This is a genomic window from Cytobacillus sp. FSL M8-0252, assembly GCF_038007345.1.
GTDB lineage: Bacteria > Bacillota > Bacilli > Bacillales > Cytobacillaceae > Cytobacillus > Cytobacillus kochii.
On sequence record NZ_JBBOWZ010000001.1, the window covers coordinates 1,036,257 to 1,093,927 of the forward strand.

Annotated in this window: 63 protein-coding genes and 1 pseudogene; 54 read left to right on the forward strand and 10 right to left on the reverse strand. The window is 36.1% G+C overall.

Translation table 11 applies throughout. The features are described 5' to 3' along the window. Positions 1-370 precede the first annotated feature (370 nt). From MKX83_RS05415 to MKX83_RS05455, 9 genes are all read left to right on the forward strand, one after another. The gene (locus MKX83_RS05415) at positions 371-994 is read left to right on the forward strand and encodes a M15 family metallopeptidase (RefSeq protein ID WP_341054503.1); all 624 of its coding nucleotides are present in this window, start codon (positions 371-373) and stop codon (positions 992-994) included. A 74-nt stretch (positions 995-1,068) separates the two neighbouring features. Continuing rightward, positions 1,069-1,326, forward strand: a complete 258-nt coding sequence (locus tag MKX83_RS05420; RefSeq protein WP_095370364.1) for a metal-sensitive transcriptional regulator — start codon at positions 1,069-1,071, stop codon at positions 1,324-1,326. Between the two features lie 78 nt (positions 1,327-1,404). Further along, positions 1,405-1,632 carry a sulfurtransferase TusA family protein gene (locus tag MKX83_RS05425; protein WP_095370363.1) on the forward strand — a complete coding sequence of 76 codons (228 nt, stop codon included), beginning with the start codon at positions 1,405-1,407 and terminating at the stop codon, positions 1,630-1,632. A 13-nt stretch (positions 1,633-1,645) separates the two neighbouring features. Then, the gene (locus MKX83_RS05430) at positions 1,646-2,125 is read left to right on the forward strand and encodes a DsrE/DsrF/DrsH-like family protein (RefSeq protein ID WP_095370362.1); all 480 of its coding nucleotides are present in this window, start codon (positions 1,646-1,648) and stop codon (positions 2,123-2,125) included. Positions 2,126-2,143: 18 nt separating this feature from the next. After that, on the forward strand, positions 2,144-2,500 hold the full coding sequence (locus MKX83_RS05435) for a rhodanese-like domain-containing protein (protein WP_095370361.1): 357 nt from the start codon (positions 2,144-2,146) through the stop codon (positions 2,498-2,500). 15 nt (positions 2,501-2,515) lie between these two features. After that, positions 2,516-2,812, forward strand: a complete 297-nt coding sequence (locus MKX83_RS05440; RefSeq protein ID WP_328199645.1) for a rhodanese-like domain-containing protein — start codon at positions 2,516-2,518, stop codon at positions 2,810-2,812. A 52-nt stretch (positions 2,813-2,864) separates the two neighbouring features. Further along, a complete protein-coding gene (locus MKX83_RS05445) occupies positions 2,865-3,434 on the forward strand; it encodes a sulfurtransferase TusA family protein (RefSeq protein ID WP_095370359.1) in 570 nt (189 codons plus the stop codon). 70 nt (positions 3,435-3,504) lie between these two features. After that, the gene (locus tag MKX83_RS05450) at positions 3,505-4,632 is read left to right on the forward strand and encodes an MBL fold metallo-hydrolase (protein WP_095370358.1); all 1,128 of its coding nucleotides are present in this window, start codon (positions 3,505-3,507) and stop codon (positions 4,630-4,632) included. A 68-nt stretch (positions 4,633-4,700) separates the two neighbouring features. Next, on the forward strand, positions 4,701-5,477 hold the full coding sequence (locus MKX83_RS05455; protein ID WP_095370357.1) for a sulfite exporter TauE/SafE family protein: 777 nt from the start codon (positions 4,701-4,703) through the stop codon (positions 5,475-5,477). A gap of 429 nt (positions 5,478-5,906) precedes the next feature. Here the strand turns inward: MKX83_RS05455 and MKX83_RS05460 are convergent, their stop codons facing one another. After that, the gene (locus MKX83_RS05460) at positions 5,907-6,794 is read right to left on the reverse strand and encodes a carbohydrate kinase family protein (RefSeq protein ID WP_341054507.1); all 888 of its coding nucleotides are present in this window, start codon (positions 6,792-6,794) and stop codon (positions 5,907-5,909) included. 309 nt (positions 6,795-7,103) lie between these two features. On the opposite strand from MKX83_RS05460, the gene MKX83_RS05465 reads away from it, so the two are divergent. The 5 genes from MKX83_RS05465 to MKX83_RS05485 all read left to right on the forward strand — a co-directional run bounded on the left by MKX83_RS05465 (position 7,104) and on the right by MKX83_RS05485 (position 12,136). Beyond that, positions 7,104-8,198, forward strand: coding sequence for an iron-containing alcohol dehydrogenase family protein (locus MKX83_RS05465; protein WP_328199646.1), 1,095 nt, complete (start codon positions 7,104-7,106; stop codon positions 8,196-8,198). Between the two features lie 29 nt (positions 8,199-8,227). Beyond that, positions 8,228-9,217, forward strand: coding sequence for an ABC transporter substrate-binding protein (locus MKX83_RS05470; protein ID WP_095370354.1), 990 nt, complete (start codon positions 8,228-8,230; stop codon positions 9,215-9,217). Between the two features lie 111 nt (positions 9,218-9,328). Beyond that, positions 9,329-10,126, forward strand: coding sequence for an ABC transporter permease (locus MKX83_RS05475; protein ID WP_095370353.1), 798 nt, complete (start codon positions 9,329-9,331; stop codon positions 10,124-10,126). Position 10,127: 1 nt separating this feature from the next. After that, positions 10,128-10,904: an ABC transporter ATP-binding protein gene (locus MKX83_RS05480; protein WP_095370352.1), complete on the forward strand. Its 777-nt coding sequence runs from the start codon at positions 10,128-10,130 to the stop codon at positions 10,902-10,904. Between the two features lie 35 nt (positions 10,905-10,939). Then, a complete protein-coding gene (locus MKX83_RS05485; RefSeq protein WP_095370351.1) occupies positions 10,940-12,136 on the forward strand; it encodes an aminotransferase-like domain-containing protein in 1,197 nt (398 codons plus the stop codon). Positions 12,137-12,198: 62 nt separating this feature from the next. On the opposite strand, the gene MKX83_RS05490 is transcribed toward MKX83_RS05485, so the two are convergent. Beyond that, positions 12,199-13,218 carry a beta-carotene 15,15'-monooxygenase gene (locus MKX83_RS05490; protein WP_341054511.1) on the reverse strand — a complete coding sequence of 340 codons (1,020 nt, stop codon included), beginning with the start codon at positions 13,216-13,218 and terminating at the stop codon, positions 12,199-12,201. A gap of 403 nt (positions 13,219-13,621) precedes the next feature. Here MKX83_RS05490 and MKX83_RS05495 point away from each other — a divergent pair, with 403 nt between their 5' ends. The 15 genes from MKX83_RS05495 to MKX83_RS05560 all read left to right on the forward strand — a co-directional run bounded on the left by MKX83_RS05495 (position 13,622) and on the right by MKX83_RS05560 (position 28,420). Continuing rightward, positions 13,622-14,500, forward strand: a complete 879-nt coding sequence (locus MKX83_RS05495; RefSeq protein WP_341054513.1) for a helix-turn-helix domain-containing protein — start codon at positions 13,622-13,624, stop codon at positions 14,498-14,500. Positions 14,501-14,603: 103 nt separating this feature from the next. Beyond that, on the forward strand, positions 14,604-14,789 hold the full coding sequence (locus MKX83_RS24605; protein ID WP_218971972.1) for a cysteine-rich CWC family protein: 186 nt from the start codon (positions 14,604-14,606) through the stop codon (positions 14,787-14,789). Positions 14,790-14,870: 81 nt separating this feature from the next. Continuing rightward, positions 14,871-15,413, forward strand: coding sequence for a signal peptidase I (gene lepB, locus MKX83_RS05500; RefSeq protein ID WP_095370347.1), 543 nt, complete (start codon positions 14,871-14,873; stop codon positions 15,411-15,413). A 145-nt stretch (positions 15,414-15,558) separates the two neighbouring features. After that, positions 15,559-16,542: a LacI family DNA-binding transcriptional regulator gene (locus tag MKX83_RS05505; RefSeq protein WP_341054515.1), complete on the forward strand. Its 984-nt coding sequence runs from the start codon at positions 15,559-15,561 to the stop codon at positions 16,540-16,542. Positions 16,543-16,751: 209 nt separating this feature from the next. Beyond that, entirely contained in the window at positions 16,752-18,035 is a 1,284-nt protein-coding gene (hisD, locus tag MKX83_RS05510) for a histidinol dehydrogenase (RefSeq protein WP_307317310.1), read from the forward strand. A gap of 37 nt (positions 18,036-18,072) precedes the next feature. Beyond that, on the forward strand, positions 18,073-19,392 hold the full coding sequence (locus tag MKX83_RS05515) for a GntP family permease (RefSeq protein ID WP_307317187.1): 1,320 nt from the start codon (positions 18,073-18,075) through the stop codon (positions 19,390-19,392). A 39-nt stretch (positions 19,393-19,431) separates the two neighbouring features. Then, positions 19,432-19,692 carry a YciI family protein gene (locus tag MKX83_RS05520; protein WP_341058577.1) on the forward strand — a complete coding sequence of 87 codons (261 nt, stop codon included), beginning with the start codon at positions 19,432-19,434 and terminating at the stop codon, positions 19,690-19,692. Positions 19,693-20,033: 341 nt separating this feature from the next. Then, the gene (locus tag MKX83_RS05525) at positions 20,034-21,119 is read left to right on the forward strand and encodes an ABC transporter ATP-binding protein (protein ID WP_341054517.1); all 1,086 of its coding nucleotides are present in this window, start codon (positions 20,034-20,036) and stop codon (positions 21,117-21,119) included. 19 nt (positions 21,120-21,138) lie between these two features. Then, positions 21,139-22,050, forward strand: a complete 912-nt coding sequence (locus MKX83_RS05530; protein ID WP_445293176.1) for a carbohydrate ABC transporter permease — start codon at positions 21,139-21,141, stop codon at positions 22,048-22,050. After that, positions 22,047-22,859, forward strand: coding sequence for a carbohydrate ABC transporter permease (locus tag MKX83_RS05535; protein ID WP_341054521.1), 813 nt, complete (start codon positions 22,047-22,049; stop codon positions 22,857-22,859). Before MKX83_RS05530 ends, MKX83_RS05535 begins: the two co-directional genes overlap by 4 nt. Positions 22,860-22,881: 22 nt before the next feature. After that, positions 22,882-24,207, forward strand: a complete 1,326-nt coding sequence (locus tag MKX83_RS05540) for an ABC transporter substrate-binding protein (protein ID WP_341054523.1) — start codon at positions 22,882-22,884, stop codon at positions 24,205-24,207. A gap of 4 nt (positions 24,208-24,211) precedes the next feature. Further along, the gene (locus MKX83_RS05545; RefSeq protein WP_341054525.1) at positions 24,212-24,931 is read left to right on the forward strand and encodes a glycerophosphodiester phosphodiesterase; all 720 of its coding nucleotides are present in this window, start codon (positions 24,212-24,214) and stop codon (positions 24,929-24,931) included. Between the two features lie 219 nt (positions 24,932-25,150). Next, complete coding sequence (locus tag MKX83_RS05550; protein ID WP_341054527.1) at positions 25,151-26,068, forward strand: phosphotransferase; 918 nt, start codon at positions 25,151-25,153, stop codon at positions 26,066-26,068. 142 nt (positions 26,069-26,210) lie between these two features. Further along, positions 26,211-27,476: a dicarboxylate/amino acid:cation symporter gene (locus MKX83_RS05555; protein WP_095370338.1), complete on the forward strand. Its 1,266-nt coding sequence runs from the start codon at positions 26,211-26,213 to the stop codon at positions 27,474-27,476. A 116-nt stretch (positions 27,477-27,592) separates the two neighbouring features. After that, the gene (locus tag MKX83_RS05560; RefSeq protein ID WP_341054529.1) at positions 27,593-28,420 is read left to right on the forward strand and encodes an STAS domain-containing protein; all 828 of its coding nucleotides are present in this window, start codon (positions 27,593-27,595) and stop codon (positions 28,418-28,420) included. A gap of 185 nt (positions 28,421-28,605) precedes the next feature. Here MKX83_RS05560 and MKX83_RS24610 read toward each other — a convergent pair. Then, positions 28,606-28,773: pseudogene (locus MKX83_RS24610) on the reverse strand (ZinT/AdcA family metal-binding protein); the annotation flags it as partial. A gap of 182 nt (positions 28,774-28,955) precedes the next feature. After that, entirely contained in the window at positions 28,956-29,027 is a 72-nt protein-coding gene (locus MKX83_RS24615; protein WP_373370939.1) for a ZinT/AdcA family metal-binding protein, read from the reverse strand. Between the two features lie 384 nt (positions 29,028-29,411). Here MKX83_RS24615 and MKX83_RS05565 point away from each other — a divergent pair, with 384 nt between their 5' ends. The 5 genes from MKX83_RS05565 (at position 29,412) to MKX83_RS05585 (ending at position 34,646) form a co-directional block, all read left to right on the forward strand. Continuing rightward, positions 29,412-29,948, forward strand: a complete 537-nt coding sequence (locus tag MKX83_RS05565) for a class D sortase (protein WP_370873367.1) — start codon at positions 29,412-29,414, stop codon at positions 29,946-29,948. Positions 29,949-30,088: 140 nt separating this feature from the next. Then, complete coding sequence (locus MKX83_RS05570; RefSeq protein WP_341054531.1) at positions 30,089-31,009, forward strand: ketopantoate reductase family protein; 921 nt, start codon at positions 30,089-30,091, stop codon at positions 31,007-31,009. Positions 31,010-31,070: 61 nt separating this feature from the next. After that, positions 31,071-32,513 (forward strand): PAS domain S-box protein, encoded by a 1,443-nt coding sequence (locus MKX83_RS05575; protein ID WP_095370333.1) that lies wholly within the window; start codon positions 31,071-31,073, stop codon positions 32,511-32,513. 298 nt (positions 32,514-32,811) lie between these two features. Further along, positions 32,812-33,468 (forward strand): 5-bromo-4-chloroindolyl phosphate hydrolysis family protein, encoded by a 657-nt coding sequence (locus tag MKX83_RS05580; RefSeq protein ID WP_095370332.1) that lies wholly within the window; start codon positions 32,812-32,814, stop codon positions 33,466-33,468. After that, the gene (locus tag MKX83_RS05585; protein WP_095370331.1) at positions 33,465-34,646 is read left to right on the forward strand and encodes a toxic anion resistance protein; all 1,182 of its coding nucleotides are present in this window, start codon (positions 33,465-33,467) and stop codon (positions 34,644-34,646) included. Before MKX83_RS05580 ends, MKX83_RS05585 begins: the two co-directional genes overlap by 4 nt. A gap of 174 nt (positions 34,647-34,820) precedes the next feature. Here MKX83_RS05585 and MKX83_RS05590 read toward each other — a convergent pair whose 3' ends face one another. Continuing rightward, complete coding sequence (locus tag MKX83_RS05590) at positions 34,821-36,473, reverse strand: PAS domain S-box protein (RefSeq protein WP_095370330.1); 1,653 nt, start codon at positions 36,471-36,473, stop codon at positions 34,821-34,823. Between the two features lie 174 nt (positions 36,474-36,647). On the opposite strand from MKX83_RS05590, the gene MKX83_RS05595 reads away from it, so the two are divergent. The 5 genes from MKX83_RS05595 (at position 36,648) to MKX83_RS05615 (ending at position 40,874) form a co-directional block, all read left to right on the forward strand. Then, positions 36,648-36,881 carry an excisionase family DNA-binding protein gene (locus MKX83_RS05595; protein WP_095370329.1) on the forward strand — a complete coding sequence of 78 codons (234 nt, stop codon included), beginning with the start codon at positions 36,648-36,650 and terminating at the stop codon, positions 36,879-36,881. A 19-nt stretch (positions 36,882-36,900) separates the two neighbouring features. Then, a complete protein-coding gene (locus MKX83_RS05600; RefSeq protein WP_341054533.1) occupies positions 36,901-37,347 on the forward strand; it encodes a GNAT family N-acetyltransferase in 447 nt (148 codons plus the stop codon). Between the two features lie 85 nt (positions 37,348-37,432). Next, positions 37,433-37,993, forward strand: coding sequence for an NAD(P)/FAD-dependent oxidoreductase (locus MKX83_RS05605; RefSeq protein WP_307317165.1), 561 nt, complete (start codon positions 37,433-37,435; stop codon positions 37,991-37,993). Between the two features lie 404 nt (positions 37,994-38,397). After that, on the forward strand, positions 38,398-39,795 hold the full coding sequence (locus MKX83_RS05610; protein ID WP_340978116.1) for a M20/M25/M40 family metallo-hydrolase: 1,398 nt from the start codon (positions 38,398-38,400) through the stop codon (positions 39,793-39,795). A 134-nt stretch (positions 39,796-39,929) separates the two neighbouring features. Then, positions 39,930-40,874, forward strand: coding sequence for a DMT family transporter (locus MKX83_RS05615; RefSeq protein WP_340978118.1), 945 nt, complete (start codon positions 39,930-39,932; stop codon positions 40,872-40,874). A gap of 94 nt (positions 40,875-40,968) precedes the next feature. On the opposite strand, the gene MKX83_RS05620 is transcribed toward MKX83_RS05615, so the two are convergent. Beyond that, the gene (locus MKX83_RS05620; protein WP_340978119.1) at positions 40,969-41,928 is read right to left on the reverse strand and encodes a D-2-hydroxyacid dehydrogenase; all 960 of its coding nucleotides are present in this window, start codon (positions 41,926-41,928) and stop codon (positions 40,969-40,971) included. Positions 41,929-42,021: 93 nt separating this feature from the next. Next, positions 42,022-42,864 carry an MBL fold metallo-hydrolase gene (locus tag MKX83_RS05625; RefSeq protein ID WP_328199656.1) on the reverse strand — a complete coding sequence of 281 codons (843 nt, stop codon included), beginning with the start codon at positions 42,862-42,864 and terminating at the stop codon, positions 42,022-42,024. Between the two features lie 157 nt (positions 42,865-43,021). Here MKX83_RS05625 and MKX83_RS05630 point away from each other — a divergent pair, with 157 nt between their 5' ends. After that, a complete protein-coding gene (locus MKX83_RS05630; RefSeq protein ID WP_095370323.1) occupies positions 43,022-43,741 on the forward strand; it encodes a glycerophosphodiester phosphodiesterase in 720 nt (239 codons plus the stop codon). 43 nt (positions 43,742-43,784) lie between these two features. Here MKX83_RS05630 and MKX83_RS05635 read toward each other — a convergent pair whose 3' ends face one another. Further along, a complete protein-coding gene (locus MKX83_RS05635) occupies positions 43,785-44,030 on the reverse strand; it encodes a DUF2164 family protein (protein ID WP_095370322.1) in 246 nt (81 codons plus the stop codon). Between the two features lie 56 nt (positions 44,031-44,086). Beyond that, entirely contained in the window at positions 44,087-44,734 is a 648-nt protein-coding gene (locus tag MKX83_RS05640; RefSeq protein ID WP_157733774.1) for an SIMPL domain-containing protein, read from the reverse strand. Positions 44,735-44,903: 169 nt separating this feature from the next. Here MKX83_RS05640 and MKX83_RS05645 point away from each other — a divergent pair, with 169 nt between their 5' ends. The 11 genes from MKX83_RS05645 to MKX83_RS05690 all read left to right on the forward strand — a co-directional run bounded on the left by MKX83_RS05645 (position 44,904) and on the right by MKX83_RS05690 (position 53,407). After that, entirely contained in the window at positions 44,904-45,338 is a 435-nt protein-coding gene (locus MKX83_RS05645) for a MerR family transcriptional regulator (RefSeq protein WP_095370320.1), read from the forward strand. Beyond that, on the forward strand, positions 45,331-45,681 hold the full coding sequence (locus MKX83_RS05650) for a DUF4260 domain-containing protein (RefSeq protein WP_095370319.1): 351 nt from the start codon (positions 45,331-45,333) through the stop codon (positions 45,679-45,681). Before MKX83_RS05645 ends, MKX83_RS05650 begins: the two co-directional genes overlap by 8 nt. 900 nt (positions 45,682-46,581) lie before the next feature. Then, positions 46,582-47,067: an aromatic-ring-hydroxylating dioxygenase subunit beta gene (locus MKX83_RS05655; protein ID WP_341050118.1), complete on the forward strand. Its 486-nt coding sequence runs from the start codon at positions 46,582-46,584 to the stop codon at positions 47,065-47,067. A 26-nt stretch (positions 47,068-47,093) separates the two neighbouring features. Continuing rightward, entirely contained in the window at positions 47,094-48,416 is a 1,323-nt protein-coding gene (locus tag MKX83_RS05660; RefSeq protein WP_341050120.1) for an aromatic ring-hydroxylating oxygenase subunit alpha, read from the forward strand. Positions 48,417-48,475: 59 nt separating this feature from the next. Continuing rightward, positions 48,476-48,673 (forward strand): hypothetical protein, encoded by a 198-nt coding sequence (locus MKX83_RS05665; protein ID WP_341050123.1) that lies wholly within the window; start codon positions 48,476-48,478, stop codon positions 48,671-48,673. Between the two features lie 16 nt (positions 48,674-48,689). Next, on the forward strand, positions 48,690-49,766 hold the full coding sequence (locus tag MKX83_RS05670; RefSeq protein ID WP_341054540.1) for a zinc-dependent alcohol dehydrogenase: 1,077 nt from the start codon (positions 48,690-48,692) through the stop codon (positions 49,764-49,766). Positions 49,767-49,795: 29 nt separating this feature from the next. Next, complete coding sequence (locus MKX83_RS05675; RefSeq protein WP_341050128.1) at positions 49,796-50,587, forward strand: 2-keto-4-pentenoate hydratase; 792 nt, start codon at positions 49,796-49,798, stop codon at positions 50,585-50,587. After that, complete coding sequence (locus tag MKX83_RS05680) at positions 50,587-51,537, forward strand: CobW family GTP-binding protein (protein ID WP_341058579.1); 951 nt, start codon at positions 50,587-50,589, stop codon at positions 51,535-51,537. The genes MKX83_RS05675 and MKX83_RS05680 overlap by 1 nt, the downstream gene beginning before the upstream one ends. A gap of 28 nt (positions 51,538-51,565) precedes the next feature. Continuing rightward, the gene (locus tag MKX83_RS05685; protein WP_341054542.1) at positions 51,566-52,246 is read left to right on the forward strand and encodes a hypothetical protein; all 681 of its coding nucleotides are present in this window, start codon (positions 51,566-51,568) and stop codon (positions 52,244-52,246) included. Positions 52,247-52,251: 5 nt separating this feature from the next. Beyond that, the gene (locus tag MKX83_RS24620) at positions 52,252-52,503 is read left to right on the forward strand and encodes a hypothetical protein (RefSeq protein WP_445293177.1); all 252 of its coding nucleotides are present in this window, start codon (positions 52,252-52,254) and stop codon (positions 52,501-52,503) included. Positions 52,504-52,525: 22 nt separating this feature from the next. Beyond that, on the forward strand, positions 52,526-53,407 hold the full coding sequence (locus tag MKX83_RS05690) for an alpha/beta fold hydrolase (protein ID WP_341050135.1): 882 nt from the start codon (positions 52,526-52,528) through the stop codon (positions 53,405-53,407). A gap of 88 nt (positions 53,408-53,495) precedes the next feature. On the opposite strand, the gene MKX83_RS05695 is transcribed toward MKX83_RS05690, so the two are convergent. Further along, positions 53,496-54,278, reverse strand: a complete 783-nt coding sequence (locus MKX83_RS05695; protein ID WP_341052715.1) for an IclR family transcriptional regulator — start codon at positions 54,276-54,278, stop codon at positions 53,496-53,498. Between the two features lie 311 nt (positions 54,279-54,589). On the opposite strand from MKX83_RS05695, the gene MKX83_RS05700 reads away from it, so the two are divergent. Genes MKX83_RS05700 through MKX83_RS05710 form a run of 3 tightly spaced genes read left to right on the forward strand, consistent with a single transcriptional unit; the run spans position 54,590 to position 57,579 of the window. Next, positions 54,590-55,567, forward strand: coding sequence for a Bug family tripartite tricarboxylate transporter substrate binding protein (locus MKX83_RS05700; protein WP_341054545.1), 978 nt, complete (start codon positions 54,590-54,592; stop codon positions 55,565-55,567). A gap of 47 nt (positions 55,568-55,614) precedes the next feature. Further along, positions 55,615-56,067, forward strand: coding sequence for a tripartite tricarboxylate transporter TctB family protein (locus MKX83_RS05705; RefSeq protein WP_341050140.1), 453 nt, complete (start codon positions 55,615-55,617; stop codon positions 56,065-56,067). 15 nt (positions 56,068-56,082) lie between these two features. After that, on the forward strand, positions 56,083-57,579 hold the full coding sequence (locus tag MKX83_RS05710; RefSeq protein WP_341054548.1) for a tripartite tricarboxylate transporter permease: 1,497 nt from the start codon (positions 56,083-56,085) through the stop codon (positions 57,577-57,579). Positions 57,580-57,671: the final 92 nt, after the last annotated feature.

Sequence of the window (57,671 nt, forward strand, 5' to 3'; positions counted from 1 at the left end):
AAATCTCTGGTTAATGTTTCAGTAAATGTTGGAGCCAATGAGGAAAGAAAATGAAATGACTAGAAAGGGTAATGGCGATAAGTAACGAATAAATAAATGATAAAACATCCAGAATGAAAATCAGCAGGATGATATGGAAAATTTTGAAAAATGAAATAGGAAAAACAAATACAACTGAGTGGAAAGTCAACCAGATCACACCCCAAAAATAAGTTAGGGAATTGTCAAGCAAAGTGTGTATGTCCTAATTTACTTTTGGTAAATTAGGACATGAATCTTTGAAATGCTTAAAGATGACTTTTAAGAATAACAGAGACGAGAAGCTACTAAATTAAATATAGAAAATGACGTGAAAAGAGGTGAACAAAGAATGACCGAACGAATGTTGCCGCTCTCTCGTTTATCGGAAAGAATTAAAATTGAACCGTACTACTACAAAATGGGACTAAACGGTACTCATAACGAATGCTATGTGAGAAGTGAGGTTGCTACTCAACTTTTGAAAGTAGTTACTTTTCTACCGGAAGGAATCGGGGTTAACGTATGGGATGGATGGCGCTCTTTTGAAACACAGCTTGCCATTTATGAAGCAACAAAGAAGGAGTTAATGCTAAAGGGGTTTCAAGGTGTTTCTTTAGAAAGGGAACTAGCAAAATATGTGGCTAAGCCTACAAAAGATGTTGATCACCCTTCTCCGCATTTAAGTGGTGGAGCAGTTGACCTTACCTTATTTGATGGCAATGGGCTCTTACCAATGGGAAGTGAATTTGATGAATTTCATGAAAGGTCGCAGTTAGATTATTTTGAGGAAAAAAAACCATTGACCTCGCTCGAAAATATTTACCTAGCCAATAGAAAACTATTAAAAAGAACGATGTTGAAGGCTGGTTTCATCTCGAATATAGATGAGTGGTGGCATTATGAATATGGAACAAAAAGCTGGGCAAATAAGGTTGGAGTAAAACAATATTTTAGAGGGATATTAGAAATTTAATATTTTCTTTTTACTTCCATTTGACATTATACCTATAGGGGTATATGATGGTTGTTGTAAGGAGGGAGGCATTAATGAAATATAATCGACAAATGATCAACCGTGTAAAACGAATGGAAGGACAATTACGCGGTATCGTAAAAATGATGGAAGATAATAAAGATTGTCGGGAAATTGTAACACAACTCTCAGCTGTTCGTTCTGCAGCAGATCGGACGATTGGTTTAATCGTCAGCAATAATTTAGTTGAATGCGTACTAAATGGGACTGAAGGATCAAGTAATGAAGAAATGGTAAAAGAGGCTGTATCGATGTTAGTAAAAAGTAGATAGAGTTCTCTTGACAATATATTTTTTTATCTTTTATTATACCTATAGGGGTATATGTATATCAAAAAGGAGGAAATAATAATGAATGCAAACAAAGTATTAGATGCCAAAGGGCTCGCGTGTCCAATGCCGATTGTGAAAACGAAAAAGGCAATGAATGACATGCAAAGTGGTGAGGTTTTAGAAATTCACGCAACAGATAAAGGAGCAAAAAGTGATCTAACAGCATGGGCTAAATCTGGTGGCCATGAATTAGTCGATCATACTGAAGAAAATAATGTTTTTAAATTCTGGATTAAAAAAGGGTAAGAAGGAGGCTATTATGGTAGAAAAGAAAAAAACAACTATTATCTTATTTAGTGGGGACTATGATAAAGCTATGGCGGCTTACATTATTGCTAATGGTGCAGCAGCTTACGATCATGAAGTAACAATTTTTCACACTTTTTGGGGACTAAATGCTTTAAGAAAAGAAGAGTTAGTACCAGTAAAAAAAGGTTTTATGGAAAAGATGTTTGCAAAAATGATGCCTAGAGGTGCCGATAACATGGGGCTATCTAATATGCACTTTGCAGGTATGGGCCCAAAATTAATTAAAAATGTGATGAAAAAACATAATGCAGTCCCTCTCCCTAATTTAATTGAAATGGCACAAGAACAAGATATCAAACTGGTTGCTTGTACAATGACAATGGATTTGTTGGGGTTACAACAGGAGGAACTATTAGACGGTATTGAGTATGCAGGTGTAGCTGCTTATTTAGCAGATGCTGAAGATGGGAATGTGAATTTATTTATCTAATCAATAGGGGGATATGAAATGGAAATGATCAATTATGTCCTTTTATTCTTTATTACTGCCTTTTTTCTTACACGTTTTATATCAGTGAAAGGAATAAAGCAGATTTCAACTGCCGATTTACGAATGGTGCTAAAAGATAAGGAAAAACAGTTTGTTGATGTTCGAACTCATTCAGAGTTTAAAGGTAGGTCTATTCCTTCTTTCCAAAACATTCCGTTGCAGCAATTGAAGGATCAAGCAGAGAATTTAAACAAAGACAAAGAAGTAGTAGTCATTTGTCAAAGTGGTTTGAGGAGTATGCAAGCAGCGAAACAATTGAAGAAACTAGGGTATACAAAAATCACAAATATAAAAGGCGGGATGAATGCCTGGTAAGAGAGGAGTTTTATTATGATTCAAGTATCACCAGAAAGTGTCAAAGACCTCTTGCAAAACAACTATGATGTGAGCATTGTGGATGTAAGAGAAGTGGAAGAAGTAGAACAAGGAAAAATTCCATCAGCCATTCATATACCATTACGATTATTAGAGTTCAGAATGCATGAATTAGATAAATCAAAAGATTATATAATGGTTTGTCGTTCAGGGGCAAGAAGTGGGCAAGCAACAGCTTTATTAGAACAACATGGTTATCGTGTGAAGAACATGTCAGGTGGAATGCTCGCATGGGATGGCAAGGTAGTATAATTTTTTTTACATTTAAATATACCCATATAGGTATATAAGGAGGGCCAAAGAGATGAATGAAGTGAAAGCAAATCAAACAGTCGACGCAAAAGGGTTAGCTTGTCCGATGCCAATTGTCCGGACAAAAAAGGCCATGAAGGAATTAGAGGCAGGGCAAGTAATGGAAATTCTAGCAACTGACAAAGGGTCTAAAGCTGACCTCAAAGCTTGGTCTGAAAGTACAGGACATCAATATCTAGGTACTGTAGAGGAAGGGGAAGTACTAAAGCATTATGTTCGTAAGGCTTCTGATTATGAGGAACAACCAGAACGGCACCATCCACATGTCATTAAGAATGATGAGCTGAAAGAGAAAATCGCTAACGGGGAGTCTATACAGATTCTAGATGTTCGAGAAGAAGCGGAGTATGCTTTTGGTCACATACCTGGTGCGTTATCTGTACCTTTTGGACGTTTGCAGCAAGAACTAAATAAACTTAATCAAGATGAGCCTATTTATGTTATTTGTCGTACCGGTAACCGAAGTGATATGGCAGCACAACTTTTAGAAAGTAAGGAATTTAAAGCAGTCAATGTTGTGCCAGGTATGAATAGTTGGAATGGGAAAGTGGAAGGAATTTAAAAATAATAAATGAAAATATGGTTGTAGCACAAAAAATTTTGAAATAATAAATACCATTGGGGGTATAATGATGTCTTTTAATAAAATGAAAGCAAGTGAATTAACAACGATGGTAGTAAATAAAGAGCCATTATTTATTCTAGATGTTCGTAATGAAGCTGATTTTCAAGATTGGAAGGTAGAAGGTCATGATTTTAACTATTTGAATATACCTTACTTTGACCTATTAGACGGTGTAGAAGGAATCATTGAGCAGCTGCCTAAAGATCAAGCTATCTTAGTTGTATGTGCGAAAGAAGGCTCTTCTATCATGGTGGCGGAGATGCTATCAGATGAAGGGTTGGAGGTCAGTTATTTAGAAGGTGGAATGAAAGCGTGGAGTGAGCATTTAGAGCCTGTTAAAGTAGGGGAATTGAGTACAGGAGGAGAAATGTATCAATTCGTCCGTATGGGTAAAGGCTGTCTATCTTATATGGTCATTTCAGATGGTGAAGCAGCAATTATCGATGCTACGAGAATGATAGATGTATATCTTGATTTTGCCAAAGAAAAAAAGGTGAAAATTACGCATGTTTTTGATACGCATTTACATGCAGACCATATTTCTGGCGGACGTGACATCGCAGCAAAGATGGACGCTGTTTATTGGTTACCACCTAAAGATGCAGGGGAAGTAACATTCAATTATGCCAAACTAGAAGATGGTAGTGAAGTAAAAATTGGGGAAACATCTATCAATATTCATGCCCTTTATTCACCGGGACATACCATTGGCTCGACTTCATTTGTCGTAGATGAACGGTATTTATTAACAGGCGATATATTGTTTATTGATTCTATCGGTAGACCCGATTTAGCTGGGCTTGCAGATGACTGGGTTGGAGATTTACGTGAGAGTTTATATAAGCGATATAAACAACTATCAAGTGAACTCATCGTTTTACCTGCCCATTTTATGATGATTGATGAATTGAATGATGATGGCAGTGTTGCCAAAAAATTAGGTGTTCTTTTTAAACAGAACCATGGGTTAAATATTGAGGACGAAAGTGAATTTAGAAAGATTGTCACTGAAAATCTCCCACCGCAACCCAATGCGTATCAAGAAATACGTCAAACAAATATGGGGAAAATCACTCCAGATAATGATAAACAAAGAGAGATGGAGATTGGACCCAATCGCTGTGCGGTGAGATAAAGAAATATTCATATAGAGGGACCGGAGATTGGTCCCTTTTTTAGGTCAGCTTTAAGGAGATGAGCATAATGGATTTAGCATTTATTGTGACGATATTTTTAATTGGTTTTATTGGCTCTTACTTATCAGGATTACTTGGTATCGGTGGTTCTATCATTAAATATCCGATGCTATTATATATTCCACCATTACTAGGTGTCGCGACTTTTACTGCGCATGAAGTGTCAGGTATTAGTGCTGTCCAGGTTTTCTTCGCTACGATTGGCGGGGTTTGGGCATATCGTAAAGGTGGATATTTGAATAAAACATTAATCATTTATATGGGGGCTAGTATTTTAATAGGTAGTTTTATAGGCGGTTATGGATCGAAGCTCATGTCAGAAGGTGGCATTAATCTCGTATACGGTATACTAGCTTTAATTGCTGCAGTCATGATGTTTATACCTAAAAAGGGATTAGATGATATCCCATTTGATCAAGTGACTTTTAATAAATGGTTAGCGGCAGCTCTTGCGCTTGTCGTCGGTGTGGCAGCAGGGATTGTTGGGGCTGCAGGTGCCTTTTTATTAGTCCCGATTATGTTAACCGTATTAAGAATCCCAACAAAAATGACGATTGCTTCTTCTCTTGCTATTACCTTAATATCATCCATTGGTGCAACTGTTGGAAAAGTCACTACTGGGCAAGTTGACTATTATCCGGCAATCATCATGGTTATTGCTAGTTTAATTGCTTCACCTTTAGGTGCAATGGCAGGTAAAAAAATGAATACGAAAGTGCTGCAAATGATTCTCGCATTATTAATACTAGCTACAGCTGTGAAAATATGGGTAGATATATTTTGAAAGGTAGTAATGAGCCGATGAATCACTGCTTTCAGAATGATACGAAATTGAGTAGGGAATCGCCGCATTTGAAGCAAAAGTAGAAGCTGAGCGCGGCGCAATTTGAGTAGATAACGAACTAATGCTTCATCCATTATTAAACATGTCATTTCATACCATGGAAGCCTCCCATATATAATCATCCCGAAAGTTTCTAAAGGTAAAGGTTCATGAACCGTTTGAAAGGATACTTTTTCCGAGCTAGAACCTTCAACGTGAGCTAAAAGATTTTGGATTTATATAAAGGGAAGGTTGTTGCATTTGTAAATGTTGGGATGAAGTGAAAATAGTCGCTATCCTAAACCATCATCCCAAGTTCAATATAAATGAAGAGGCATTACCCACTCTGCCTCAGCTTATGATTGTCTTTGCTTTAAAAGAGTAGACTATTTAATAAGCACCGAAAATAGAAACAGCATGTGCTCCTTCTGTATTTGCTCGAAGGAGTACATGTTTCCATTCCAGCTCGTTTGATGGAATCCCGTGATAATAAATATCGTGCAAAATACTTGATAAGAAGGCATCTCCTGCTCCAGTTGTGTCAACAACATCTACGGTAGGTGCTTCAACGGTTATACTCTTCTCTTTATGAAGTAATTTTGCACCTAAACGACCCCTAGTAATCAGTATCCACTGATTAGACCATGAAGAAAGCTGTTGTAATGCTGTTCTATAATCTTTGGCTTTACAAAGAAATAGCAGCTCTTCCTCCGTCATTTTAATTAGATCTGCCTCTTTTAAAAAGGAATTGATTGTCTTTCTACAATCTGATTCATTCTTCCATCTCTTTAAACGGATATTTGCATCCATGACGATGAAATGCTGATATTTCTTTGCTAATTCAAGTGCTTTCAAGCTTGTCTTCTTTGCGATGTCATGAAAAAGCGTCCCGGAACCGAAATAGGAGATCTGCGTTTTTCGATAGATGCTTTCATTCAACTCGTCTGCTTCTAACCATATATGAGGGGTGTCATTTTCGTAAGATTGAAATTCACGCTCTCCATCCTCTTGCACAATTGATACTATACATAACTTTTTATTAACTGAAGTAATGGTACCAGACAGATTGATACCTTCATCTTCTAATTGCTGTTTGGCATATTGACTATGCTCATCAGTACCTATTTTTGTCATATAAAAGGTAGGAACACTTTTCCTAGCTAGACGGATGGCTACATTAGCGGTTGCTCCTCCTACTTTCATGAATGATTGGCTATTAGGTGAAATAATGCGATCCATGATTACTTCACCGAAAGAAATCACACCTTTACTTTTCACAAACAGGTCTCCCATCGTTTTTGATAAGGCTGATTATACTATAACTTTGTATTTATCTCTGCCTTCCAAGCTGCTAAATGTCCTCCACTTTTTCCACAAACCATTCGTTTTTATTTTCAAAAAGTTATCTTTATAAGAACTTAGAAAAATCACTTTATTTATATTAATTAAAAACTGACTGGTACAACAAATTTTATCAGGGTAAAATCACAATTTTTCATTGACAGCTTAGGTGGAAAGTCGTATATTGATTAAATAAAATTAATAAATATTCATATCTATGCAATTGGATAGAAAGGGTTCTTTCTAATGAAAATAACAGTAGGTACACCGGAGTATATAAGAGAGCCAAACGCACTTATGAAAATTGGTAGTAATGTAAAGAAATTTGGAGAAAAAGTCGTCCTTATTGGTGGGATAAAGAGTCGTGAAATAGTGGAAAGTCATATAAGAGACAGTTTCAATAATGAGGGAATGACACTGGATGCTTCCATTTGGTACGGTGGAGAATCTTCTAGAGAAAATGTTGAGAGATTAATAGAAGAACTCAGTACAATCGATTATGATGTCATCCTTGTATGTGGTGGAGGGAAAGCGATTGATACTGTTAAGGCAGTAGCCGCACACGTAAATAAACCTCTTGTTGCAATCCCGACGATTGCAGCGACATGCGCAGCAACGACTCCTATTTGGATTACATATAGTGAACAAGGTGAATTTCTTGCCATCAGTCGAGATGCGAAGGTGCCAGAAATGGTTGTTGTTGACTCAACAGTTATTTTGCACTCGCCTGTTCGATATCTGATTGCTGGAATTGGTGATACGTTAGCTAAGTGGTTCGAAACGAAGACTTCAGTTAAAAAAGCAACACCAAATGCAAGGAATCAAACAGCGATTGCTATTGCTAATCAGTTATACAAAACGATGTTAGCAATCGGTGAGCAATCAGTTGCATCTATGAAAAATAAGGAATTGTCAACTGAGCTTGAAGATATGATTGATGCGATTCTGTTAATTAGTGGAAGTGTAAGTGGGTACGGCGGTGATGATTGTCGAACTGCAGGTGCGCATGCCATTTACTCTGGGTTGACGATATTCCCAGAAATACATGAAACGTATCATGGTGAAATTGTTGCTTTTGGTATTTTATCGATGCTAGCAATGGAAAATGAAGAAGAAAGCGAAATCAAAGAGTTAATTGCTTACTATCAAAAAGTGAATCTACCATATACACTACAGCAAATGAATGTGCCTGAATTGTCTGAATCACAGTGGCAGGAACTTGGAGACGTTTCAGTGACTATTGAAGATATGGAGAATATGCCATTTGCGGTGACACCAGATATGGTTATCACAGCTGTCAAGCAAGCAGATGAATACGGAAAAGACATGTTAAAAAAATAAATAGAATGGTTAATGGAGGAAAATAAGTCATGAAAAAATGGTTTTTAGCAATCACAATGATGGTCCTTGCTGTAACATTAGCTGCTTGCGGCGGATCTGGTGAATCTGAAGAGGGTTCTGGCGAAAACAAAGAACCATTAAAAGTTACTTTACCAACATGGACAGGTTATGGACCGCTATTTTTAGCAAAAGAAAAAGGCTATTTTGAAGAGAATGGAATAGATGTTGAACTTTCAATTGTTGAAGGTCTTGGAGAAAGAAAACAAGCCCTAGCAAGCGGACAAATCGATGGAATGGCAACTGCACTTGATGTGCAAGTATCATTAGCTGCATCAGATATTCCTTTAAATGTGGTATGGTTATTGGATGATTCTTACGGTGGAGACGGTATTTTAGTCAAAGATGATATTAAAGAAATCAGTGACTTAAAAGGCAAGCAAGTTGCTTTTGAAGTCGGGTCTACAAGTCATATGTTAGCTTTAACCGCGCTAAAAGATGGAGGCTTAACTGAAAAAGATGTTGAAGTTGTACCAATGTCTGCTGGGGATGCAGGAGCAGCATTTGCAGCTGGTAAAGTAGACGCAGCAGTTACATGGGAGCCTTGGTTATCTAACGGTTCTGAAGCGAACGGTAAAGTATTACTAACAACGAAAGATCTTCCTGGTATTATTGTTGATACAGTTAGTTTCACGGAAAAAGTCATTGAAGAGCGTCCTGAAGATGTACAAGCATTTGTAACAGCCATGGGTCAAGCAATGGACTACTGGAAAGAAAACGAAGATGAAGCGAATGAAATCATGGCAAAAGGCTTAAAAATTGATGTAGAAGAATTTGTTGCAACGGCAGAAGGATTAAAGTTCTTGGATAATGAGGCGAATAAGGAACTATTTGGTACAGAAGACGCTAAAGGCGGCATTTACCAATCGACTGAAAACGCGGCAAAGTTCTATAAAGAACAAGAGATTATTACAGCTGAACCAGCAGCAGAAGATATTATTAACCCCACTTTTATCAAGTAATGATATGAATCATTTGGAGCCTAACCGCAAGCAGTCAGCGGTTAGGCTCAGGTTATTTTTATCTCTGGTAAATGGATGAAGAAGGAAAAATTAGAAAATGGGTGAGAAAAAATGTTAGGAAAATTATTAACCCCGAATAAAGATATTCCAAAGTCCCTTTATTCATCAGTGGGCATTATCACTTTTCTTATTGTATTAGGAATATGGGCAGGGATTACTTATACTGGGCTCGTTAACCCGTTGTTTTTACCAACACCTACGGCGGTATTAACTACAGGCATAGATTTATTTACCAATGGAAATCTTCTTTCAGATATAGGCATTAGTTTTTCAAGAGTATTAGTCGGTTTCTTAGTGGCAGCCTTAATTGGTGTACCGCTTGGGATATTAATGGGTTCTTTAAAAATTATGCAAGGCGCATTTGAGCCACTCATTGGTTTTATTCGTTATATGCCAGCTTCAGCGTTTATTCCATTATTAATTTTATGGATTGGTCTTGGAGAAACGCAAAAAATGAGTGTTATCTTTCTCGGAACTTTCTTTCAATTAACGCTAATGATCATGGATGTAACAAAGAATGTGCATAATGATTTAATTGATGTTTCTTATACATTAGGTGCTTCTAAGTTACAAGTATTTACGAGAGTAATACTCCCGGCAACCATGCCTGGGATTGTTGATACATTAAGAATTACATTTGGATGGGCGTGGACTTATTTAGTTGTGGCAGAGATTGTTGGTGCTTCCAGTGGAATCGGCTATATGATTATGCAGGCATCAAGATTCCTACAACCTGATAAAATTATTGTTGGTATTTTGATTATTGGTTTATTAGGATTATTGACTGACCTCATCTTTAAATGGATTTACCGTAAATCTTTTTCATGGATGAGAAAGGAAGGATTGTAATATGACTACACCGAAGCTTGAAATTAAAGATGTGGATAAAATATTTAGAACAAAAAGCGGCGACACAACCGCACTACAAAAAACATCCTTTACCATTGATGATGGTGAATTTGTCACGATTCTTGGTCCCTCCGGTTGTGGTAAATCAACGGTATTAAGAATTGTTGCTGGTTTAGAAGAAGCGACAACTGGTGAGGTATTATTAGATGGCCAACCTATCGATGGGCCTGGCCCAGATAGGGGCATGGTATTCCAATCGTATACTCTATATCCTTGGTTGACGGTGAAAGAAAATATTTCTTTTGGCTTAAAATTAAAGGGAGCAAAACAAAAGGAAAGAGATGATCTCGCTCGCCATTATCTTCAATTAATTGGATTAGAGGGATTTGAGAATCATTATCCTGTTCAACTTTCTGGAGGGATGAAACAGCGTGTGGCCATCGCTCGTGCGTTAGCAAATGACCCGAAGGTATTATTGATGGATGAACCGTTTGGTGCACTTGATGCGCAAACAAGAAATATTATGCAAGAGGTTTTATTAAAGGCATGGGAAAAGTCGAAGAAAACGATTCTCTTTATTACGCATGATGTCGATGAATCAATTTTTCTAGCTGATTCGGTTTATGTAATGACAGCTAGACCAGGAAGACTGAAGAAAAAGGTGCCGATTGATATTGCTAGACCAAGAGACTTTAGTGTGAAAGCGACAAATCAATTCGCACAATACAAAGAAGAACTGTTATCATTAATACGAGAAGAAAGCTTAAAATCTATTTAATTTTATAAATGAAAACAGAAAGGTGCTTGGTACAATTGAAGAGAGAAGCCTATTTCCCTGAGGTCGTTAAGCAGGCCCTCAGCAATATACCTCCAGGGTCATGGATGTCGGCAGTACCGGAAGGATGTATTCGCCTGAACTCGGGTTATCCGGCTGCTAACCTTGTTCCGTCAACTGAATTAAAGGAAGCTACAGACCGATTATTGACAGAAGAACAAGATTTGCCGCTTCACTATATTGGTAGTCCAAGAATTGATCAATTAAAAACACAATTGATTGAGCGTATGAACGAACGAAAGATGGAAGTGCAAGAGGATGAAGTACTTGTGACTTCAGGTGCTTGTCAGGCCATCGATCTTATTGCTCGTATTTTATTAGATGAAAATGCCTTCATTATCGTCGAGTCACCGACTTATATGGAGGCATTGGAAATCTTCCAAAATTACACGAAAAACATCATCACAATCCCTATTGATGCAGATGGTTTGGACACGAAACAATTGGAAGGTATATTAATCGAACGGACGAAGAAGGAAGAACCTCTTCCAAAGCTTCTCTATACAATTCCAACCTTCCAGAATCCAACAGGCACGACGTTATCTTTCGCTAGGCGGGAGAAATTAATCAAACTAGCAAAAGAGTATGATTTTCTCATTCTTGAAGATGATGCTTACGGGGAGCTTGCGTTTGGAGAGAGTCCAACAACATTAAAATCATTAGATGAAGAGGATCGTGTGTTTTATGTCGGCTCGCTATCGAAAATAGTCGCTCCAGGCATGCGTATTGGCTGGATCGCTGCACATAGTGAGTGGATAGAAGCGCTTTTCTGGTTCAAGAAGGATTTAGAGCATCCCTTTGCCCAGTCGGTAATGTCTGCTTATCTAGAAAAAGTGAATTTAGCCCATCGTTCTGTTTTACTAACAGAAAAATATGAAGAAAAAGCAGTCATTTTATACGAAGCATTGATTCATTTCATGCCTGAGGGTGTGAAATGGTACCGCCCAGAAGGTGGCTACTTTATGTGGATTGAAGTGCCTGGGGTCGATACAACGGCTATGCTTGCGAAAGCGAAAAAAGCAGGCGTAGCATACGTACCTGGCCAATACTTCTTCTTACACCAAGATGAAGGCAAAAGCTTCTTACGTTTATCATTTAGCTATGCGAGTAAAGAGGAAATTAAAAAGGGAATCGAAATTCTAAGTCATGTAGTGGCAGAAGAGATCAATAAATAAGCTAGGAGCGTGCACAATCCTGAGGTGCACGCTCTTTTTAGGTTTGTAGGTGGGAAGGTGATTTATAAAGTGAGCCACTCTTTCAACTGTAAAGGAGAATCAGAGCGAATCGCTACTTTTTTATAGGCTTTCTTAAATCCCATAAAATAAGTTACATGAACAGGTTCCTTTAGTTCTAGAATGATATCTGGGTACACTTTTTCTAAATCTCTAGTCATAAATTCAACGGTATCCTTTGATAATTTCCCTTGAAGTACTGATTTTTCCTCCATCAGTGTTTTAATATTTTTAATTGGAATAACCACTCGTTTCACTAATCCGAGTGATAGGTATAGAGTACCGTTTTGATAATAAATAGGGTTTAATTTCATTGCTTGTATGTCACCAATGAAAAAAATAACAGCATACACATTGCTGATAAATAGGATCATTGATAAAACGATAGAATATTGATGGATTAACCAATGAATCGCGATAGTTTCAATGAGGATGGCATGGATAAGCATTATCTGAAAAGCAATATAACTGGAGTTTTTATAAAGTGTTATTCCCTCTCGCGGTGTTTTTTTCCAACTAGCAAAAGCATAATAGAACATCAAACATTCCGAACAAACAATACGAATAATCTGATACTTCTTTGTGTAGTGATCAACAGCATTTGAATATGAGAACACAGTAGGTAATGAGCTTTGTTTTACTTCCTTAATAATTTTTGGCATATACTTTATAAAGGTTACAATAAGTAAAAGTTCTAAAGAAATAAATATAACCTCAATTAAAATAACGCCCCATACAAAAGAGGAATATGGCGCCAGCAATTCCGCTGGTATAATCAATCTTGCCAAAAGGCAGCCACTCGCACAAAGTAACAATGCAGATTTTAAAGAAAACTTCCCTTTATATAACATGGAAAATAATGGCAACATGATCATGAAGTCAATCAATGAACCTAAAACAACGTCTTGCGCATTTGCCGGTAGAATCAATGCACCAACTGAGGTCTGATATAGAAGGGTATTGAAAAAGAGAACCGCCATTAATAAGAAAAGCCATAGATACTTCCCTTTGCTTATGGTTTTCATGTCTTATCACTCCCATTTAGTTAAATTATACCATATGAACAGAGAGGGCTTCCAAATAAAAAATGAAGTAAACTGATAGTAATAGCCCTCATGAGCAGGATAATTGAAGTACTGATTTGAAGGGAAAGTACAAAAGAAAACAGAGCCGTAAAATAAAGGACTAATCCTTTTGTCATTTAAAGTGTTTAATCAGAAGTCTTTGAGTTTCGCGTTTTCGGACGGGGAAGAACTTCTATAAAAGAAGTTCATATTGATTCTACTTTTTAAACATTTATTTACAATATATGAGCAACAAGTAACCATCGAATAAATTCCCCCTGTAGGATAATAATTAATTATTTTAGCAATCCCCATCAAAAAAACCTCAATCAACTATCGTAAAATAAAGGTGAGGTGAGTGAGAGTGCAGTATAGTGAAACGACGCAAAAAACAATTTGCTTTATAGAAACGCATCTACTAGATAAGATTCAACTTGATGATTTAACAAGGAATGTAGGATATTCCAAGTTTCATCTAATAAGGGTATTCAAACAAGAAACAGGTCGGACAATTGGTGAATATATTCGTTTTCGTAGGCTTGCTTTAGCAGTGTCGTTATTAATAGAAAGTGATGAATCTATTCTTTCGATTGCTTTTTTGCTTCATTTTCAATCTCAAGAGGCTTTTACGAGAGCTTTTAAAGAGATTTATTCTCTACCACCGGGCAAGTACCGTAAGTTATTTAGTCTTATCCATTTAAAGGAGGAGAACAATAAGATGACGAAAGAAACAATTATTCATGGCTGGATATTAAGTGGAAGCGCCCCAGAACATTATCAAATGACATTGGATCAACAAACTTTCCATACTGGGCATCAATCTGCTCTACTTAAAGATATTAGTGATGTGAATAGCCAGCAATTCGCTACTATTATGCAACAGTTCCAAGCTGAGAAATATAGAGGGAAAAGACTGAAACTAACATGTTATATAAAGACGGAAGATGTAGAGAAATGTGGGGCTTGGATGAGAGTAGATGACAATAATGGTGATGTACTACAGTTCGATAATATGGATAATCGCCCCATTACGGGTACAAATGAGTGGAATCATTATACCATTGTATTAGATGTGCCTGAAGAGAGTATGTCCATTCATTTCGGGGTATTACTCATTGGAAAAGGGAAGGTCTGGATGGATGGGTTTCAATTAGTAGAAGTCAGTGAACATGTGCCAACAACGAACCTTTCTTTTCAAGAGAGTCTACCAAAAGAACCGCAAAATCTTGATTTTAGTGAATAGATGCTAAAGGAAAGGCTACATGCTTTTCCTATTTTTTCTGTGAACTTCATCTCCTGTTTATGCCATAATAAAAGCTGAGTAGTATTGGGTGAGAGGTGAAATGATGAATAAACAACAATGTCCAGTTTGCGGTGAGCAAAACAACTGTGGGCTTGAAGAGAGCAAGCTCAAGAATTGTTGGTGCTTCCATATTGGTGGTATCCCACAAACGCTCTTAGAATTAATTCCTCAGGAGAATAGGGGAAAAAGTTGTGTTTGTGAGAGATGTATAAGAAAATATAACAAGTGAGATGTATATATTTTACATTCAGGAGGAGTTTGCTCGCCTGATAGCGAATAGAAAATGGAGAAATATTAGGAGGTATTGTGTGTGCAAAAAGTCCGAACTGAAATGTTTGAGTGGATCAAAGCATTGATAATTGCACTAATTATTTCTTTTCTTATCCGTATTTTCATCTTTTCTCCTGTCGTTGTAGATGGGGCTTCAATGGAACCGACATTACATGACCAAAGCCGAGTTGTTATGAGTAAATTAGGTGAACCTGATCGCTTTGATATTGTAGTGTTTGATAGTGATGGAGAGCGTAATTTTATTAAAAGAGTAATTGGCCTGCCAGGAGATGAAATTACCTATGAAAATGATCATTTATACATAAATGGTAAGGAATACGATGAACCTTATTTAGATGAGTTAAAAGAAGCACTAGAAAGAGGCATGCTTACAGATGATTTTGAGCTCAAAGATACGAAAGTAAGTCAAACCGTTGTTCCTGAGGGGCATTATTTTGTATTAGGAGATAATCGAAAACGAAGTCTTGATAGTAGGGTCATAGGTGTCATCTCTGAAGAAAGAATCCTTGGGAAAGCCAAAGCGGTTATTTGGCCGATGGATCATATGGAGGTCGTTAAATAAGGGAGAAGGAAAAACCTAGTTTATTGATCCGCTAGGTTTTTTTCGTGAATAGAACTTTATTGATAACGTCATGTTAGGGTTCTAACATTCACTCGAAAAAATGTTAAACTATAACATATCAAAAGGATTAGGGGTCGAAAAAACAGTGAGAAGGATAGTATCGGCGATAGAAGTGGCGAGGTTGGCAAATGTTTCGCAGTCAACTGTATCAAGAGTATTTACTCCAGGTGCAAGTGTGTCCGAGAAGACAAGACAGCGAGTGCTTGAGGTGGCTGAGCAGTTAAACTATCAGCCGAATGCTCTTGCACGAAGTCTTATAACGAAACGAACAAATATGATTGGATTAGCAATGAAGGATATTCAAAACCCATTTTACCATGAAGTATTAGGGATTTTTACGAACAAGCTAAAAGCGAAGGGATATTCAGTTTTATTTGTCTATACAGAAAATGAAGAGATACAGCAAGAAGAAATCAATCACTTTCTTGAATATAATGTCGAGGGGATTATAATTACAGATGCAATGCTCTCATCTAACATCGTGACTAAACTAAAAAATAATCATATTCCCGTGACATTGTTTAATCGCTATGATAAGAATCTTGAGTGTAATTCTGTCAGTTGTGATAATATCAATGCAGCAAATGAAATAGCAAAATATGTCGATCACCTGTACTGTGAAAAAATCGTCTTTATTACAGGTAAAATAAATACATCAACTAGTCAGGAAAGACAAGAAGGTTTTGTTAATTACTTCAAAAACAAAGGAATCCCCGTCGAGATTCTTGAAGGTGACTATACATACGAGAGAGCCTTTTTCTTAACAAAAGAATTGATTGAAAAAGATTATGTACCAGATGTGATATTTGGGGCTAATGATATTACGGCATTAGGTGCTCTTGATGCATTGAAAAGCAAGGAAATAAAGGTGCCAGAACAGACAATGGTGATTGGTTTTGATGATATCAAAATGTCCTCTTGGCCTAATTATAATCTTTCTACATGGGTTCAACCTATTGAAGAGATGGTGGATGAAACCATTCGCCTTCTTGAACGAAATCAGCGGGAAACCGGACATAAGACAGTAAAGGTTCAAGGTAAGTTTATCCATCGTCAAACGACAAAATAAAAGAAGGAAAGTCCTTGCAGCCCAAGGATTTTTCTTTATGTAAAAATTTCTGAATATAGGAAAATAACAAAATATATATTTGACAAATGAAAACGCTTCATTTATCATCTATTTCATAACCTTTGCATACGTATGCAAAATGGAATGATATATTTTTTTGAATGCTTTTGCATACGTATGCAAAAATCCAGAAAGTGAGGAAATTAATGATGGTCATTTACCTAAAACGAGGAAAAGTAGAAGAGGATATTCAACAAGAAGATTTAAAAGTTTCTGAGATTGTAAGAAACACAATTAATAAAATTGAAAGAGAAGGGGATCAGGCTTTAAAAGAACTATCGGAAAAATTTGATAAATGGACTCCAGAAACTTTTCGTTTAAGTAAGCAACAAATAGAGGAGATTTGCGCTTCGATTCCTGAACAAACTATTTTAGATATTGAGTTTGCTCAAAATAACATTAGAAATTTTGCCGAAGAGCAAAGAAAATCAATGAAAGACATTGAAGTTGAAACAATGCCAGGTGTTATTTTAGGTCATAAGAATATTCCAGTTAATAGTGTAGGTTGTTATATTCCAGGTGGACGTTATCCAATGGTGGCTTCAGCACATATGAGTGTTTTAACTGCGAAAGTTGCTGGGGTAAAAAGGGTCATCGCTTGCACTCCTCCCATCAATGGTGAAATCCCTGCAGCAACTGTGTACGCTATGCATAAAGCAGGAGCAGATGAAATTTATATTTTAGGTGGCATCCAGGCAATGGCTGGTATGGCAATTGGCACGGAAACAATGGAAGCGGTTGATATGATTGTTGGTCCAGGAAATGCTTTTGTTGCAGAAGCCAAACGTCAATTATATGGTCGCGTGGGTATCGATTTATTCGCTGGACCTACGGAAACACTAGTCGTGGCTGATGAAACCAGCGATCCTGAAATGATTGCTACTGACTTATTAGGTCAAGGAGAGCATGGACCGACATCTCCAGGTGCATTAATAACTACCTCTAAAAAAATTGCAGAGGAAACAGTGAAAGAAATTGAACGCCAATTAAAGATATTACCGACTGCTGATGTAGCACGTGTTTCTTGGAATGATTATGGACAAATCCTTTTAGTTGAGGACGAACAGGAAGCTTTAAAAGAAGCAGATAGACTTGCATTTGAACATGTAGAGATATTAACGAAAAACCCAGACTTCTTTTTAGAGAATATGACGAATTATGGCTGCTTGTTCTTAGGACCAGAAACGAATGTAGCGTACGGTGATAAGGTGATTGGTACCAACCATACACTACCAACAAAAGGGGCAGCGAAGTATACTGGTGGCTTGTGGGTAGGAAAGTTTCTTAAAACAGTGACCTATCAAAAGGTAACATCAAAAGAACAAAGTGCCTATATTGGTGAATATGCTGCACGTTTATGTCAATTAGAGAATTTCGCAGGTCATGCAGAACAAGCTTTACTACGTGTGAGAAGATACGGAAATCAACAGTAAATGAGCTTTTAACTTGATAAAAAGTAGGTGATATTCAATGTTAAGTATGATCGGTTTAATTGGAGGGTTAGTCTTACTTACTGTCCTTGTGATGCGTGGGATGAACCTTTTAATTGTGGCGCCACTTTCAGCACTGTTTGTTGCAGTGCTGAACGGTGTTCCGTTATTTCCACAGTTTGCAGGTAAGGATGAAGTAGATTTCATTACGGGTTATATGGATGGTTTTGCCGGTTTTATTACTTCTTGGTACTTGATGTTTTTAGCCGGGGCAATATTTGGGAAGGTAATGGAAGATAGCGGTGCTGCTGAAAGCGTTTCCCATTGGATTGTAACTAAAATCGGGATGAAGCATGCTGTGCTTGCAGTAGTCCTTTCTTGTGCAGTATTAACCTATGGTGGTGTTAGTTTATTCGTAGTTGCCTTTGCTGTTTACCCGATGGCAGTAAGTTTGTTTAAAGAAGCCGATTTACCTCGGCGATTTATTCCGGCTGCACTTGCTTTTGGGTCAACGACTTTTACGATGACATCTGCAGGTTCACCAGAAATACAAAACTGGATTCCAATTCCTTATTTAGGGACAAACCCTTATGCCGGATGGGAAGTTAGTTTAATAACAGCGATATTTATGCTTATATTTGGCTATTGGTTATTGATGAAAGTGATACGGAGGGCGGTAAGGAAGGGGGAGAAATTTGTTGGAAGAGATACGGATAACAATGAAATAAGAAGTGAATTACCTCATCCTTTATTAAGCCTTATTCCTTTATTAGTTGTTCTTATTGTTGCATTTGTTTTCCACGATTCTTTAGCGCAATCTGCATTAATTCTTGCCTTAACAGGTGGTGTTATCGCTACATGGTTACTTAATCGTAAATATTTCAGAAATTTCTGGGAAGCTGTTGGCGAAGGAACAATGGGAGCTCTTATAGCAATTGGAAATACGGCTGCTGTTGTTGGTTTTGGCGGTGTAGCAAAAATCACTCCTGCGTTTTCTTCTGCTGTAGATTTTATGACCAGTATTCCCGGTTCACCATTAATTGGAGGGGCATTGTCTGTTATGGTTATCGCTGGATTAACCGGTTCCTCATCTGGCGGGCAAACAATTGCTTTACCAATCTTAGCACCTCATTATTTAGATATGGGTGTGAATGCAGAAGCGCTTCATAGAACGGTATCCTTATCTTCAGGTACGCTTGATTCATTACCACATGGAGGATATGCGGTGACAACCATTCGTTCTATTGCTGGGGAAACGCATAAAGATGCCTATCCTGCATTCGGTTTAATGACTGTAGTGGTACCAATTGTTGCTGTTGTACTAGCGGTTATTCTTTTTTCTCTTGGTGTTGGTGTATAATCTAGAAAAAAGTAAATAGATTCATAGGAGGTTATCGTCATAGCTTATTTTGCGGCAATACTGCATATGGTAGATATTGAAAAAAGTAAGGAGATTCGTCCAGATCACCTAGCGTATTTAAACAAACTGGAGAAAGAACAGAAAATCTTCGCTAAAGGTCCCTTTGTTGATGGAACTGGCGGGCTAGTCGTATACAATGCTGATAGTTATGATGAGGCTGTGACATTAGCAGAAAATGACCCATATATTGTCCATCATGCTCGTCGATTAGAGCTAAAGGAATGGTCTATCATCGAGTAATCATATATTGGAATAAGAACATGCATATCTCTATGTATGTTCTTTTTTTTATTTGATGAGTAAATAGGAAGTAGGTAGCTGGATGGGGTAACGGCGATGTGAACAACCGATTATATTATCTGTTCTCACCACTGTTTTTACCGTACATCCATAAAGTTAAAGCGTATTTAACATTATTATACGAGAATCTAATATTTCCTTCATATTCCAAAAGTATCATGAATATATAACAAGTGGAAAGACTTGCCTTCCTTCAAAAAGCCGTATATTCGACGAGTAAAGGGTTTTTACTTCATCGGTATATGGCTTTCTTTAGGGGGCGGTAAAAGGGGTGAGAGAATATGCGTGCTTTGGAATTAAAACAGATGAGAAAGTCTTACCAAGCGGATATAGAAGTGTTAAAAGGGATTGATATTGTGATTGAGCCTGGGGAATTTTTTGTGTTAGTCGGGCCATCTGGTTGTGGAAAAAGTACGTTGTTAAGGATGATTGCTGGATTAGAGGAAATAAGTAGTGGTGAGCTTTATATTGGCGGGGCTTATGCAAATAAGTTAAAGCCAAGTAAGAGAGAATTATCTATGGTGTTCCAAAATTATGCTCTGTTTCCTCATATGACAGTTGAACAAAACATTGCCTTTGGTCTACATGTGAAAAAACTGACGAAAGTTGAACAATCACAGAGGTGTAAGGAAGCGGCAGAAACGCTTGGACTCACACCATATTTGAAAAGGAAACCAAGAGAATTATCGGGTGGTCAAAGGCAGCGTGTAGCACTCGCTAGAGCAATCGTTACACAAGATCCTATATGTTTAATGGATGAACCACTCTCAAATCTTGATGCAAAATTGAGAACAAAAATGCGTTCAGAGATAAGGCAGTTACAAAGAAAATTGGGTATTACGATGATTTATGTCACACATGATCAAACAGAGGCGATGACGATGGCCGATCGCATGATGATTTTAAATCAAGGTGAAGTGCAACAAGTGGGGAAGCCGCTTGATATTTATAATCACCCGGCGAATACTTTTGTGGCATCGTTTATTGGCGCACCGCCGATGAATATGGTGAATGGATATATTCAAAATGGAAATGTCCATCTCCCATGCGAGACAAGGCTCCCACAAATTCATCAGAATTTAGCTGGTGAATTCACGATTGGAATTAGACCTGAGCATCTAGTAAGAGCAACGAATACGGATGAGGCCACATTGCAAGCTATCGTTACGAATGTAGAAATGCTTGGGACAGAAACACTAATTAATTTTCAGTTAACGGATAAATTGCAGTGGACAGCAAGGTGGCAAGGTCAGCATGCGATTCCTTTAGGAGAGAAGGTTTCTTTTGCTATTAAAATAGAGGACTTAGTTTTTTTTGATGATCAAACGAAACAGAATACTTTTCTTGAAGGTGTGGAGGTGATTTAGTTTTATGCCATCACTTAATATGAACGTTGACCCAAAGCGGCCATCTCTAAGAAAAAATCGATTTTCCCTTGCATCTTTAGAGGGCTGGTTATATGTACTACCATCTTTTATTTTATTTATTATTTTTCTATTTTATCCGATGGTTAGGACGGTATATTTGAGCTTTTTCTATACTGATACACAAGGAAAACCGTTGTCTTTTGCGGGTTGGGAGAACTTTACCACATTGCTTTCTTCAACTAGTTTTTTAACAAGTGCTAAGGCCACTTTCTTATTTGTTTTATACACGGTACCAGTTGGCGTGATTCTCGCTCTTGCTTTGGCGTTACTAGCTAATCAGAAATTGAAAGGCATTGGTTTCTTTAGAACCATCTTTTCCTCAACGATGGGCATGAGTGTAGCTGCCTCATCAGTCATATGGATGTTTATTTATAACCCATCGATTGGTATAGCAAACAAAATACTAAACTTTTTTGGTTTTGCTGATATGCATTTCTTATTAGATCCGAATACTGCTTTGCTCTCAGTCGCAATCGCGACGATTTGGATGAATACAGGGTTTACGTTCCTCATTTTGCTAGGGGGGTTACAAAATATCGATTCCCAATTATATGAAAGCGCAAGAATTGCTGGGGTAAGTTCTTCTTATTCCTTTAGAAAAATCACACTCCCAATGCTATCACCAACACTTTTCTTTGTTCTTACAGTGACGATGATTAATTCATTTCAGTCATTTGGGCAAATCGATATTTTGACAAAGGGAGGACCAATCGATTCGACCAATGTGATTGTGTATTCCATTTATAAAGATGCCTTCATTAACTATAATATTGGCTCTGCCAGCGCACAGGCGGTTCTTCTCTTTCTATGTGTCTTCCTCTTGACAGTGATCCAGTTCAAGCTCGGTGAGAGGAAGGTGCATTATCAATGACATTCGGGAAGAAGATCTTATTATATTTAGTCCTTATTCTCTCAGGTTTTATCATGTTTTTCCCCATTGTTTACGCTTTTATGATTAGTTTTATGCAAGGGGGAGAAGCTCTGCAAGGAAAGCTCATACCAGAAAACTTCACACTAACCAATTACCTTCATGCTTTCGAAAAGGTTCCATTACTGCGGTATTTGATTAACAGCTTGGTCGTATCCACAGTCATTATGTTGGGACAATTACTACTCTGCAGTTTAGCGGCCTTCGCTTTTGTTTTTACAAAATTTAAAGGGAAAAACCTTTTGTTTATGCTTTTTATTTCCACGATGATGATTCCTTGGGAAGCGACGATGGTACCAAACTTTCAAACGATACAGTCACTAGGATGGTTAAATAGTTTTCCAGGATTAACGATTCCTTTCTTCGCTATGGCCTTTGGGACTTTTCTGCTTAGACAACAGTTTAAGACGATTCCTATTGAATTATATGAAGCTTCCCAGGTTTCGGGGGTGAGTCGCTTTAAGTTCTTCTTAACGGTTGTCTTGCCGATTTCGAAAACAAGTTTAATTACGCTTGGAATCTATTGCTTCTTGACGGCTTGGAATATGTACTTATGGCCATTGCTTGTCACGAATGATGAAAAGGTAAGGACCGTCCAAATTGGCTTAAAGCAGATGCAAACACAAGAAATTGCGTCTGAATGGGGGGTGGTAATGGCAGGGGTGATGCTCGTCATTTTGCCAACTTTACTATTAATCTTTGTTGGTCAAAAACGTTTACAGGAAGGGTTAACTAGAGGAGCAATAAAGTAGAAGTGGGGAGAGGATGAAAAGAATGAAGAAGCTTTGGGTGGTCAGTATCTTATGTATGCTCATATTCATGACGGCATGTTCAAATGATTCAGCAACTACAGAGGAAGCTAGTGGAGATGGAAAAACAGAAGTGATATTTTGGCATTCGATGAGTGGCGAGCTTGAGCGTGTTGTGCAAGAAGTAGCTGATGGTTTCAATGCGGAACAAGATGAGATTACAGTGACACCAGTTTTTCAAGGGACATATGAAGAAGCGATTACGAAGTTTAATACGGTAGCTGGAACAGAAGATGCACCAGCAATCATGCAAACTTTTGAAGTCGGGACGAAATATATGATTGATTCAGGGAAAATACAACCAGTGCAGAAATTTATTGATGATGAAGGATACGATATGAATCAATGGGAGAAGAATATCACTAATTATTATTCTGTAGATGACACGCAATATTCCATGCCATTTAACTCATCCACTCCGGTACTTATTTATAATAAAGATGCTTTTAAAGAAGCTGGATTAGATCCAGAGAAAGCGCCTGAGACGTATAGTGAATTAAAAGAGGCGGCTAAGAAATTAACGAACGATGACCAGGTGGGCTTTTCAATTTTAAATTACGGCTGGTTTATTGAGGAATTAATCGCGGTCCAAGGTGGATTATTTGTTGATAATGATAACGGACGCACTGGTAATGCGGAAAAGGCAGTATTTAACGGTGAAGAAGGACTAAAAGTCTTTGAATTAATTAGTGAGATGCATAAAGAAGGTACCTTCTATAATACTGGACAAAATTGGGATGATATCCGGGCTGCTTTCCAATCTGGCAAAATTGCTATGTATCTAGATTCATCAGCAGGTATTAGAGCTACAGTTGATAATGCACCGTTTGAGGTTGGCGCAGGATATTTACCTGTACCGGATGGAGTAGACAGACAAGGGGTAATTATTGGCGGCGCTTCTTTATGGATGGCGAAAGATATTGATGAGGAAAAACAGCGTGCTGCATGGGAGTTCATGAAGTATGTGACTACACCTGAAGTACAGGCACAATGGCATTTAAAGTCAGGTTATTTTTCTATTAACCCAGCAGCATACGACTTACCGCTTGTACAAGAAGAGTGGGAGAAGTATCCACAGCTAAAAGTAACAGTTGATCAGTTGAAAAATACAATTCCATCTGAGGCGACTCAAGGGGCATTAATTTCTGTCTTCCCAGAAGCGCGTCAAAAAGTTGTGAGCGCAATGGAAAGCCTATATCAAGGTGTTGAACCGAAAGAAGCATTGGAGCGTGCGGCAGCAGAAATAGATCAGTCATTAGAGGCAGCGAACAGAAAAAATGGGAGTCAGTGAGAGGGTGGAGGAAGTTTCTATTTTTGCTCATCGTGGAATGAGTGGTACCTTTCCTGAAAATACAATGACTGCATTCCAAGCAGCCTTAGATGCTGGAGTTGAGGGAATCGAATTAGATGTGCAAATGAGTAAGGACGGCCACCTGGTCATTATTCACGATGAACAAATTAATCGTACTACGAATGGCAAGGGTTATGTTAAAGATTTAACTTTAGACGAACTCCTTGGCTTAGATGCAGGAGGATGGTTTTCTTCTAATTTTATCCGCGAGGGTTTACCATCACTTCAACTAGTATTAGAGTGGCTTTTAGAGGAGGGCAATGACCTTACATTAAATATAGAATTAAAGAACGATATCATTGCTTATGAGGGGATGGAAAGAAAAGTTTTAGATTTGATTGATCGGTACCAATTACAAGACCGAGTAATTATTTCTTCATTTAATGCACCTAGTTTAAAGAAAGTAAAAGCGATAAATCCGAATATCTCGGTTGGTTATTTAATTGCTGGTGTGAAACAGGATGCTATTAAAGTAGCAAGGGATATAGGTGCCGATGCCATTCATTGTCAACCAAGTTTCGCTCTTTCTACTTATGGAAGAGATGCGATAGAAAAAGGATTTCCTCTTCGTGTCTATACGGTAAACGAAAGAGCAGTAAAGGAACAATTAGTTGAAACAGGTGTCGAGGTCATTATGACAGACGTACCGGAACAACTTAAATAAAAAGTAAAGCAGGTGTAGTGTGATTGTATGCTCCCCTTTAGTAGTCAAATTTTTCAAGAAATCTGACTGTTAAAGGGGAATTTTTCGTGTCTAAAAGAACTATTACTCAGGAGTTTAAAATTGAAGTTTTACAAGCATAAATAAGGAAGCTTTAGTTAGTGTGATAATATAGGATTTAGGTGTAAATAGCAAACTGTTATTAAAGAGGAGGGCTGAAATTTGTCTGCGATATGGGATAGCGATGTTGAAGTTACTATAGACGAAGCACAACAAATAATTAGGGAACAGTTTCCGATACTTGAACCTGTCTCTATTAAAGAGAGCGGTGAAGGATGGGATAATAAAGTCTTCGTTGTAAATGAATCGGTCATTTTTAGATTCCCACGAAGAAAAATTGCTGTACCCTTAATAGAAAGAGAAAATAGATGGTTACCACAATTAAAGCAACACTTACACAGTAATATTCAAATTTCTACACCTATATATATTGGTCAACCAAGTAGTAAGTTTCCATACCCATTCACAGGTTATCCGTTGATTAAGGGTGTTTCTACCAATGAACGAGAGATAAGCTCGAAAGATCGTGGCGCTATCGTTGAGGACATTGCCTTATTTTTAAAAGCCCTTCATCAAATACCAAGTAGTCATTTTCATGGAATCATAGGGGATGAAATTGGCAGGCTAGACGTTCATGCAAAAAAACTAGAAGTTATTCAACGATTAGAATGGATGGAGGCAAATGAAGTTATTGACTCCCGAAAACCTTTTTTAGCCATTTTTCAACTAGCAATAAATACGAGTGTAACGGCAAGGAATACATTGGTTCATGGGGATTTTTATTTCCGCAACTTTCTGATTTGTAATAATTTAAGACTTGCAGGTGTAATTGATTTTGGGGATATGCATCTTGGCCATCGAGCGGTTGATTTAGCTGTTGCTTATACGTTCGTTCCATCATATATGAGGGAAAGCTTTTTTTCTATTTATGGTGAAATTGATAAAGAAACGGAATCGTTAGCTATGTTCAGAGGGCTGCATGTGATGTGCTATTTACTTTTTTATGGGATGGATAAACAGGATGAAGGCATTATAAGAGAAGCGAAAGTAGGGTTAGCGAATCTCATTTCCAATCATTAATAGCTAGCTTAAAGGTTGAAAATACGCTAAAATACAAGGGTTATCAATTTAGTTAGAACATTTGAATGCTACCATTAGTAACTCGCCAATGGGTGAGTTTTCTTTTTGTGTCATGAAATAAGAGAGGAAGGAGTTTTTTATAATGAAGAAGTTATTTTCGACCTATCGTACGACTATTTTGTTATTAGCTGCTATTCTTATTGGCGGTATAGCAGGGGTAGTGTTTGGGCCTGCGACATCAGTTGTGAAACCTTTTGGAGATTTATTTTTAAATTTAATGTTTATGATTATTGTTCCACTCGTCTTTTTTAGTATAGCATCGGCTATTGCGAATATTAGTGGGATGAAACGTTTAGGTAAAATTATGGGAAGTACATTCCTCGTTTTCTTTTTAACAGCAGTCGTTTCTGCTGTATTAGGATTCGCAGGTACCTCTCTATTCGATCCATTAAAAGATACGGATACTTCAAGTATTATTGCTATGATGGATGAGGCGGAAGTGGCAGAAGAGGAACCTGAGAATATTTCGTTACTTGCAAAACTAGTTGAGACGGTGACTGTTAATGATTTTCATCTTTTATTCTCTAAGAGCAATATGTTACAGCTTATTGTTTTCGCAATATTATTTGGCTTGGCTACCGCACTAGTAGGTGAGAAAGGCAGACCAATGGCTACCTTCTTACAATCAGGCACAGATATTATGATGAAAATTGTAAAGATTGTTATGTATTATGCGCCGATTGGTCTAGGGTGTTATTTTGCAACGATCATTGGTGAATTAGGACCGCAGATTTTAGGTGGGTATGTTCGTGCTTTTGTTTTATATCTAGGTATAACACTTGTCTATTATTTTGGCTTTTTCACATTGTATGCCTTTATTGCTGGTGGGAAAGAGGGAATCAGTGTATTTTGGAAAAATGCGATTTCACCCTCAGTGACTGCAATTGCAACATGTTCAAGTGCGGCAAGTATTCCAGTTAATCTTGACGCGACGAAGAAAATGGGCGTACCTAAAGATATAGCTGAAACAGTTATCCCATTAGGAGCAAACACCCATAAAGATGGCTCGGTTTTTGGTGGCGTGATTAAGATTGTTTTTATATTTAGCTTGTTTGGGCAAAGTATGACAGATCTGCCAACAATATTAAGTATCATTGCAGTCGCCTTTTTAGTAGGTGCGGTTATGGGAGCGATACCTAGTGGGGGATTAATTGGTGAAATGCTCATCTTGAGTGTATTTGGATTTCCGCCTGAAGTACTGCCGATTATAGCTGTGATCAGTACAATTATTGATGCGCCAGCCACACTTCTGAACTCAACAGGTAATACGGTGTGCGCGATGATGGTTAGTAGATTAGTAGAAGGAAAAGATTGGTTGAAAAAGGCGTTCCATGTAAAAACAGTTTAATTTAAAAAAATTTATAAAAATAGGTTTATAGTTTTAGGTGATTGGGTATAAGAATTCTGGTATCATATTTTGGGGAAAGTGATACTGACAATGTTGATGATTAGGAGAAAATGCGGATGAAATCATTTTACGAGTACTTTAAGGAGAAAACTTGGGATTTAACAGAGAATTGGTATGCGGAATTAGATAAGAGTAAAGATGGTGTCTATAGCACAACAGACAATTCTCAAATTACTATATTAAAGAAACAAAATCATGCATTCCATGAAATCTTTGCAGAGTTATTTAACACAGAATCTGAGGCACCAACAGAAGCATTCGATGAATGGGTTACTTCTATTGCAAAGGACCCTGCCCATTTAAGCACGCCCTTAGATGAAATCATTAGTGAATTTCTTAGTGTGCAAGAACAATATTTCGATGTAGTTCAAAATTATATTGAAGAATCAACGACGGTGTTATCACATAAAGAGGTTAACACGCTTAATCGATTGATTTCGCAATCATTTAGAAAAATTATGAGTGAATTTAGTAGAAGAAATATCGAAGAATCTAATCGTATGTTAAAAGCACAGCAAGAGATGATTATTGAACTTAGTACACCAGTAATAAAAATTAAACAGGATGTAGCTATTCTCCCTCTAGTTGGAGATATTGATACTCATCGTGCTCAAGTCATTTTTGATAAGACACTCGAACAATGTAACGATATGCAAATTGAAGAGCTTGTAATTGATTTATCTGGCGTAGCAATCATAGATACAATGGTGGCTGCTCAAATTTTTCAGGTTATAGATGGCTTGAAATTAATTGGTACCGTCGCCAGTCTTTCAGGTATTCGACCAGAAATTGCGCAAACAGCTGTTCAATTAGGTATTAATTTCCGTAATATTAAAATCTATTCTTCATTGGCACAAGCCATTCATCATACAAAGACATTATAAATAGTTAAACTAAAATAGAACACGAAAAATTTTTCGTGTTCTATTTTAGTTTCATAGTGAGTAAACCTGTTTTCTTTTCTCTTACAAACCTAGCTTTTATATATCATTTAGGTCTTAATGTACGATCGTGAACAATTTCTTCTCCACCCAAATCTGATGGATCATAAGTTGGCCCATTTGTTCTTCTAGGAGAGTTTTCTGATGTCATTACCTAGATACATATGAAAATGAGCGCTTGGTGTTGGATAAATACGATGGTCACTAAATTGCACAAACTTTGGTGCGGCTTGATCTCCATCCACTCGTTTGAACGAATACCGAACCACCTGATTACCAGCTTCATAAGTAAGAACCTTTAATCCATCCTATTCTATGTTCCAGAAAGTGTAGTTTCTTCATGATGAAATATCATTTTTTTCACCAGCTATTTCTATTCTATCAATCTCTGTTTCGTAACCTACCGTATAATACTCTTTGTATTTTTTTCTACATGCTCTTTAACTTTGTGCTGTTATACCTCATCTAGTGTTCCAGATTACCAGTCTCCTTCCCAATCAGAAAGGGAGCGGTCTTTTACTTGGTCCTCACCGAAAAATCCTTCATAAATTTGCTGGTCATTGTCTTCTTGGTGATGACTATGACCACGAGTATCTGTTTCATCTACAGCCTAATTTTTTGCAGATGAATCTGTGACTTCCTTCACTGCACAAGCAGCTAAAATAAATAGATGGAAGCTCCCAAAGAAAATAAATTTCATTTTTTCATTTTGTTCTCTCATTTTTCGTAATCCTTCTTTTTTTGCACTTGTTGATATATTTTGGTATGCAGTTTTTTTAATATAAGTCGTAATTATTATTATTTATGGCGGGTGGAAAAAATAAAATATTGCTACCAGATTACTAATGATTTACTATATACTGGAATTAAGATTTAGTAGATTAATTCGTTTTTGAATGGAGTGTAGACGAGCTTGAAAAAAGTCGGTCTTAGTATGATGTTTATTGGTTTATTATTTATCGGATTTAGTGTTTGGACAATTGTTGCTGGAAATGTGAAGGAATCCCAGTCATTACAAGTGGCCAAGGCAAAGGTAGCTGAAGGGGCGAAAAAGGCAGAAGCTTATTTGCCGAAAAAAGGAGAAGCAGCAGGGATACTTTTGATACCGAAGCTTGATGCAGAATTACCCATTATTGAGGGAGTTGATGCAGATGATCTGGCTAAAGGAGTTGGCCATTATTTAGGGAGTTTATATCCCGATGAAGGAGGTCAAATTGTACTTTCAGGTCATAGGGACACTGTCTTTAGAGGGATGGGCAAGTTAAAATTAAATGATATTTTCACTATAAAAGTACCATATGGCGAATTTGATTATAAAATTACTAAAACAAAAATTGTCGATAAAGAAGATACAAGTGTCATTACATTGCAACAAACAGAAGAAGAATTAATTGTTACTACTTGTTACCCTTTTAGTTTTGTGGGAGATGCACCTGAGAGATATATTATTTATGCCGAGCGAGTTAAATAGTCTTAAGACGAAAATATAGAGCAATAAATAGGTAAGAAATCCTTATTCATATAAAATTATTAAACTAACTTTCTCTAGCCCCTTATTTTTTTAGAATTTTGTGATAAAATTTTCAATAAAAGTATGAAAGGGTTAGATGAATGGGGATTCAATCAGTTTCTTTTATTGGATTGGGTGCGTTGGGCGTTCTTTTCGGTAGCCAAATGAACCTTTCATTACCAAAAGGTGCACTTACATTTGTTGCTGATGAGGCAAGAGTGAAAAAATATAAAGAGAAAGGAGTTTATGCAAACCAACAGTTTTGCGATTTTGATTATAGAACACCAGAAAGCATAAAAAAACCAGTTGATTTACTCATCTTTTCAGTTAAAGCAGATGGGTTGGATGCTGCCATTGAATTAGCTAAGCCAATTGTCAATGAGCATACAATCATTCTTTCTTTATTAAACGGGATTTCAAGTGAACGCATATTAGGTAGTGTATTTGGAGAAGACAAAGTTTTATATAGCGTAGCCCAAGGGATGGATGCTGTTAAAGTAAACAATATACTAAGCTATCATCATATGGGGATGATTTGTTTTGGCGATCAGGAGGCTGGTGAGACATCAAAAATGACAAAGGAAGTAGCTGAATTTTTCGATCGCACAGGTATTCCGTATGAAGTAGATACTAATATGATAAAGAGACAGTGGGGCAAATTCATGTTGAATGTGGGTGTGAATCAGACAGTTGCAGTCTATCGGGGGAATTATGGAACAATTCAAGTAGAGGGAGAGCCGAGAGAAACGATGATTGCAGCAATGCGAGAAGTGATCCGTATAGCACAGTATGAAGGGGTCACTTTAACAGAAGATGACTTATCGTATTGGCTAAATGTTCTCGATCAATTAAATGCAGAGGGTAAGCCGTCTATGGCACAAGATGTCGAGGCTGGAAGGAAAAGTGAAGTGGAGCTTTTTGCGGGAACGGTAATAGCATTGTATAAAAAGCACAAGCTAGCACAACCAACCACAAATCAAATGTTATATGAAAACATTCAACATATTGATAGTCATGTTTAAGACCACTGAAAAGAAATAAAATTGTAGAATAAACTGGGTTAGAGGAAGTTTGGAGGTTTCTATGTCAAAGAATGATGCGCTTTTTCAAAATCATAGTAGCCTAAAGGTGGTTTACCCAATTGAGGTTACTCACTTATTAATGAACCATACATCTGCAGCTATCGTTTTGACAAGCATAAATCATCGGATAAATAAAATTAATCCATCGTATACGGACTTATTGGGCTACCGTGAACAAGATGCACTTGGTACGAATTTATATACTCATTTGCGGTTGAAGAAGGACAATATATTAAAGCCCTTTCAAGATAAAGCGGAAGCAAAGGGTATTCATAAAGATGGCCATCTTATTAATTTGGAATTATCGCATTATCCCATTTATGATTCGTTAGAGCAAATTGCTGGTGGGATTACATTTATTAAAGAATTGGCGGATTCTGAATGTATAGAGGATATTGTCTCAAATAATTTAGGGATCAGTCGATTAATTACAGAGCACACGTCAGATTTAATTTTACTGTACGGACTAGATAAGAAGGTAATTTATGTATCCCCGTCCTTTGAGGAATTATTAGGGTTGGAAAAAGGCACCTATCTGGGGAAAGGTGTAATGGATCATATGAATAAAGAAGAAAGAGAGTACAGTGAGTTATTGTATAAAAAAATTAATGATACCGGAGAATCCCAAATTCTTCAATCACGCATGAAAACGAGTAGTGGGAATATCATATATATTGAGTCTAATATTTCTCCGATTTTTAATGAATTTAATGAAATTCAATTGTATGTTTGTGTCGGTAGGGACGTCACTGATCGTGTGAAAAATGATGATGCTCTAAGAAATTTAGATCGCCTATCCATTATTGGTCAACTAGCAGCCAGTGTGGCACATGAGATCAGAAATCCACTGACATCGTTAAAGGGTTTCTCAAAACTATTACATTATATGGAGGAGAAAGATAAACAGAAAGAGTATTTATCAATTATTTCTCATGAACTAGAGCGTATTGACGGAATTGTCAACGAATTTATGTCTTTAGCTAAGCCGCAAGTAGTTGATTATGATTATTTTGACCTTTATGAGATTTTAGAAGCTACATTCAAATTTCTTCACCCACAAGCCATGATGTGTAATGTTCAAATTCGATTCTTAAAGCCAGATCAACAAATTGAATTACTTTGTAATCAAAATCAATTAAAGCAAGTATTTATTAATTTCTTAAAAAACTCTATAGAGTCAATGCCAAATGGTGGAGAAGTAATTATAGCTATAGAAGTATTAAGAAATAAAAGAGTAAGAATAAATTTTAAAGACGAGGGTATAGGTATAAGCTCAGATCGTTTGCATTATTTAGGTACCCCTTTTTATACTACTAAGGATAAAGGAATCGGTTTAGGACTAACTGTTAGCAATAAAATTATCCAAGAGCATAATGGAACGATGAAGATTGATAGTAAACCAGGTGGCGGTACAATAGTAACCGTTGAACTAGGCTATTCATAAAAGGATTCATCGTTTTAAGAATGATACATAAATGAATGCATTAATATTTTGAAAATGCATTTTTTTATATTTGATCATTATTTCAGCCTTTCTCGCTATTTAAGCGAGTTTTTTTGTAAATATTTGCTTTAAGACTTAAGGCTTAGTTGGAATTACAATCTTAGTCCATGGAAAAAACTCCTTCAAATGTTGTATTCTTATACTGTAAGGGTAAGTAAAAATAAGTTCACTTATTTTGAAACTTAAATAAGACGAATTACGTAAATAGTATAAGCGGTAAAGTCAGGAGTCGATAATTTTGAACCCGTTCTATGTGTTTTTTCTACGGATACTTATCACTGTACCTGTGTCTGTGTTGACATGGTTAATTAGCTACTTTTTTATGAATTACGGTTTTTGGATGAGTGGACTAATTGGTGCTGGTGTAGGTGTATTTACGTATTGGTTGAGTGGAATAATTATTGTCCATCGTTGGATGAAAAGTAAGGGACTCAAGCGGAAAGAGTTTCGTTTTATCCAAGATAATTTAGATGATGCCCGAATCAAGATGAGTCGTTTACATCGTGCTTTAATGGCAATTCGCCATTGGCCATCTGGTCGTCAACGTAAAGATTTTATTAAAGTGACAAAAAGGATTTACCAGCTTGTGCAAAAGGAGCCGAGACGCTTTTATCAAGCTGAATCATTCTTCTATTCGCATCTGGATTCAGCGGTAGAACTCGCTGAAAAATATGTTTTTCTTTCCTCACAACCGAAGAAAGATTGGGAACTTGAGCAATCATTAACAGAGACCAGAAAAACTTTGCAAGAGCTAATGGTTCATGTAGATAAGGATTTACGTTCAGTGCTAGCGAATGATATTGATGATCTTCATTATGAAATAGATGTAGCCAAACATAACATTAAGAAATTAAAAGATGAGAAAACGAATGATGAAAGTAGGCGATTAAAATGACAAAAGAAAAAAATACGTCAAATCAACCTACCCTTGGTGCAGATATATTGGATGATCTTTTAGCGGACCCTTTTGGTAATGACGACGAGACAGTCACAAAGGTTAAAAGTGAGGACTCATCTAGTCGTGTAAAATTGATTGATGTCATTCCAGAGGAAAACCGGCAAAAAGCTTACCAATTAGCTGAACAAATCGACCCAAGTAATCATCAAGCTATGATTTCATATGGTACGCCTGCTCAATCAAAGTTACTCAATTTTTCACATGCGATGCTTGACCATGTGCAAAGAAAAGATGTCGGCGAAGTAGGCTCAATTTTGGGCGAACTTATGCAAAAATTTAATGAAGTGAACCCGGATGATTTAAAGCATGAAAAACAAGGCTTTTTCTCAAAAATATTTGGCAAGCTTTCAGGTTCTGTCCATGAAGTATTGTCGCAATATCAAAAGGTAGGCGCACAAATTGATCGCATCAGTGTGAAGTTAGAGCGAAGTAAAAACCTGCTTCTCTCAGACATTGTTATGCTAGATAAGCTGTATGAAAGCAATAAAGAATATTTCCATGCCTTAAATATTTATATCGCTGCAGGGGAACTAAAGCTCGAGGAAATGAGAGAACAATCGATTCCGGATCTAAAAAAGAAAGCTGAATCATCACAGGATCAAATGAAAGTACAGGAAGTGAATGACTTAGTCCAATTTGCTGAAAGATTGGATAAACGTTTATACGATTTAAAGTTAAGTCGAGAAATCACCATCCAAAGTGCGCCACAAATTAGACTGATCCAAAATACAAATCAAGCGCTAGTAGAAAAGATACAATCATCCATTATGACTGCTATTCCATTATGGAAGAATCAAGTCTCTATTGCTTTAACTTTGATTCGCCAACGCCATGCAGTAGAAGCGCAAAAGCATGTCTCAAAGGCAACGAATGACTTACTATTGAAGAATGCAGAAATGCTAAAAATGAACACTATAGAAACAGCGAGAGAGAACGAACGCGGTTTAGTAGATATAGAAACATTAAAGAAAACCCAGCAAAACCTAGTCGAAACGATTGAAGAAACATTGCGCATCCAAGAAGAAGGTCGACATAAAAGAAAACAAGCCGAAAGTGATCTAGCCCATATGGAAAACGACTTGAGGCTAAAACTATTAGAAGTAAAAGATAAATAATTTATTAGGCACGGATAAATGCTAATTTAGTATTTATCCGTGCCTTTTTAGATGGAAGAATAATTGAACTGAAAGAGCATGTCTAGAAAGTATCAATACTTATGTTAAAAGACTAAAGAATAGCCAAGCCAAAATACCGATGTTCTTCTTTAAACCGGCATTTTGGCTGTTTCATTATCCAACTGGTACACGCGAAGCGATTTGTATCGGCAGCTTGACAGTTACTGTTGTTCCCTCATGTAAAATACTTGAGAAATGAATGGAACCATTGTGGCTTTGAACTATTTTATTGCTGACTGTTAAACCAAGACCAGTACCTTTTTCTTTGGATGAATAAAAAGGTTCGCCGAGTTTTGTTAATAATTCTGGAGACATGCCATCGCCATTATCAGATATTTTTATGATAGCAGTATCCTCTTCCTTTTCTAATGAAATCATGATTTCACCGTCTCCGTCAGTTGAGGCTTCAATAGCATTTTTTATTAAATTGATAAATAATTGTTTAAGTTGATTAGGTTCACACAGTATAGAAATTTGCGTACGTAAATATGACTTTAATTGAATTTGGATATTATGGAGTGATGCTTCCGTTTTTAATAGTGAAATGACATTATGGAGTAATTCATAGATATCTGCTTGAATGAATTTAATCTCTTGTGGTTTGGCTAGTAGTAATAGTTCGCTAACAATATGATTGATGCGATCCAATTCTTCTTCCATAATGCGATAATAAAATTCATGTTTACTGTCTTCTGTCGTTAATACTTGTACAAATCCTTTTAACGAAGTGAGTGGGTTTCTTATTTCATGAGCCACACTCGCTGATAGTTCACCAACTACAGATAATTTTTCCGTTTTTCTTAATTGTTCTTCAGCTAATCGTAGCTTTGTGACGTCTTTCCCATAACAAATAATACCAGCTTGTTTATTATTAATAATCATAGGCACAGCTGTACATTCTAAGATGATTTGAGGACCATTTTTATGGTTCATCGCCATCTCACATTGTATATGTTGATTCGTTTGTCGTATGTGTTCAAGACTTTTAAATAATTCATCATGTAAGTCTTTAGGAAATAGGTGGGTGATGGGTTGTTGGAGTACTTCTTCTGGCTGATAACCGGTTATCTCCTTAAATTGGGGGTTTGCTTGAGTAATCCGTCCGGATAAATCCATCATGACGATCATATCTTGGCTGTACAAAAACAGCGATTTATATTGCTGTTGACTTTCTTGTAATAATTCATCCAATCTCTTTTTTTCGGAAATATCTCTACCGATAATTACAAGCCCTTTTCTACTTCGGTCTTCATGAAAAAGAGGAACTTTAATTGTGTCGAATATCTTCTTTGTTCCATCGGGTTGTAATATATTTTCCTCGATTCTCGCAATTTTTCCACTATCCCATGTTTCCTCATCTGAAATCATACAATGAGCGAAGGAGTTTTTGTAAAAACTTCTTGCTTGATCGCCGAGTTCAATATCTGTTTTTCCTCGATATTGGTCTTCTTCAAGATTAAATAGTTCAAGGGCGACTTTATTTGCTTCGATCCATCTCCCTTTTTCGTCTTTAAAATTTACGAAATCGACCATTGCATTAATAAGTGTGGATAATCTCTCTTTATCTTCTTTGGATGTATTTAGTTCTTCAATTCTTTTTATAAAATAGTAGAAGAGACAAGTTGTAAAGGAGATATATAAAATTTCTTTTATATGTATCATGGAGATTAAGTTGGATGATGTATGAAATTCCCTAATGAGTAGGTTTGTTGAAATGACCCAAATGATACTTCCTAAAAAAAAGAAGATTAAGAATTTTGTTTTCATATCTATGCTCCTGTTCTGTAAAACAAATAATCACTATACTTTATAGTAATCGATTATGAAAAATTTTGCCATTAAAGATTGAGTATTTTAATAATTAAGTATGATAGTAGGAGAAATAAGCGTTAAAGAAATAAGTTATAATAGTAGAAACTAGTTGGAGGAGATGAAGTAATCATGTATTTAACAATAGAAGAGACAGCTCAATATTTATCGGTATCAGTCAGTTATGTAGAAGAGTTGATCCTCCAAGGTAAAATTCGTGTCATTCATGATAGCGAGGGAGCAGTACTCATTTATAAAGATCAATTTAAAACCCATTTTCAACAATTAGAAAAATATAAGAAATTGGTGGAAGAGTTATCGAAGGAACCAATTCCAGAAGATCGGGATATAAAGGATGAAGATTAATACGTAAGGATGTGACATGATGAAGTTAAAGCTCGTTAATGAAGGTAAGAAAAGATATATAGATCTGCTACTGCTTGCAGATGAACAAGAGAATATGATTGATCAGTATTTAGAGCGGGGAGACCTTTATATTTTCGAGGAAAAACAAAAGTTAATCGGCGTTTGTGTTGTAACAAAGGAGAATGAAGATATATATGAAATAAAGAATCTGGCTGTTGCCCCACATTTAAAACGAAAAGGATATGGCAAAAAGATGATTCAGCTTGTGGAAGATATCTATAAAGGGAGAGCCCACAAGCTTCAAGTAGGAACGGGAGATAGTCCCCTTACGATCCCTTTTTACCAGGCGTGTGGATTTCATATTTCTCATCAGATTGATGATTTCTTTGTGAAACATTATGACCGCCCTATTTATGAGGGTGGTAAACAACTCATTCATATGGTGATTTTACAAAAGCAGCTTTGACCTCTAAAAGGATAGAATGTTTTACATTTCTAATTATTTTGTCTATTCTAGAAAAGAGAGAGTATTTCTTGAGGAGGAATGGAACATGTATGATATTCTAATCGTTGGAGCAGGGCCTTCTGGTGCGAGTGCAGCTTTATTTGCTGCTAAAGCGGGGAAGAAAGTGATTGTTATTGATAATGACAAAGGTGTAACAAAAAGGGCTTGGGTTGAAAACCATTATGGTGTATTAGAGGTATCAGGTCCGGATTTGGTTAGCACAGGGAAAAAACAGGCAGAGAAATTTGGGGCAGAATTAGTAGATGCAACAGTAGAATCTATTGAGAAAAAAGAAGAAGGTTTCGTTGTTACTACTTCTGAAGGTAGTTATGAAGCGAAACATGTCATTTTAGCAACAGGGTTCTTGTCTGATTTAGCCGAAAAAGCAGGTGTACAAACGAAACCGGGAACAGAGCCAAGAGTAAAAACCATTATTGATGTAGATGCATCAGGTCAAACCAATATTCCTGGCATCTGGGCTGCAGGTACGACAGCAGGTGTAAGTGTACATACAATTATTACTGCTGGTGATGGCGCGAAGGTAGCTATTAATGTAATTAGTGAGATAAATGGTGAGCGTTATGTTGACCATGATGTATTGAAATAAATAGTAGTTGTTTAAGAAGGCTGACTGTAATAGTCAGCTTTTTTGATTTGAAATTGATTGTTGGAGAACATGCCTATTTACTTAGAATTGAAGGCTGATTTTGCATTCTTAATGTATTAGAAAACTATTTATTTTGGAATTTTATGGAATTGAAGGATCTATGAAATTGTTTAAATATAAGCTCTCTATTAAATTACCTTCTCATTATCACTCCTTTTTATTTATATTTACCTGAGAGTAACCCTCCTCTTCTATCCATCATTTGTCATCTATCATTTGTAGTTAAAAGGTTCGTATATGAGAAACTAGCATTTTTTCCCTATTGAAAGATAGTGAATACTACACTTATTAACTCGGAATTAATAGTCTAAACTTTTAGAAAATCGATTAATAGGAGGAAAAAAATGAAGAAATCTATCTTAAAATTTAGTTTGGCTACTACTCTCGTATTTGGTGCATTAGGGGTTCATGGCTATGTTGTTAAACCTGTTGAAGCTGCTGATACACAGAGTCATTCACATCACTTCTATGACTATTTAATTACAAAGTTAGTAAATGAGCACAAAATCTATCGCAATATTGCTCATCTTGCAAAAGAGCCGAGAGTTGCGGGAACAGTTGAGGAAGATGAGGCTGTCGAATTTATCAAAAGAGAGTTTAGGAATTACGGTTATCGTGCAGATATTCAACCGTTTACCTATGTTGGGTATACACCCCCACATACGATTGAACTACAAGTCGATGGATATAATGAACAACTAAACCCTGACTACTTTACGTATTCTATTAGTGGGAATGTGAATGGGGACATCGTCTATGGCGGTCTAGGTAAACCAGAGGAATTAGGCGATGTTACAGGAAAAATTGTTTTAATCAAACGCGGAGAGTTAAGCTTCAGTGAGAAAGTGTTGAATGCAGGAGAGGCAGGGGCAGCGGGTGTAATTATTTATAATAATAGTGAGGGCTCTTTAAATGGAACTTTGGGAGCACATAATGATCAATTTGTTCCTGCGATTTCTTTGTCAAAAGCAGAGGGAGATGCGTTGCTTGCTAGTATAGAAGCCGGAGAGGTTACAGAAGCGACTATCAATATAGAAGGGGCAAATACAGGAGAAAAAACATCTCATAATGTCATAGCGACGAAAAAACCAACCTCAAAATTAAGAGATACGAATGATATTATTGTGATCGGTGCTCACCATGATTCTGTAGCTGGTGCACCAGGGGCCAATGATGATGCTTCAGGAACAGCGATGACTCTTGAATTGGCAAGGGTACTTAAGTTATTCCCAACTGATACAGAAATTCGTTTTATTACATTTGGTGCTGAAGAAGTAGGATTACTTGGTTCTACACATTATGTAAATAGTTTACCTGAAGATGAGCGAAATAGAATTGTGGCGAATTTTAACTTAGACATGGTCGGGAGTAGAGATGCAGGTAATTTAGTTTTGGCCACAATCGATGGGGAGCCAAACCTTGTTACCGAGTTAGCTCAAGAGACTAGCTCGAGGTTAAATGGAGAAGCGACACCGATTAGAAGTGGCGGCAGCAGTGATCATGTGCCATTTGCCGAAGTAGGTATTCCAGCAGCTTTATTTATTCACAGCCCTTCAGAACCTTGGTACCATACACCAGATGATACGATTGATAAAATTAGTAAGGAAAAACTAAAGGATGTAGCTAGTATTGTTGGAACGGCGGTATATCAACAAGCGCAAATTGATCGGATGATCAAACCTAGAAAGCAACAAGAGAAAAAGGTAGAGCCACAAATGTTTCTTGAAGAGGATTTAAAATAGGTAAGGTTCAGTTCTGTAAAGGTGGGGGCGGATGCTTCCACCTTTTCTTGCTCATCAATTGCTTACTTTCTATCCATATGAAGAAAATATATGTTAAAATTTACTTCATTACAGAGACGGAAAGAAGGATGGGAATGAACAAGCTCGGTCTATTTTTATTTATGACAATATTAATGATGATATGGGGATTTAATGTTTCCGCTATTAAAATCCTTGTCTCATCTTTCCCACCGATTACGATTACTGCTATCAGGATTCTAGTTGCGGGATTTTTTGTTTTTCTTATGCTCGGAGTTATAGGGAAAGTTAGAAGACCAAATCGGAAGGAATTTCAATATATTATATATGGTGGTCTCTTTAATATTACGGCTCATCATTTTTTCCTAGCACATGGGTTAATGGAAACAACTGGTGCTAACGGAGGATTAATTTTAGGTTCGGGGCCAGTCTTGACGGCTATTCTCTCCGCCATTATCATTAAAACCATGCCTTCACGTATGCAGATTATAGGTTTTATCTTTGGCATTATTGGTGTTTCTTTTATCGTTGTAATCGGTAATGGAGGGTTATCTGGTTTTTCTTTTGGAGATATTTATATTTTCTTATCGATTTTATCCCAAGCGTTCAGCTTTATTCTTATCAGTAAGGCAGCGAAAACTATTGATAGTAGACTACTCACTGGATATATGCTGGTTTTTGGGGGCATAATTCTCGCCATCATAGGTTTGATTTCAGAGCCTTTTGCATTTACAAATTTATTAGATGCTCCAAGTTCTTTATGGATTTTATTCTTAGCATCTGCCATTTTAGCAACGGCTATTGGACAAATGGGCTACAATTATGCGATTAGTAAAATTGGTCCTGCTGAAGCCGCCATCTTTTTAAACTTAAATACATTCTTTGCTCTTGTCGGGTCGGCATTATTTTTAGGGGAGCAAATCACGGTTTATCATTGGGTTGGTCTTGTCTTTATCATTCCTGGTGTACTCCTTGGATCAGGTGCGATTGAATCATTATTAAGAAAAAGAAGAACAGAGAAGATGAAGCCAATAAAAGAAAAAAACGTGGCAAACAAATAGGGTTGTAAATGAATTTCCTCTTAAAAGGGGAGAAAAATCCGAACGATTATTCGAAGCTTTAGCAGCGTTTAAATAATCGTTCGGACTTTGTTTTTTAATATCCTTTTTTGTAATCCACTACATTCGTATCAAGAGCATCGCCATTCAAATATTTTTTTAGGTTAGGAATGAAGATGTTTTTAATGACTCTTTCGTTGTAATGTTCGGTTGAGCCAGATGTATGTGGGGTGATGATTAAGTTATTTAATCCCCATAATGGACTATCTTCAGGGAGCGGCTCTTTTTCAAAAACATCAATACCAGCACCTTTAATTTCTCCTTCTGAAAGAGCATGATAAAGTGCGTTTTCATCAACAATTTCACCGCGTCCAATATTAATAAAAAAAGCTGTTTGTTTCATGCGTTTGAACTGTTCTTTACTGAACATATGGTATGTATCCTTCGTTAAAGGCAGGGTGACGACAATATAATCACATTTAGGTAGGATGTCGTCAAGTTCCAGTGAAGTATACATTTCATCTACGTAATCGACAGGTTTGCCTGAATGTCTAACACCAATGACATGCATATTAAACGCTTTGGCAATTCGAGCAGTTTCTTGTCCAATCATTCCAACACCAATTATACCGATGGTCTTTCCATGCATTTCGAGTTTGTTACCAGTTCCATTCCATACTTTTTCTTGTTGTTGTTTAACATAACGGTCGATACTTCTTGTTAAACCTAACATCAATGCAAAAATCGTCTCCGAAATTGGATAAGCATGTACCCCGTTTGCACTTGTTAGAAGGATGTTTTTCTTGTCAAAGTCTTCGAGTGGCAAATAATTCACACCAGCACTCCATGTTTGAATCCAACGAAGGTTAGCATTATTCGCATAGGTATCATGCATACGATGTTTCCAAGCAACAATCACTTCTGCATCCTTCATATGACTCTCCCAAACCTCGTTATCCTTCCCTATGATGTGTTCCCAATCAGGAGTGATTTCTGTAATGGCTGTTTTAAGTTCCTCGCTTAAGTTTTGTGTGATAATCATTTTTCTTTTAGACATAAGGTATCCTCCATCGGTAGAAATTTTTCAAGTCTACCCTTAATAATAGCAAAATCTTCAGGATACCGAAATAAAAGATATTGAATATTACTATTATTCGTCGTCTTTTATATATCTACCAGTTTCAGGCATTGCGATGTCATCAAACTCCCTTACAAGAGTAATAAGGCTTTGTTGGAGAGTTTGTTCAGCCATAGGAATACCATGTCCTGTGATGGCGATATGAGGATTAAGGTCAGAGAGTTTTCTGACAGATTCTCTTGCTAGTTGCCAATCAGTGGTTAAATACCTTGGGGGACCACTAATTTCTTGCTCCTGTGTCATCACTTTAAAAAGGGACTCTTGTTTAACGGTACAAAAGGCATCTCCAGCAATTAAGACACCATCGCTTTTGCGGTAAAGCGAGATATGACCTTCTGTATGTCCAGGAGTATGAATCCACTGCCAACCGGGCATTTCGTCAATATGACCGTCTCTTGGTAACGGTTTTATATGTTGTGAAATATTAATACCTTCATTAGGGAATAAATTCGAAAACTTAGCTAATAATCCACCATCAACTGTATTATCAGGTTCTGGATAATCTTTCCGACCAGTTAAATAAGGTAATTCCATCGAATGAGCATAAACAGGGACATTCCATACTTCTAATAGCTCATGAATCGCACCTACGTGATCAAAATGTCCATGTGTTAATATAATCGCAACAGGTTTCGCACCCCTTCCATATAATTCTTCTGCAGCTTCAATAATTTTTTTGGCTGATTTTGGCATACCAGCATCAACAAGGACCCATGCATCCTCTGCTGTTTTAACAAAACAAACATTAACGATTTGAATGTTTATATAATCAACACCTTCTGCAGAATTAACAATCATACCGCTCGTTGTTGAGGTGATAGGCATATAATGTTGCTCAGAATCATACTCTCTCATAAGATTTTATCTCCTTTACATGTCTTTATATGAGAGTATACCCTGCTTACATTCGATTAATCTTTAACATCAATAAAAAGGAATTTTTTACAAACGATTCATACTGTGTTTAAATAATTTTTATACAATTGTAGAAAAGGGAGAGGATGGTTGAGCAATGATATTTGCCCACCGTGGATTAAGTGGTCGCTTTCCGGAGAATACAATGCTTGCTTTTGAAGCTGCAAGAAAAGCTGGTGTTCACGGAATCGAATTAGATGTCCAATTATCTAAAGATGGTGAACTTGTCATCATTCATGATGAGAAAATCAATCGGACAACAGATGGTACAGGGTTTATCAGGGATTTTAAATATAAAGATATTGTGCAATTTGATGCAGGGAGCTGGTTTAACACCGAATTTAACCATGCGAGAATCCCACGATTAGAAGAGGTTTTTCAATGGGCGAAAGAGGAGAATAATGAATTGGTTATAAATGTAGAATTGAAAAATGATGTCTTTCGTTACGATGGTATGGAAGAGAAGGTGTTAACTTTAATTGAGCAATATGGTTTAAGAGATCGAATCATTCTTTCATCTTTTAACCCTGAGAGTGTGAAGAGAATACGAACATTAGATAATGAAATAAATACAGGGTATTTAATTCTAGGTATACATGCTAATGCAATTAAGGTAGCTCAGAATATTGGAGCCGATGCTATTCATTGTCAAAAAGAATTTGTGCAATCCATACATGGTATACAGGCAATAGAAAACAAAATCCCATTACGTACTTATACAATTAATCGATGGTCCGATGCTCAATCACTACTCAACCAAGGCGTTGAGGTGGTTATGACCGATTTCTGTGATGAATTTGTATCCAACTATCAATAAATGGAATAGACAAAAAAGTGGCTGAATTGGCCACTTTTTTTTATTAACGTCGAATGGGGCGTTCTAAGGTTAATACCTCATCTTCAATACTAGCAAACTGTTCTTTTAGCATGGATTGAGTCTCTTGGATAGCTGCATTGTAAAAGTGAGGGGCGAGTGATTCTTTAAAAAAATCTAACACACGTTCAGCAGCGAATTCGGAAAGATCCTCGTCTTTTTCCTGAAGAAAAAACTGTTGGATTTCTTCAATCATTTGTTGTTGCTGTTCTTTTGTCAGTCGATAAAACATGTAATGGCCTCCATTTCTATACGACCATCATACACCATGAATGATTAAGATGCATGTTATGAATAACGAAAAACGGCAGTTATTATGGCTTCCACGATGATTTCACCAGGTTCAATGGGCGGAGAAGCAATAGATTGAAGAGCGATTTTCTGTGTGAAGGGCTGTATTTGTCTGCTGTCTTCGGTAATCTTTATCGGGGTAAGATCTACTGTTACATTTAAAACATTAGCTATAGATTGGGCTTTACTTATCGCATCCACTAATGCCTCATTTAATGCCTTATAATACCACTTCTGTTTCTCCGTTAATCCAAATTCAAGACTATTTATTTGATTGGCTCCGTGTTCCATTGCTAAAGCAATAATTGTACCTATTTGATTAAGTTGACTGACGGTAACGCGGACTTCATTTGTCACTTGATAGCCTGAAATCTGCGAAGAATCATCTTGTTGATGGTAGATGGGATGTACATTAAAGTGAGTCGTTTGTATTTGCTTTTCATTGATACCGGCTTGTTTTAAAGCAGAAAGGAAAGATTCTGTGGCTTGTGTATTTTCCTTTTCAGCTATCTGTATTTTTTCATTTTCCGATATGACACCGATATGAATAGTGGCTATATCAGGTTGGACGGAAAGTCTTCCTAAACCATTCACATGTAATCTTCGTTCTTTGTTTCGCACTTCATTATATGAATAAGGGTACATGGTCATCACCTTTCAACTCTTTATCTTATTAAGTGTATGTCGTATCACATTTTTTAGAAATGATTGTATCGCTGTGATGCAAGATAAAGATTGGAAAAATTCAAAAATATATTGACCTTGTAGTAAGCTCCAATGTTATCTTCAAAATAAGAAGAAAAGGAGGAAGGAAATGTATATTAAACAAATCGCTTCTCAATATGATATTTCTAGTGAGACAATCCGTTACTATGAAAAAATCGGTTTAATTACTCCAGAAAGATCTGAAAATGGCTATCGATTATATACAGACAAAAATGAAAGAGAACTCAAATATATCATTGTGTTAAAACAATTAGGATTCTCTTTACAAGAAATCAGTGAACTGTTTATATTAGATCGGACTCAGCCGTCAGAGGATTGTAAAATAAAATCGGAGCAGTTAATAGGTGTAAAGGTTGATAGTGTTGAAGAGAAACTTCACTTTTTGACAGTTGCTTTGGAAGCTTTAAAAGAGATTCGTTTCATGATAAAGGAAGGAAACTTTAAAGAGAACCAAAGAAACTTAGATCAACTCATTCACCATGTATATGAACAGATGAAAATAGGTGGTGTGGAAAATGAGTAATCGCATTATTGTTAAATGGGAATATATTCTTTTACTATTATTAACAGTAGTAGCTTATATTACTTGGGAATTCTCAATACTTGCCTTTGTTATTTTTTTGTTTTTACCAGACGTCTTTATGTTTGGCTATCTCCTCAACAAAAAAGTGGGGGCGATTCTCTATAATATAGGCCATACATTTATTTTCCCCCTATTGATTTTAGGAATTTATTTTGTAATAAAGGAACCTATATTATTGATGGTATCTTTGATCTGGTCTGCTCACATTAGTATGGATAGAGCCTTAGGATACGGTCTTAAATATGAAGAAGGGTTTAAAGTAACACATATACAAAAAATATAGAAACAAAGTCAATGGTTATTTTGAGCATTATTTGTAAATTAGGAATCACTAGTCAGTAAACCTCTCCTATACAGCTGATGGGGAAAAATCAGTTGCTAAAAAATTAATTATACAACTAAGAAGGGGAGGGGTTTACAATTAAAATACAGCGATTAATAATGACAAAAAATTAGTGATTTTATCTTACGCTAGGTATTTTGTTCTTACCTTTGAGTTGGACTAAAAGCTGGATCTTTAGCATAAACGCAACATTGTATAATTCCTATGCCATTTTACGATTTCTAATTTAATCTAATAATAAAATGGAAGAAGATACAATTATTTTTGTCCCACGATAATTCCCAATCAAAAATATCCGCAATAAAACATCCCATTCTACCGAAGTTTCTCAATAACCTAGTGATTATTCCAAAAAAGTATTTTTATTCTGCAGGTATCACAGAGAAAGGGTACTTATTCACAAATCCTTGTTTAGCTTACATGACTATATGTCTTGTGTTCCGTCGTTTTAAGGTGCACATATATCAGTAGTGTCTTTCTTAAAAATCTCACTTAACCTAACATGCACTATTTTTTTATCTCGATTGTGTTTTGGAAAGTAGGATGACTAAGGTAAAGATTATCAATAAAGTAATACTTTATTCATTCCTTACAATTTGTATTTCGATGTCGATTAGGACAAGTGGTTATTTGTTGTATCACTTGATAATGAAATACCACTCCTTTATAAAATTAGTTTTTGACTTTTAATAATTTAAAATGAATAGAAAATTGTAAAAAAACCGTTTCCGTGTATCGTATATAGGTACAATGGTATTATATGTGTGACGGTATTGTGTTAAATTGGTTTTAATAGTTCGAAAATTCAAATATGTATACTGCTAGAAGGAGGGTAAATTCTTGTTTCAGAAAGTAGAAAGTTTTATTTATTTAGAAGCAGCTAAATTAGATAACGCCCAATATGAAGATTGGGCAGAGATGTACGATGAAAATTGCAAATATTGGATTCCGAGTTGGCAGACTGAAAGTCAATTGGTGGTGGAGCCGAGTCAAGAACTGTCTTTAATATACTGGAATAAACAAAATATTAATGAATATGTTCAGAGGCTTAATTCAGGTGATGCTCATGTAATGGTACCGTTGCCTAGAAGTACGCGATATATCACTAATATAAGAATTGAACAAAATAATGTAAACGAATTCAAAGTCAGTAGCAAATGGTTTTTACACGATTTTCGCACAGGTTTTAATCAGGGGGTCCAACAATTCTTTGGTGGAGATATGGAGCATCACCTTATAAGTAAGGGGGATTCCTTTCTAATAACATATAAAAAAGTGATAGTGAATAACGACAATATTAAGCGTGGTCATCTCATGATTATATAAAAATTCTAAAGTAGGAGGGAATTTAAATGAATAGTGACGTGATAGAAATGGCATTAAAAAATCAATATTTTATCGATGATACTGAACGAAAAGAATTTTTGGTGAATTCTAATATATATACAGACCCAGATTTATTTGAGAGAGAAATGGAGCAGATTTTTTCAAAGTCTTGGGTTTACGTTGGTCATGAGGATCAAATCAAAAATGCAAACGATTACTTTTTAACCAAAATTGGTAGGGAACCTATTATTATTTCTAGAGATAAATCTGGTAATATCCATGGGCTAATTAATCGCTGTCCGCATCGGGGAGCGACTGTTTGCCGAGAGCATCAAGGTAACTCTAAAAATTTTCGTTGCTTTTATCATGGTTGGTCATTTAGGAATAGTGGTGAATGTGTAGGTGTTGCTGATCAGGGTGCTTATCCGTCACAATTTGATAAGAAAAATCACAATTTAACAAAAGTAGCACATGTAAAGTCTTATAGAGGGTTTATTTTTGCAAGTCTAACTGATGATGTCCCTTCATTAGAAGAGCACTTAGGAAATGCAAAACCATACTTGGATATAGTAATTGATCGGTTTGCTGATGGGATTGAAGTAGCTAAAGGTGTAACTAAATACGGTAATATAGGTAACTGGAAATTGCAAACAGAAAACGCTTTAGATTATTATCATCCATTATTTGTTCATAAAAGTTACTTTGATATTGTTGCAAATAGAGGTGTCAAAAGAGATAATGCCTCTCTGCAATTTAAAGAGAGGAAGAGTGATCATCAATTTTATCTTGGAAGAGGGCATGGCGTAACAGTCCATTATAGAGATTTTTTGAAATCAGGGTATGCAAAAGAAGAGTTATTTAACAGTAGTTTTCGAAATGATGAATGGGAAGAAAAAGTTGGCCCATTAATGGCAAAGTGGACAAAAAAGATTTCTATGCATTTGTTGATTTATCCGAATTTATTGATAATGGAAGGCCCAGCTTTACAAATTAGAGTGATTCAACCTCAAACTGTGGATAGAACTGAAATCGAAGGGCGTGCATATTTTCCTAAAGGCCAAACGGAAATGTATAAAGAAAGGCAATTAAAGGCTTATATGGATTTTTTAGGTCCAGTAGGCCATGGTACTCCAGACGATATTGCAGCCTTTGAAGCGTGCAACACAGGATATCAATCTCAACTCACCAAATGGAATAATTTATCTAGGGGTTATGAGAGGGAATTGAGTTACTCTGATGACTTGGAAATAAAAGAACTTTCAGGGTTTGAAGTTGGTGGGAATATAAGTGATGATACGATTTTTAGAGCTATGATAAAACATTGGCATAAGACAATAATAGAAGACTAATTGACAATAAGCGTATGTTAATCTAAAGACTATTTTAAATACGAATGTAGGATGATTGTATGGAGAATAAATACCAAACGATAAAAATAAAAAATGAATTTGCAACAGTAGAGGTATATATCGAGAACAGCGCAAATGGACCAAGATTATGTATAACAGATGTTCTTAGAGAAAGAACGGTTTATCTTGATCCTTTGCAAGTAGAATGTCTAACGCGATTAGATTTAACTTATTTAGAAAACTATTTACCATATTAACAAGGAGGGGAGATATTTGGAGAAAACATGTGAGGCTGCAGTAGCAATTGCACCAAATATAACAGAAATTCAACAATTTAATCTACCAAAAATTGGCCATGATGATGCATTATTAAAAGTCGAATCTGTAGGAATATGTGGAGCAGATATATTCTTGTATAAAAACATTACAAAGCCCATGATTTTAGGGCATGAATGTGTTGGTATAATCACAAAAATAGGAAAGAGTGCACAGAAGAAGTGGGGAGTAAAAGAGGGGGATCGTGTTGTCATAGAAGAACCTCTTCCTTGTGGATATTGTAGAGAATGTAAGTCTTTAAATTATCAATTATGTAAGAATGGTGGGAGATATGGACAAGTACCGATATCAGTTAAGCCATCATTATGGGGGGGGTTTAGTGAATATATGTATCTTCATCCCAATACCCAGGTTTATAAAGTCGCAAACCATGTGAAAAGTGAAGTAGCACCTATGTTTATCCCGATATCAAATGGAATTAGATGGGTACAAGATATTGGGAAATTGAAGCTTGGTGGAACAATAGTCATTCAGGGTCCAGGCCAGCATGGATTAGGATGTGTCATTGCTGCCAAACAACTTGGTGCAGGTTGCATTATAGTCACAGGGATGAATCAAGATAGTAAACGATTTGAGGTTGCGAAAGAACTCGGAGCTCATCATATGATTAATGTTGAAGAAGAAGATCCAATTGAGGCTGTCTCTAACATTACATCCGGGGAAATGGCGGACGTGGTTATGGATATAACTACTGGAGCTACAATGGCAGTTTCCTTATCGCTAGAGTTGGCTCGAATAGGAGGCACAATTGTTTTAGCTGGAGCAAAGAATAAACCTGTTCCAGACTTTATGAGTGATACTATTTTTAGGAAAGAACTCACGATAAAAGGGGTATATGGTAGAGATTTTAGAACGGTAATACCAGCGATTGAATTAATAGAATCTAATGTTCTTCCACTTGAATTATTATCTACACATGTTTTTCCGTTAGAAAAAACAGATTATGCAATGAAAGTGTTCTCAGGTGAAATAAAGACGGATACCCCACCCATCCATGCATCTGTAACTTTTTGAATATTTTTTATTTATCGAGGTGATTGTTTTTGAGTGTATATAATGACGTTGAGATAAAGCGTTTTTCAGATTCTTTACTGCGGGCAGAAAGAAATGGTATAGGAGTTCCCCCCATAACTACCATGCATTCAGGTATCAAAATACATGATGCATATAAAATTCAATTAAAGACAATTGAACAGAAGGTTAAAGAAGGGGAAAAAGTTGTTGGAAAGAAGATAGGTTTAACTTCTAAAGCAATGCAGGAGTTATTAGGAGTTAACCAACCTGATTATGGACATTTAATGGATGGAATGACAGTGCCTAATCTGGGGACTATTCAGTGGGAAAAAGTTATAAAGCCTAAAGTAGAGGCAGAGATAGCTTTTATATTAAAAAATGAAATAAAAGGGCCTAATATTACTAATAAAGACGTAATTGAAGCGACGGATTATATTTTACCTGCTCTTGAAATAGTGGATAGTCGTAATGATTGGAAGATTACTATACAAGATACCATAGCGGATAACGCTTCATCAGGTCTATATATTTTAGGTGATAGAAAATTTGATATTTCTGAAATTGATTTAATTAATGAGGAGGTTACATTATATAAAAATGAAGTAATCATGAATAAAGGAGTGGGTTCTGCATCACTAGGAAATCCTGTAACAAGTGTTGCGTGGCTTGCTAATACATTACATGAGTATGGAGTTGCACTAGAAGCAGGTGAAGTGATATTATCCGGCGCACTTTCAGCTGCCATTGAGGCAAACAAAGGAGACAACTTCAAGGCGAGCTTCGCAAATTTAGGCGAAGTTAAAGTGAGTTTTTCTATTTGATGTACACAAAAAAAAATAAAGAGAGTGGTTCAAACACTATACCAATCTATCTTTTTGCTGGATTTTTGGGAAGTGGGAAGACTACTTTTTTGGTTAATGTTTTGAAATATTTTCAGACTCAAAATAAAAAAATGGCGGTCATTATTAATGAAATAGGCATGGTCAATATTGATGGGGAATATATAGATGATGATATTCCGAAAAAAGAAATATTAGGTGGGTGTATTTGTTGTTCAGTTGGAAACGATTTGGGAGATACGATTATTGATTTACAACAAAATTACCATATAGATAGTATTTTTATTGAGTTAACAGGTGTTGCAAATCCACAGGAAGTTATTAGTTTATTATCAGAAGTGGCTTTAAGGGTGAAAATAGATTTGCAGTTGATTACTACTGTTATCGATGCTGCCTACGTAATTGATTTATTTAGAAGAAGTGAGTCAAATTATACAATTTCTTTAATTATAGAACAAATCAAAAGCGGTGGTTTAATCCTTTTGAATAAAAGTGATAAGGTGAGTTTCGAGGATATTCATTTTTTAAAAGGAATTATACGAAAGCATAATCCACATGCTTTGGTGAAAGAGACTTCACACTGCCAAATAGATTACACCATATTAGAAAGTAATTTGAAACCGAAAGCAATTAATAATGGGTATCATCATGAAAATCTCCATACACATGTCCATGTTTATACTCACTATTTTGATTATTTCTTAACAGTCGAACAGTTCAAAAGCCTGTTTAATAATCTTTCTAAAGAGATTTATAGAGCCAAAGGGATAATTCAATTTAAAGATAAAAAGGGGCCAATGTTATTTCAGTATGCACATGGTGAACTAGAAATGATGAGGATTTCTAGTGGAAAGAAAGAGAATAATGTAGCAGTTTTCATAGGGGAAAACTTCAGTAAAAAGCAACTAGTTGAGGAGATAAATAGATTATGAAATACATTTATATAGGAGGCTGATTAGTTTGGCGCAAATTATATCTGGCATTGCGATGTCACACAGTCCGTTTATTATGACTAATAAAGAAGCTGGTGGAGTAAAAGGTCAAATGTTTTTAGATAAAGCTGAAGAAATGCAAAAATGGATAAAAAGTGAGTCACCAGATGTTATTGTTTTAATCTCAGATGACCATTTTAATAGTTATTTTTACAATCATATGCCATCATTCACCATTGGAATTGGTGAATGTGAAGGGTGGGGGGATTGGAAAATTCCTAAATATAAAATCCCTGTAGAAAAGGAATTGGCTAATCATATATTAACAAAAGGATTATCTCAAGGGGTGGATTTTGCATTTACGATGTCTATGAAGGTTGATCATGGACATACCCAAGCCATTTATTTATTAAATTCGGATTTAGATATACCTATTGTTCCAATCGCAGTAAATACATCTGCACCACCATTACCCACGATGGAACGATGTTTTCAAGTAGGTGAAATTATACAAAATGCTATTGAATCATGGGAAGATGATACGAAAAAGGTAGCAATCATTGCTTCAGGGGGATTATCTCATTGGGTTCCTACTCCTAAAGTAGATAGTAAAAAACCAGAAGATCAAAATATGATCAATATATTGGTTCATGGACATTCAGTTATAGAGAATCCTGAAGAATATAAAAAAATAAGGAAGAGAGGGTAACAAAAATTACTGAAGGTCCAGTTAATGAAAGTTGGGATAGGGAGTTTTTAGAAGCTATTATAGCTGGCAATCATGATACCCTGAAGAATTGGAGTTATGAATCCATTGAGAAAAGTGGTGGGAATGGAGGCCAAGAAATTCATAATTGGCTAGTACTACTTGGGATACTAAAAAACTTTAAAGCACAAACGGTCTATTATGAGCCTATTCCAGAATGGGTAACAGGGATGGCAATAGTTCAATTTAGTAAGAATTAGAAAAGGGGAGAGTGGATATAAAATGGGTAAATATGATGTGAGTATATGGAATGAACTTTCGGGGATTGAGTTTAAACAATATTTTATTGATGCAAATGGAGTGAATACCCGTGTAGTAGAAGCAGGGATGGGTGAGACATTGATATTATTGCATGGCATCGGAGGGCATATTGAGGCGTATGCAAGAAATATCAAAAGTCTAAGTGAACATTTTCGTGTTATTGTGATAGATATGTTAGGGCATGGTTATACAGGAAAACCTAATCATCCCTATACGCTAAATGAGTACTCAGATCATTTACTGTCAGTTATTCGTACTCTTTCCTTGGAAAAAGTACACTTGTCTGGTGAGTCTTTAGGTGGTTGGTTATCAGCGTGGTTTGCGGCACGCTATCCGGAGCATGTAAGAACGTTATTATTAAATACACCCGGTAATATAAAGGGTAATAGAGAAGTTATGAAAAAATTAAAGGAGTCTACTTTAAAGGCAGTTTTATATGCAGATAATCAGACTGTACGCAGTAGATTAGAGTTTTTATTTTATGATACTAATTTTGTTACACAGGAATTAGTGGAGTCCCGCTATAAAATTTATACGCAACCGGAGTTTAAGGAAGCTGTGAAAAATATCGTTGTTTTGCAAGAGTGGGAAACCAGAAAACATTACATGTGGAATTCAGTATGGACAAATCAAATTACAGCGCCAACCATTATACTCATGTCTGATCATGACCCTACAGCTACAATTGAGGATGCAGAATATTTACAACAACTTATTCCAAATAGTAAACTTCAAATAGTAAAAGATGCGGGACATTGGCCACAATGGGAAAAACCAGATGAATTTAATCAAATTCAGATAGAATTTGCAAAGGGATTAGGCGACTACAGTTATTCTTCATGAAATGAATCAAATTAATTAACTGAACAGTAAATTTAAATGAAATAAGGCACCAGTTTATATGGTGCTTTATTTCATTAATTATTCATCTTTATTGGTAATAACCTAAGTTTTTAGATATGATTTTTGCTGCTTTTTTCACTTGAGAAATATTGTAATCTAACATAGATTGGGTTATTTTTTCTGCAATTCCAACTAAGGAAACGCTTGCAAAAGCTCTTCCAGTGTAATCAAATATTGGTGAAGCTATTGATAGTATCTCACCTTCTTTTAAATATTCCCCATGGCTTATTGCAAACCCTTTACTTTTTATTTCTTTCAAATGATTCCTAAACTCTTCAGGATCAGTAATTGTTTTATTTGTATAAGGTTTTAGCCCTTCCGCAATTACGCTCTCTATTTGATCTCCTGTTTGATGTGCCAAAATCGCTTTACCACCTGCTATACAATAACAAGGTGCAGCCTTTCCGATTTCTGTGAAAACACGGATTGATTTTATTGGCTCAACTTTATGAAGGTATACAATTCCATTTCCCTCCAATACAGATATATGAGCTGTTTCATTTGTTTTTTTGACTAATTCGTTCAGAATAGGTAGAGCTTCTTGATGAATTTCTAAACTGTCTGTAATAATTTTATTAAAGCCTAAAATACGAGCCCCTAATCTGTATCTTTTGGTTATAGAATCTTGATTTACAAATCCTTCACTACCTAATGTGTACATAATTCTTTTAATGGAACTATGTGAAATATTTAAATGTTTAGCTAAGTCCCTAATTCCCCATTCAGGTTGTTCTATAGTAAAAGCATTTAGTACTTTTAATGCGTTTTTAACAGAGCTAAGTAAATAACTATTTTCAGTTTTAATAATGATTTTCTCTCCTTTTTCTTAATATTAGTTAATTATAGCATTAATGCTAATACATTAATAAATTTAGAATAAAACGAAAAAATAAAATTTTTATATAAATTGTACCGTATATAGTTACAGATATATTTTATTCGATACATAACTATGTTAGTCTATATTCGAAAGTGAGGGATAACGTAAAGGTACAGCTGCTGTATTTAATTATATTTTGAAAACGCTAACATACTCTAAATATGGGAGGGAGTATCCAATGAATTAATAGGACTGAATTATTTGTTTAATAGATTTAATAGTTTTATAGAAGGAGGGTTATCATGGAATACATTTCGAGAAAAATTATTTTAATATTTATTATATTTAGTTTACTTTTGTTTGGGTGTGAGATTAGTGAAACTGCTAAAAAGGATTACCCAGTAAAACAAATTAAATTAGTAGTATCATATGCTCCCGGTGGGGTTACAGATACATTAGCTCGTATCGTTACAGAGGAGGCTAACAAACATTTACCTAACGATCAAATAATGGTGATTGAGAATAAAGCTGGAGCTGCTGGAATACTAGGAGTTTCAGAGGTTTTAAGATCTAAGAATGATGGATATAGAATTGGAATTACAGGATTAAGTCCTGTTTCGATACTACCCCATTTTGGGCAAACAAATTATGGTCTAGAGGATTTTACACTGATATCTCGTTTAACTTCAACACCCTTAGTGCTAGCAGTTAAAGCTGACTCGGAATTTAAAACATATGAAGATTGGTTGGCGTTCGTTGAGGAAAACCCAGGGGAATTTAGATATGGAACTCAAGGAACAGGTGGAATTAGTCATTTAGCAATGGAGTCAATTAGTAAAAGTGCGGAAGTGCAAACTACTCAAATTCCGTTTGAAGGTTCTACTCCAGCTTTAACCGCGCTTTTAGGGGGGCAAATTGAAGGCGCGGTAGTACAGGACTCAGAAGTGACAGCTTATACAGAATCAGGGGATTTAAGAGTTATATTTGCTACATCTCCATCTACTATTTTCCCTAATTCGGTAGTTCTCCAAGAAAAGGGAATTGATTTTGAGACAGAAACCTGGCTAGGAGTATTTGGGCCAAAAGATTTGCCACTGGAAATTCAAGATATTATATCTAATGCATTTAAAAAGGGGTTAGCAGAGGAAAAAACCATAGATATGTTAAAAAAGCAAGGGATGAATGCCAAATATGCAGATGCGGATGAATTTAAACAAGTAGCTGAAAGTGATTATGAAAAATTTGGTGAAATAATAAAAGAAACGGGCTTAGGGGAATAATTCTTTAAAATAAGAAGTCTTTCAGATAATTAAAAAGGGGAAAGAGTATGAACGAAAAAACTTTGAATTATATGGCTTTAATCGCTCTGATTGCTTTAGGTGTGATTTATTACATATCTTCTAGTAGTCTTGCTCCACCACTTACAGAGACGGACTTAGGTGCTGACTATTTACCCAATATATTATCAGGTGTTTTGATAGTATTGTGTTTGATAAACATATTTCAAGTTGCAAGAAAAAAAGAGAATAAACAAATAAAGTTTGCTTCTTTAAAGAAAGTTACTACATTAATTTTGTTCATCTGTCTGTATATCTTTTTTTGGCAAGTGGTTGGTTACTTTTATATAGTGACTTTTTTATTTCTTTTTCTTATGTTTACGTACTATCAAAGGTCTTTGAAAGAAAAGAAAAAATTAATAATAAAAAATTTATTTATTTCTGTACTGTTAGTTTTATTTGTCTATATCATATTTGACCAGATGATGAAAATAACTTTTTAATGGGAGGTGATTCACTTGGAATTACTTAGTTTAGATTTCATGAGTATTATTGTTAGTGTCTTGGTTATTTCAATAGGCTTATTTGTAGGGATGTTTTTAGGTGCATTGCCCGGCTTAGGGTTAATGTTAGCAATATCATTACTGTTACCGTTATCTTATGCTCTTAGTCCGCTCCATTCTATATTATTATTGCTAGCTTGTTATCAAGGATCTGAATATGGAGGTTCAATATCTGCTATATTATTAGGGATTCCCGGTACTGCAATGGCAGCAGCTACAAAATTAGATGGACAACCTTATGCTCAAAAAAAATCCCCTGGCAAGGCTCTTGCGTATTCTTTGACTGCATCAACAATAGGAGGTTTATTTGGCGGGCTAGTACTAATTTTCTTATCTAAGCCGATAGCTAATGTTGCTTTAAAATTAGGGGATCCTGAGTATTTTTTAATAGGTTTATTAGGGTTAGTCGCTGTAGCTTCATTAGGAGTTAAGGATAAAATAAGAGGGTTTATCTCAATTATATTAGGCTTTATGACAGCGACTATTGGACTTGATTTATTCACAGGGCAAGCCCGATTTACTGGTGGATTTATTGAGTTGATGGGTGGCATAAATTTAATAGCTGTAGTTGTGGGTTTGTTTGCTTTTACCGAGATTTTTCAAATGTTAAAAAATGATATTAATAAAAATAGAAAGATAGTTGCCAAGGATTTGAAAATAAAAATAAGTATTAAAGAGTATTGGAAGGTAAGAAAAGCTACTACGACTGGATCAATTATTGGAGCAATTGTTGGTATTATTCCAGGGCTTGGTGCTAATGCATCTAGTTGGTTTGCTTATTTATTGGCAAAGAAAACTTCCAAGAAGCCAGAAGAATTTGGGAATGGTAGTGCTGAGGGTATTGTCGCTCCCGAATCAGCAAATAATGCAGTTGTTGGTGGTTCCCTTCTCCCTCTTTTGACCTTAGGGATACCTGGTTCTGCATCTATAGCCATTATTGCTGGTGCTTTTATTATTCATGGCATCCAACCAGGACCTCACGTTTTAGAAAAAAATGCTGATTTGATTAATGCAATTTTTATTGGTTTTCTTTTTACAACCATCGGGATGTACATCATGGGTAAATTTATGACAGGGATGTTTGCCAAGGTTTTAGTCATAAAAGACTCATATCTCATACCATCTATAATCATGTTTTCTTTAGTGGGAGTCTATACTTCGTATGGGGTTTATTTTGATCTCTGGGTTGCTTTAGTGTTAGGAGTACTAGCATATATTTTAAAAACACTGAATTTTTCGGTTACTTATTTTATACTAGCCTTTGTTTTAGCGCCAATTATCGAATCGAGTTTAAGAAGATCATTATCACTTTCACAAGGAAGTTATATGATTTTCGTTGAAAGACCTATTTCACTCGTCCTTTTATCAATAGTAGTAGGTGTATTTCTTTTGACTATAGTGAATAATTTTCGAAGTAAAAATATTGTTAACAAGAAAGGGATTGATATCTAGTTTTAGCATTTAGAGTGATGGTTTTCACTATTAGTATAGTGGATAACTTAGTAAAAATGTTTATTAATATGCTTGAAATTACACGTTGAGAT

Bases quoted from the DNA above. Each gene is read 5' to 3' on its own strand.
- MKX83_RS05415 (WP_341054503.1), top strand. From the start codon at position 371: ATGACCGAACGAATGTTGCCGCTCTCTCGTTTATCGGAAAGAATTAAA.
- MKX83_RS05420 (WP_095370364.1), top strand. From the start codon at position 1,069: ATGAAATATAATCGACAAATGATCAACCGTGTAAAACGAATGGAAGGA.
- MKX83_RS05425 (WP_095370363.1), top strand. From the start codon at position 1,405: ATGAATGCAAACAAAGTATTAGATGCCAAAGGGCTCGCGTGTCCAATG.
- MKX83_RS05430 (WP_095370362.1), top strand. From the start codon at position 1,646: ATGGTAGAAAAGAAAAAAACAACTATTATCTTATTTAGTGGGGACTAT.
- MKX83_RS05435 (WP_095370361.1), top strand. From the start codon at position 2,144: ATGGAAATGATCAATTATGTCCTTTTATTCTTTATTACTGCCTTTTTT.
- MKX83_RS05440 (WP_328199645.1), top strand. From the start codon at position 2,516: ATGATTCAAGTATCACCAGAAAGTGTCAAAGACCTCTTGCAAAACAAC.
- MKX83_RS05445 (WP_095370359.1), top strand. From the start codon at position 2,865: ATGAATGAAGTGAAAGCAAATCAAACAGTCGACGCAAAAGGGTTAGCT.
- MKX83_RS05450 (WP_095370358.1), top strand. From the start codon at position 3,505: ATGTCTTTTAATAAAATGAAAGCAAGTGAATTAACAACGATGGTAGTA.
- MKX83_RS05455 (WP_095370357.1), top strand. From the start codon at position 4,701: ATGGATTTAGCATTTATTGTGACGATATTTTTAATTGGTTTTATTGGC.
- MKX83_RS05465 (WP_328199646.1), top strand. From the start codon at position 7,104: ATGAAAATAACAGTAGGTACACCGGAGTATATAAGAGAGCCAAACGCA.
- MKX83_RS05470 (WP_095370354.1), top strand. From the start codon at position 8,228: ATGAAAAAATGGTTTTTAGCAATCACAATGATGGTCCTTGCTGTAACA.
- MKX83_RS05475 (WP_095370353.1), top strand. From the start codon at position 9,329: ATGTTAGGAAAATTATTAACCCCGAATAAAGATATTCCAAAGTCCCTT.
- MKX83_RS05480 (WP_095370352.1), top strand. From the start codon at position 10,128: ATGACTACACCGAAGCTTGAAATTAAAGATGTGGATAAAATATTTAGA.
- MKX83_RS05490 (WP_341054511.1), bottom strand. From the start codon at position 13,218: ATGAAAACCATAAGCAAAGGGAAGTATCTATGGCTTTTCTTATTAATG.
- MKX83_RS24605 (WP_218971972.1), top strand. From the start codon at position 14,604: ATGAATAAACAACAATGTCCAGTTTGCGGTGAGCAAAACAACTGTGGG.
- hisD (WP_307317310.1), top strand. From the start codon at position 16,752: ATGGTCATTTACCTAAAACGAGGAAAAGTAGAAGAGGATATTCAACAA.
- MKX83_RS05515 (WP_307317187.1), top strand. From the start codon at position 18,073: ATGTTAAGTATGATCGGTTTAATTGGAGGGTTAGTCTTACTTACTGTC.
- MKX83_RS05525 (WP_341054517.1), top strand. From the start codon at position 20,034: ATGCGTGCTTTGGAATTAAAACAGATGAGAAAGTCTTACCAAGCGGAT.
- MKX83_RS05530 (WP_445293176.1), top strand. From the start codon at position 21,139: ATGAACGTTGACCCAAAGCGGCCATCTCTAAGAAAAAATCGATTTTCC.
- MKX83_RS05535 (WP_341054521.1), top strand. From the start codon at position 22,047: ATGACATTCGGGAAGAAGATCTTATTATATTTAGTCCTTATTCTCTCA.
- MKX83_RS05540 (WP_341054523.1), top strand. From the start codon at position 22,882: ATGAAGAAGCTTTGGGTGGTCAGTATCTTATGTATGCTCATATTCATG.
- MKX83_RS05555 (WP_095370338.1), top strand. From the start codon at position 26,211: ATGAAGAAGTTATTTTCGACCTATCGTACGACTATTTTGTTATTAGCT.
- MKX83_RS05560 (WP_341054529.1), top strand. From the start codon at position 27,593: ATGAAATCATTTTACGAGTACTTTAAGGAGAAAACTTGGGATTTAACA.
- MKX83_RS05565 (WP_370873367.1), top strand. From the start codon at position 29,412: ATGATGTTTATTGGTTTATTATTTATCGGATTTAGTGTTTGGACAATT.
- MKX83_RS05570 (WP_341054531.1), top strand. From the start codon at position 30,089: ATGGGGATTCAATCAGTTTCTTTTATTGGATTGGGTGCGTTGGGCGTT.
- MKX83_RS05575 (WP_095370333.1), top strand. From the start codon at position 31,071: ATGTCAAAGAATGATGCGCTTTTTCAAAATCATAGTAGCCTAAAGGTG.
- MKX83_RS05585 (WP_095370331.1), top strand. From the start codon at position 33,465: ATGACAAAAGAAAAAAATACGTCAAATCAACCTACCCTTGGTGCAGAT.
- MKX83_RS05590 (WP_095370330.1), bottom strand. From the start codon at position 36,473: ATGAAAACAAAATTCTTAATCTTCTTTTTTTTAGGAAGTATCATTTGG.
- MKX83_RS05595 (WP_095370329.1), top strand. From the start codon at position 36,648: ATGTATTTAACAATAGAAGAGACAGCTCAATATTTATCGGTATCAGTC.
- MKX83_RS05600 (WP_341054533.1), top strand. From the start codon at position 36,901: ATGAAGTTAAAGCTCGTTAATGAAGGTAAGAAAAGATATATAGATCTG.
- MKX83_RS05605 (WP_307317165.1), top strand. From the start codon at position 37,433: ATGTATGATATTCTAATCGTTGGAGCAGGGCCTTCTGGTGCGAGTGCA.
- MKX83_RS05610 (WP_340978116.1), top strand. From the start codon at position 38,398: ATGAAGAAATCTATCTTAAAATTTAGTTTGGCTACTACTCTCGTATTT.
- MKX83_RS05615 (WP_340978118.1), top strand. From the start codon at position 39,930: ATGAACAAGCTCGGTCTATTTTTATTTATGACAATATTAATGATGATA.
- MKX83_RS05620 (WP_340978119.1), bottom strand. From the start codon at position 41,928: ATGTCTAAAAGAAAAATGATTATCACACAAAACTTAAGCGAGGAACTT.
- MKX83_RS05625 (WP_328199656.1), bottom strand. From the start codon at position 42,864: ATGAGAGAGTATGATTCTGAGCAACATTATATGCCTATCACCTCAACA.
- MKX83_RS05630 (WP_095370323.1), top strand. From the start codon at position 43,022: ATGATATTTGCCCACCGTGGATTAAGTGGTCGCTTTCCGGAGAATACA.
- MKX83_RS05635 (WP_095370322.1), bottom strand. From the start codon at position 44,030: ATGTTTTATCGACTGACAAAAGAACAGCAACAACAAATGATTGAAGAA.
- MKX83_RS05640 (WP_157733774.1), bottom strand. From the start codon at position 44,734: ATGTACCCTTATTCATATAATGAAGTGCGAAACAAAGAACGAAGATTA.
- MKX83_RS05645 (WP_095370320.1), top strand. From the start codon at position 44,904: ATGTATATTAAACAAATCGCTTCTCAATATGATATTTCTAGTGAGACA.
- MKX83_RS05650 (WP_095370319.1), top strand. From the start codon at position 45,331: ATGAGTAATCGCATTATTGTTAAATGGGAATATATTCTTTTACTATTA.
- MKX83_RS05660 (WP_341050120.1), top strand. From the start codon at position 47,094: ATGAATAGTGACGTGATAGAAATGGCATTAAAAAATCAATATTTTATC.
- MKX83_RS05665 (WP_341050123.1), top strand. From the start codon at position 48,476: ATGGAGAATAAATACCAAACGATAAAAATAAAAAATGAATTTGCAACA.
- MKX83_RS05680 (WP_341058579.1), top strand. From the start codon at position 50,587: ATGTACACAAAAAAAAATAAAGAGAGTGGTTCAAACACTATACCAATC.
- MKX83_RS05690 (WP_341050135.1), top strand. From the start codon at position 52,526: ATGGGTAAATATGATGTGAGTATATGGAATGAACTTTCGGGGATTGAG.
- MKX83_RS05700 (WP_341054545.1), top strand. From the start codon at position 54,590: ATGGAATACATTTCGAGAAAAATTATTTTAATATTTATTATATTTAGT.
- MKX83_RS05705 (WP_341050140.1), top strand. From the start codon at position 55,615: ATGAACGAAAAAACTTTGAATTATATGGCTTTAATCGCTCTGATTGCT.